Raw genomic sequence first — 54851 nt, 5'->3', positions numbered from 1 at the left:
TTCCAGGGGACGACCCCCTACGAGGACTACGTCCAGGCGGACGTCCTCACCCACCTCCAGCACACCCGCTCCGACGACCCCGGAGAGATGGTCTTCCTGGTCACCACCCAGGTCATGGAGCTGTGGTTCACCGTGATCGTGCACGAGTGGGAGACCGCCGCGCGGGCCCTGCGCGAGGACCGGGTGCCGGTCGCGATCGACGCGCTGAAGCGTTCCGTACGCGAGCTGGAGGCGCTCAACGCCTCCTGGCGGCCCCTCGGCCAGCTCACCCCGGCCCAGTTCAACTCCTACCGGGCCGCCCTCGGCGAGGGCAGCGGCTTCCAGTCCGCGATGTACCGCCGGATGGAGTTCCTGCTCGGCGAGAAGTCCGCCTCCATGCTCGTCCCGCACCGCGGCGCGCCGCGCGTGCACGCCGAGTTGGAGAAGGCACTGCACGAACCCAGCCTCTACGACGAGGTGTTGAGGCTCCTCGCCCGGCGCGGGCACCCGGTCCCGGAATCCGTCCTGACGCGTGACGTGTCGCTGCGCCACGAGCCGTCGGAGCAGGTGGAGGAGGTGTGGACCGCCCTCTACTCCGGTGACGCCGGTGATGAACTGGCCCGGCTGGGCGAGGCGTTGACCGATGTCGCCGAGCTGGTGTGGCGCTGGCGCAACGACCATCTCGTCGCCACCCGGCGCTCGATGGGCGCGAAGACCGGCACGGGCGGCTCCGCCGGAGTGGCCTGGCTGGAGAAACGCGCGCAGAAGAACGTGTTCCCCGAGCTGTGGACGGCGCGGTCGCATGTCTGAACTGGCGCTGAGGGCGGAGAAGTTGGACGCCGCCGACGAACTGGCGGGCGTCCGCGCGCAGTTCGTCCTGGACGACGTGGTGTACCTGGACGGCAACTCGCTCGGCGCGCTGCCGGTGGCGGTCCCCGGCCGGGTCGAGGACGTCGTACGGCGGCAGTGGGGCGAGCTGCGGATCCGGTCCTGGGACGAGAGCGGCTGGTGGACCGCGCCCGAGCGGATCGGCGACCGGATCGCCCCGCTGGTCGGGGCCGCGGCGGGGCAGATCGTGGTCGGCGACTCCACAAGTGTCAATGTCTTCAAGGCGGTTGTGGCGGCCGTGCGGATGGCGGGCCCGGGGCGGGACGAGATCGTCGTCGACGCCACGACCTTCCCCACCGACGGGTACATCGCCGAGTCGGCGGCCCGGATGACCGGTCGCACGGTGCGGCCGGTGACCCCGGCCGAGGTGCCGGGCGTGCTCGGCGACCGTACGGCGGTGGTGCTCCTCAACCATGTCGACTACCGCACCGGCCGGCTGCACGACCTGCCCGCGCTCACCGCCGCCGCGCACGCTGCGGGCGCCGTGGCCGTCTGGGACCTGTGCCACAGCGCGGGCGCCCTGCCGGTCGGACTCGACGAGCACGGGGTGGACCTCGCGGTCGGCTGCACCTACAAGTACCTGAACGGCGGCCCGGGTTCACCGGCGTACCTGTATGTGCGCGCCGGCCTCCAGAGCCGCTTCGACTCCCCGCTGCCCGGCTGGAACTCGCACGCCGAGCCCTTCGGCATGCGGTCCGCCTACGAACCGGCGCCGGGCGCGCCGCGCGGCCGGGTCGGCACCCCGGACATCCTCTCCATGCTCGCGCTCGAAGCGGCCCTCGACGTGTGGGACGGCGACGGCGTCTCGATCGGCGCCGTGCGCGCCAAGTCCCTCGCCCTGACGGACTTCTTCCTGGAGTGCGTGGCGGCGTACGTGCCCGCCGGGCGGGTGGAGTCGCTGACCCCCCTCGCCCACGCGGAGCGCGGGAGCCAGGTCGCGCTGCGCTGCCCGGACGCCGGGGATGTGATGAGGCGGCTGATCGAACGGGGTGTGGTCGGCGACTTCCGGCACCCGGACGTGCTGCGCTTCGGCTTCACTCCGCTGTACGTCGGGTTCGCGGACGTGGAGCGGGCGGCCCGGGTGCTGGGCGGGCTGCTGACGTAGACCGAGCCCTTTCCCCGCAGAACCGTTCAATCCTCACCGAGCGTGACGGCCGGCGGCTCCGCGCATGTCACGGGCCTGATAGCGTCCGGCCAACGGCCGCGAGCATCTTCAGGTCCGTCACATCCGTACATCCGTACCGCCCAAACCCTCCCCCAGGGCCGAAAGCCTGGGAGGTGCCCCCATCGTCGCTGAGAGGTTGGAGCATGCCGGACGACGCCGCTGCCGTACGGGCCGCAGCCGCCGCGGAGGAGGAGTCCGCCTTCTCGCACCCCGCCGTGGACCCCGACAGCAGCGCCGCGTACGGCGACCACCCCGACCAGGTGATCGACTTCTACGCCCCGCACGGCGAGCGGGTGCCGGGCGAGGCGGCGCCGCTGGTCGTCGTGCTGCACGGGGGCGCGTGGCGGGCGCCGTACGACCGGCGGCACATCACGCCGTTCGCGGACTTCCTGGCCCGCCGGGGGTTCGCGGTGGCCAACGTCGAGTACCGGCGGGGCCCGGCGCTGCCCGCGCAGGGCGGCACGGGCCCGGTCGCGGGCCGCTGGCCGGAGACCTTCGACGATGTCGCGGCGGCGCTCGACGCGCTGCCCGCGCTCGTCCGGGCGGCCCTTCCGCAGGCCGATCCGCGCCGCACGGTGCTCACCGGCCACTCGGCGGGCGGCCATCTCGCGCTGTGGGCGGCGGCCCGGCACGTCCTGCCCAAGGACGCCGCCTGGCGCACCGACGCCCCCGCCGCGCTGCGCGGTGTGGTCGCCCTCGCCCCGATCGCCGACTTCACGGTCGCCGAAAAACTCGGCGTGTGCGGCGGAGCGGCGGGTCAACTCCTGGGCGGGGAGGCCACGTTCGCGGAACGTCTGCCGTACGCCGATCCGACGCTGCTGCTGCCCACCGGCATCGCGACCGCGCTGGTCCAGGGCCGCGCCGACCTCGTGGTCCCGCAGGCGGTCGCCGAGTCGTACGCGGACGCGGCGGCGAAGTCCGGCGAGGTCGTGGGCCTCACGCTGCTGGAGGACGTCGGCCACTTCCCCCTCATCGACCCGGCGGCCGACGCGTGCGCGGTGGTGGCGGAGGAGATCGCCCAGCTGGCCTGGTAGGCGCGGGGGCGCGTAGTACCTGAGACGGACGGGCGAAGACCCTTCTCACAGGTGACGACGGCGACGTACGGCCCCGCCTACCGTTTCGAACGTGACCGAGACGACCCAGCAGATGCCGCCGGCGGGCGGGGCGAAGCAGCGCAGCCCGGAGTTCAGGCTCGCCGCGGACGCCCTGCGCGGGCTGCGGCAGGAACTGTTCCACCACGACGCCTTCGCCTACCGCCCGTTGCCCCGTTCCACCGCCGAAGGCCCGCTGTTCCGGCGCCTTACGGGGCGGGCGCGGGAGTACGCGGCCTGGACCCCGCACGTCCTGGTCGTCGCGGCCGGGCTGCTCGCGATGGCCATCGCCTCCAACGACGGCATCCGCGGCGCGGGCAGCAACACGGTCCTCGGCCTGCTCGCCCTGGCGCCGGTGCTGATGACCCTGGTGCGGCCGGTGGGCGCGTTCTGGCTGTCCATGGCCGCGACGCCGATCGCGACCGCCCTGGCGACGGAGTGGGACGACTCGTGGCCGTGGCCCGCGGGCAGCTTCGCCTGCCAGCTGTTCGTGCTGACGATCGTGGCGATACGCACCCGGCCGCGGACGGCCGCCTGGATGTGGGCGCTGACAGCGGGCTACGGCTTCGTCGCGGGCAACCTCGTCGGCGGCCACGCCTTCTCCTCGGACACACCGCAGATGCTGTTCCTCTCCGCGCTGGCCCTGCTCGGTGTCGCGGTCTGGCAGATCCGCCGCGAGGCCCGCCAGGAGGTCACCGCCCAGCGGACCGTCACCGCGCACGAACGCTCGCGCCGCACCCTCCTGGAGGAGCGCACGACGATCGCCCGCGAGCTGCACGACGTGGTCGCCCACCACATGTCGGTGGTCGCCATCCAGGCCGAGGCCGCGCCCTACCGGGTGGAGAACCCGCCGCCGGAGCTGGAGCGCGCGTTCGTCACCATCCGGGAGAACGCGGTGGCGGCCCTGACCGAACTGCGCCGCGTCCTGGGCGTGGTGCGCGCCGAGGACTACGAGGCGCCGGACGCCCCGCAGCCCACCCTCGCCGACATGGACGCGCTGCTCGCCAATGTGCGGGACGCGGGCCTGCGCGTCGACAAGACGGTGACGGGCGCGGTGCGTGAACTCCCGCAGGGCGTCGAGCTGTCGGCGTACCGGATCGTGCAGGAGGCGCTGAGCAACACCCTGCGGCACGCGCCCGGCGCGAGCGCCCGGGTCGAGATCGCCTACGTGCTGGGCGGGTTGGGCCTGCGGATCGTCAACGGCCCGGCGCCCGAACCGAGTCTGGTGAAGCCCTCGCCCGGCGCCGGGCACGGCATCACGGGCATGCGGGAGCGGGTCTCGATGCTGAACGGCGAGATGACGGCGGCGCGGACCGACGAAGGCGGCTACGAGGTGACGGTGTTCCTGCCGGTGCCGAGCGCGGCCGAGGGGGACGTATGACCATCCGGGTGCTGATCGCGGACGACCAGATGATGGTGCGCGAGGGCTTCTCGGTCCTGCTGGGCGCGATGCCGGACATCGAGGTCGTCGGCGAGGCGGTGAACGGACGGGACGCGGTCGAGCGGGTGCGCGAACTGGCCCCGGACGTCGTCCTGATGGACATCCGGATGCCCGAGATGAACGGCATCGAGGCGACGCGGGAGATCGTCGCCGCGGACGACGCGGCGAGGGTCCTGGTCCTCACCACCTTCGACCTCGACGAGTACGTCTACCAGGCGCTGCGCGCCGGCGCCTCCGGCTTCCTCCTCAAGGACGCCTCGGCACGCCAACTCGCCGACGGCGTACGGGTGGTGGCGGCTGGCGAGGCCCTGCTCGCCCCCTCCGTCACCCGCCGCCTGATCACCGAGTTCTCGAAGCTGTCCGAGTCGGCGCCCCGCCTGACCGCCACCGCTCAGGGGGCCTACGGCGACCTGACCGAGCGGGAGACGGAGGTACTGGTCCTCATCGCCCAGGGCCTGTCGAACGGCGAGATCGCCGAGCGGCTGGTGGTCGCCGAGTCCACGATCAAGACCCACGTCAGCCGCGTCCTGGTGAAACTGGGCCTGCGGGACCGCACACAGGCGGCGGTGTTCGCGTACGAGGCGAGACTGGTGCGACCGGGGTAGGAGGGGGTGGGACAGGTGCCGCCCCGCCGGGACACCCCTGGTCAGAAGGGGGATCGTCGGCATAACGTCCGTGCATGGCAGCCTTCGATCCCTGGGACCCGGCGTTCCTCGCCGACCCGTACCCCGCCTACGCCGAACTGCGTGCCCGGGGCCGTGTGCAGTACTTCGAGCCCACGGACCAGTGGCTGGTCCCGCATCACGCGGACGTGTCGGCGCTGCTGCGCGACCGGCGTCTGGGGCGGACGTACCAGCACCGGTTCACCCACGAGGACTTCGGGCGTACGGCGCCCCCGCCCGAGCACGAGCCGTTCCACACCCTCAACGACTTCGGGATGCTGGACCTGGAGCCGCCGGACCACACGCGCATCCGGCGACTGGTGTCGAAGGCGTTCACGCCCCGGACGGTCGAGCAGCTCAAGCCGTACGTGAGCCGGTTGGCGGATGAGTTGGTGGACGGGCTGGTGGCGCGCGGCGGCGGCGACCTGCTGACCGATGTGGCGGAGCCGCTGCCGGTCGCGGTGATCGCCGAGATGCTGGGCATCCCGGAGTCCGACCGCGCCCCGCTCCGTCCCTGGTCGGCGGACATCTGCGGGATGTACGAGCTGGGCCCGTCCGAGGACACGGCGGCGAAGGCGGTCCGCGCCTCGGTCGAATTCTCGTCGTATCTACGCGAGTTGATCGCCGCCCGGCGCAAGGAACCGGGCGACGACCTCATCTCCGGTCTCATCGCGGCCCACGACGAGGGGGACCGGCTCACCGAGCAGGAGATGATCTCCACCGCCGTCCTCCTGCTGAACGCGGGACACGAGGCGACGGTGAACGCCACGGTCAACGGCTGGTCGGCGCTGTTCCACCACCCCGACCAGCTCGCGGCCCTCCGCGCTGACCACTCCCTGGTCCCGTCCGCCGTCGAGGAGTTGATGCGCTACGACACCCCGCTCCAGCTCTTCGAGCGGTGGGTGCTGGACGAGGTCGAGATCGACGGCACGACGATCCCGCGCGGCGCGGAGATCGCGATGCTGTTCGGCTCCGCCAACCACGACCCGGAGGTCTTCGCCGCCCCCGACCGCCTCGACCTCACCCGCGCCGACAACCCGCACATCAGCTTCAGCGCGGGCATCCACTACTGCATCGGCGCCCCCCTGGCCCGCATCGAACTGGCCGCCTCGATGCGGGCGTTGCTGGAACGGGCCCCCACACTCGCCCTCACGACAGAACCGGAACGCAAACCGAACTTCGTGATCCGGGGACTGGAGGGCCTGAGCGTCACGGTCTGAGGGCCCGCGTGCCGGGGGAGGGGGAGCGGGACGCTCAGGTCGTCAGATCCCGTCGCCGCAGCCCCGTCAGTCCTGTGGCGACCAGGGCGGCGGTGATCGCCATGAGGACCGCCAGTGGTCCCCAGGTCATCTCTCCGCCCGGCAGCTTCGGGAGGTGGCCGAAGGGGGAGAGGTCCAGGACCGCCTGGGGGAGGTTCAGCGCGGGGCCGATCCAGCCGAGGAGGAGGGCCAGGCCGGCCGCCGCCCAGGACGCGGGGGACAGGCGGGGGGAGAGGCCGTGGAGGAGGACGGCGAGGGCGCCCAGGGTCCAGACCGCCGGGAGCTGGACCAGGCAGGCGGTCAGGATCGGGCCCGGTTCGGCGCCGTAGCCGAGGGTCAGGCCGAGGCCGCTCAGGAGCATGATCCAGGCCGCGCCCGCGAAGGCGATCGTGAGGTGGCCGGCCGCCCAGCGCAGGCGGCCCACCGCGTTCGCGAGGATCGGTTCGGCGTGCCCGCCGGTCTCCTCGCCGTGCAGCCGTAGGACCGACGAGACCGTGTACAGCGCGGCCAGCATGCCGAACATGCCGACCATCGTGGCCAGGAACGCGTCCTCGATGCCGGAGTGGCCGCCCATCCGCTCGATGATCTCGCGGGTCTTCGCGTTGTCGCCGACCAGGTCCGCCGCGCCCTTGGTGATGCCGCCGAAGGCGACCCCGGCGGCCAGGAAGCCGAGGCTCCAGCCCAGTACGGCACCCCGCTGGAGCCGCCAGGCCAGCGCGCCCGCCGTGCCGAGCCGCCCGCGGGCCGGACCGGGACGGGCGGGGAGGAAGCTCATGCCCACGTCCCGGCGGCCCGCCAACTCGTAGGCCAGCAAGCCCTGTACGCATGCCGCCGCCGCGAACAGGGCCAGCACCCACCAGCGTTCGGACGCGTACGGGCGCAGGTTCTCCAGCCAGCCGATCGGGGAGAGCCACGTCAGCGGGGAGGAGGCGTCACTGCTCGCCGAGTCGCCCACCGCGCGCAGCACGAACGCCGCTCCCAGCAGCCCACCCGTCAGGCCCTTCGCCAGCCGGCCGCTGTCCGTGAACTGCGCGACGATCGCCGCGAGCGTCGCGAACACCATGCCCACTGCGCCGATGCCGAGGCCGAGCGCCAGGGCGCCCGCCGCGCCCTGTCCGGCCATTCCCGCCGTGATCAGCAGCGCCAGCGCGAGGTTCGCGACGAACGCCGTCAGCAGGGCCGCCGTCAGGGGTGCGCGGCGGCCCACCATCGCGGAGGAGACCAGTTCCTGCCGGCCGCTCTCCTCCTCGTCACGGGTGTGCCGTACGACGACGATCAGGCTCATGATCCCGGCGAGGACCGCCGCGTAGCCGCCGATGCGCCAGGCGGTGAGGCCGCCGAGCGAGTCGCTGAACACCGGGCCGTAGGTGGCGCGCAGCGAACTGTTGGTGAGCATCTGGCGGGCGAGGTCGGCGCGTTCGGCGGGGGTGGAGTAGACGCTCTTGAGGGAGCCGGGGAGGGACAGCACCAGCAGGGCCGTCACCGCGACCCAGGCCGGGATCACCACCCGGTCGCGGCGGAGGTTGAACCGCAACAGGGCGCCGGTGCCAGTGAGTCGGCGCGAGGAGCCGGTGCGCGGGGCGAGCGTGGCCGTGGTCATTCCGCCCCCTGGTCCTGGTAGTGGCGCAGGAACAGTTCCTCCAGCGTCGGCGGCTTCGAGGTGAGCGACCGTACGCCCGAGTCGCTCAACGACCGCAGTACGGCGTTGAGTTGGTCCGTCTCCACCTGGAGGCGGACGCGCCGGCCCTGGATGTCGAGGTCGTGCACGCCGGGGAGGGACGCCAACCCGTTGGGCGGGCCACCGAGTTCGGCCGTCACGCTGGTGCGGGTCAGGTGGCGCAGGTCGGCGAGCGAACCGCTCTCCACCGTGCGGCCCTTGCGGATGATGCTCACCCGGTCGCACAACTCCTCGACCTCGCTGAGGATGTGGGAGGAGAGCAGGATCGTACGGCCCCGGTCGCGTTCCTCCTCCACGCAGCGCTGGAAGACCTCCTCCATGAGCGGGTCCAGGCCCGAGGTGGGCTCGTCCAGGATCAGCAGGTCGACGTCCGAGGCGAACGCGGCGACCAGCGCGACCTTCTGGCGGTTGCCCTTGGAGTAGGTGCGGCCCTTTTTGCTGGGGTCGAGTTCGAAGCGGTCGATCAGGTCGGTACGGCGGGACGTGTCGAGGCCGCCGCGCAGCCTGCCGTAGAGGTCGATGACCTCGCCGCCGGACAGATTGCGCCACAGCGTCACGTCGCCGGGGACGTAGGCGACCCGGCGGTGCAGTTCGACGGCGTCGGTCCACGGGTCTCCGCCCAGGAGCCGGGCGGTGCCCGAGTCGGCGCGCAGCAGGCCGAGCAGGACGCGGATCGTCGTGGACTTGCCGGAGCCGTTGGGGCCGAGGAAGCCGTGCACCTCGCCGGTCTCCACGCGCAGGTCGAGACCGGCGAGGGCCTGCGTCCTGCCGAACGACTTGTGGAGGCCGGACACCTCGATCGCGGGGTTTGCCTTCGTCATGCTTCAGAACGTACGCTTCTTTCAGAAATTTGTGAAGTTAAGGAAGCGTATGAAGCCCGGATAGGGTGGTGCCATGACGGATCAGGCGGAGCGGGACCAGGAGGCGGTCTCGAAGTTCGTGGAGAGTTTCGCCGCGCAGCTCGTCGAGGCCGGGATGCAGCGGATGCCGGCCCGGGTCTTCGCCGCGCTCCTGTCCTCCGACGCCGGCGCGATGACCTCGGTCGACCTGGGCGAACAGCTGCGGATCAGTCCCGCGGCCGTCTCCGGGGCGGTGCGCTACCTGGCCCAGACGCACATGGTCTCGCGCGAGCGGGAACCCGGCTCGCGCCGGGAGCGGTACGTGGTGCACGGCGACCAGTGGTACGAGGCCCTCACCAACCGTGAGGCGCTCATCAAGCGGTGGGAGGCCGCGTTGCGGGAGGGCGTCAGCAGCCTTGGCGCGGACACCCCCGCGGGACGCCGGATGGCCGAGACGCTCGCGTTCTTCGAGTTCGTCGAGGGTGAGGTCTCGGCCATGATGGAACGTTGGCGGACGCACCGGGACCAGACCTTCGGGCGGAGCTGACCGACGACATTACTATCGCTCCGGGGCGCGGGGGCGTCTCACGTGGCTCGAACCAAGGGGCAGACGTGGCACGTTGGAAAGCGATACCGGCCGGACTCGACCAGGCGGTCGTGGAATTCGTGGCGGAGATACGGCGGTTGAAGGACGCGTCCGGGCTGAGCCTGCGGGACCTCGCCACCGGCACGGGCTACAGCTCCTCCTCGTGGGAGCGTTATCTCGGCGGCCGGCTGCTGCCGCCGCGCGAGGCCGTGGAGTCGATGGCCGAACTGGTCGCGGCGGACGCCGACCGGCTGCTCGCGCGCTACGAGAGAGCGAGGGACGCGTGGCGTCCCGACCAACTCCCCGCGACCGGAAGGGATGTTGAGCCGGAGGCCGCGACCGCCCCTGCTCCGGAGGACGTTCAAGCGGCGCCCCGGGCCCCGGTCCCCGCGGTCCTGCGGCGGCTGCTGACGATCGGGCTGTCGGCCGCGGCCGGGGCGGCGATCGCCGTGCTGGCCATGCAACCGGACCACGGCTCGTCGGCCGCCGGGACCGCCCGCGCGGCGGCGGCGACCCAGGTCCCGAGCGCGACGCCGTACACCTGCCACTACGTCCGCCGGGCGGGGCTGTGGTACGCGGGCAACAGCGTGACCCGCACCGGTCATCTCCAGGTGGACATGTGGGGACCCGAGGTGGCGGAGCTCCAGTGTCTGCTCCAGCGGGCGGGCGACTCGCCGGGCGGCGTCGACGGCAACTTCGGCCCGCTCACCGAGTCCGCGGTGATCAGCGCGCAGAAGGCGTTCCACCTGAACATCGACGGTCAAGTGGGGCCGCAGACCTGGGCGGCGCTGAGGGGATGAGGGGATGACCCGGATTCCGCCCGAATGCGTCCGTCTCGCCGCGGAACTGCGGCTGCTGCGTGAGCGTTCGGGACTGAGCCTGTCCGCGCTGGCCGTCGAGTCGGCGTACAGCAAGTCGTCGTGGCAGCGGTATCTGACGGGCCGCGCGCTGCCGCCGTGGCTGGCCGTGCGCGCGCTGTGTGTCCTGGCGGGCGAGCCGGAGCCGCGGCTGCGGGCCGTGTGGGAACTGGCCGAGACCGCGTGGAGCCGGCGCGGTGCGATCGCCGACGCCCCGGGCGGCGACGCCCAGGGCGCCGATGCCCAGGACGCGGGTGCCTCGGACGCGGGTGCCTCGGACGCCGGCGCGCAGGAGCCTGCGGGAGTGGAGGCGCGGCCGGCTGCCACGGAGCCGGTGCCCGAGCCGGCCGGCTCGGGGGCGACCGTGCCGGGATCGGCCGTGCCGGGGGCGGCCGTGTCGGGGCCGGGGCGGTCACCGAGGTGGCGTACGGCGGCGGCCGTCGGCGCGACCGTCGTGCTGCTCGCCGTCCTGCTGGGGTTCACCGGGCACCCGTGGACCGGTTCCGGCGCGTCCGCCGCCACGGCCGCGCCGTCGACCGAGGCCTTCCACGTCGGTTGCACCGGGACCGCCTGCGACGGGCTCGATCCGGGGGTGGAGAAGTGCGGGGTCGAACCCCGGACGCTGCTGCACCGGCAGACCCGGTCGGGCTTCGGGCTGGAGATCCGCTACAGCCCGACGTGCCGTGCGGCCTGGGCCAGGGTCTGGAGCACCCGTCTCGGGGACGTGCTGACCTTCACGGCTCCCGGCCGGCCGAGGCAGAGCGTCACCGTGACTCTTTCGAGCGAGGCCGACGGGTTCGTCTACACGGCCCTGGCCGCCGTCACCGGTCCCGCCACCCGGCTCACGGCCTGTCTCCACGAGACGTCGGCGCGGACCCCGAGGTGCTACTCCGTACCGTCGCCCTGACCCTCGCCCCCGCCGTCGCGCCCCCGGCACTCGTCCCGGTCGCCGCCGCCCTCTCCCCGGCGACCCGCGCATCCGTCGTACGAGCGCGGATCGGTGCAGGTCGGAGGCGGTGCGGTGCCGCGATTCCGGCAGATCGCCGTGGGCCGTCGACACCCGGATCCGGCGCGCCGGAGGATCGGTGACCGCGGGGTGGCTTCCCGGTCCGGAGTGCCGGATCGGGAGGCGTCCCCCGTGACCGCGATGATCCACGAACCGAGGAGGGGACCAGATGCGACCGAACACCGTTCCGAGGGCATTGGCCGGGTTCGCCACCGCCGTCGCGCTCGCCGCCGGGACTCTGGCGGGCGCGAGCAGCAGCTTCGCGGCGACGCCGGCGTCGTCGTTCACGTCGGCCTCGACGCAGACGGTGGGTTCCAGGGCCGTCACGTCGAGCGCCGTGGTGAATCTCGGCCTGAGCACGCTCCAGGCCGAGTACGTCCAGTGCTGGCTGCGGAACTACTGGGGCTACACCGACGGGATCGACGGACAGCTCGGCCCGGACAGCTGGAAGGCGTTCCAGCGCAACCTGAAGGAGTACTGGGGCTACACCGGCGCGATCGACGGCGATGTCGGCGGCGGCACGGTCTCGGCGTTGCAGCGTCTGCTGGCCGCGTACTGGGGCTACGACAGCAGCATCGACGGGGTCGCGGGACCGGCGACGCAGGCCGCGTTCAAGAGGTTCGCCGACAACCGCAGCGGCGAGTGCTGACCGGCTGACGACCTGTGCCCGCCGCCTGCTCGGCAGCAGGCGGCGGGCACAGGCAGCAGGCGGCGGGCACGGGGCGTACGGCTCAGCGCTCCTTCGTCTCCTCCAGGACGGTGCGGCCCAGCAGCGCGTACCGCTCGGGGGACCGGCGCTTGAGGTACTGGGCGTAGCCGATGCCGGTCGCCGCGACCAGGGCCACCAGCCACGGGGTCGCCTTGAGGAGCGGGGAGTCGGATTCCGAGCCCGCCGCCACGCTCATGTTGGAGACCAGCAGGAGGACCACCGCCAGCATCGCGACACCGCCGAGCAGCGGGGCGGTGAACGTCCTGAACCAGTGGCGGCTCTCGGGATGGTTGCCGCGGAAGTACGCCAGCACCGCGAACGAGCACACCGCCTGTACGACCAGGATGGCCATCGTGCCGAGGATGGCGAGCAGGACGTACATCGCGTTGGCCGGGTCCTTGCTCGTGGCCCAGAACGCGAGGATCAGCAGCGCGCTCACCACGGTCTGCACCAGGCCCGCGATGTGCGGGGAGCCGTGCTTGGCGTGGGTGCGGCCGATGGTGTTCTTGAGCTTCGGCAGGACGCCCTCGCGGCCCAGCGCGTACATGTAGCGGCTGGCGCAGTTGTGGAAGGCCATGCCGCAGGCGAGCGAGCCGGTGATCATCAGCCACTGCATGAGGTCGACGGCCCAGTGGCCGACGTAGTGCTCGGTGGGGTTGAAGAAGAGGGCGAGCGGGTTCGCGGACGAGGCGACCTTCACGGCCTCCGTCTCGCCGTTGCCGATGATGGCCATCCAGGAGACGAAGACGTAGAAGACGCCGACGCCGAGGACCGAGATCATCGTCGCCTTGGGGATGATCTTCTTGGGGTCGCGGGACTCCTCGCCGTACATGGCCGTGGACTCGAAGCCGACCCAGGACCAGAAGGCGAAGAAGAGACCGAGACCGGCGGACGTCCCCTTGAAGGCGTTGACCGGGTTGACCGGGCCGAAGGTGAAGCCGTGCGGGCCGCCGCCGTGCAGGGCGACCGAGATCGCCATCGCCGCGAGGACGGTCACCTCGGTGCCCAGGAGCACGACGAGCAGCTTCTCCGCGACCGAGACGCCGAACCAGGTGCCCGTCGCGTTGACGGCGAGCATCACGATCGCGCAGGCCCACCACGGGACGTCAAGTCCCGTCTGGTCCTTGAGGGTTCCGGTGGCGAAGACCGAGAAGATGCCGATCAGCGCCGGCTCGAACACGACGTAGGCGAAGGTGGCGAGGAGGCCCGACGCGAGTCCCACGGTGCGGCCGAGGCCGTAGGAGATGAAGCCGTAGAAGGCGCCCGTCGAGGTGATGTGCTTGGCCATCGAGGTGAAGCCGACGGAAAAGATTGCCAGGACGACCATTGCGACGAGATAGCTCGCGGGGGCGCCTATGCCGTTGCCCGACGAGACCATGAAGGGCACGTTGCCGGTCATCGCGGTGATCGGGGCGGCGGTCGCGACGGCCATGAAGACCACGCCCAGCAGGCCGATGGCGTTGGGCTTGAGCCGGTGAACGGCGCCGTCCTCGCTTGTGTCCGCCGCGGGGGCGACTCCTTCGTCCACTGCCATCGGGATGGCTCCTCTCCTGCTGCTCGGGTGGTTCTACGGTGCGGAACTCTGTCTGCCGAATGAGTCGGGGAGAGGCTGCGGCGCGTTAAATGTTTGTCAACCAGACCTTTAGAAATCTGGGGAAACCTGGGGGCAACACGCGCCTCGTACGGTCGCCGCCATGAGCACGTACACCTCGGCCCTCGGCGGCCGGACCTACCGCTTCGGCTCCCTCGCGCGCCTGCTCGCCGCCGCGAGCCCCGAGCGCTCCGGCGACCGGCTGGCGGGGCTGGCGGCCGAGAGCGCCCAGGAGCGGGTGGCGGCGCGGTGGGCGCTGGCGGACGTACCGCTGACCGCCTTCCTCGCCGAACCGGTCGTCCCCTACGAGAGCGACGACGTGACCCGGCTGATCCTCGACACGCACGACACGGGCGCGTTCGCGGCGGTGGCCGGGCTGTCGGTGGGCGGGTTCCGGGAGTGGCTGCTGGCCGCGGACACGGCTGAACTGGCCGCCGTGGCAACCGGGTTGACGCCCGAGATGGTCGCGGCCGTGTCCAAGCTGATGGGCAACGCGGACCTCGTCGCCGTCGCGCGCAAGGTGCGGGTCGTCACCGCCTTCCGCTCGACGATCGGGCTGCCGGGGCGGCTCGCCACCCGGCTCCAGCCCAACCACCCCACCGACGATCCGGCGGGCGTGGCCGCGGCCCTTCTCGACGGGCTGCTGCTCGGCTCCGGCGACGCGGTGATCGGCATCAACCCGGCGACCGACAGCCCGAAGGCGGTACGGGACCTGCTGGAGCTGCTGGACGGAGTCATCCAGCGGTACGCGATCCCCACCCAGTCCTGCGTCCTGTCCCACGTCACGACCAGCATGGACCTGATGGCACGCGGGGCGCCCGTCGACCTCGTCTTCCAGTCCATCGCCGGCACCCAGGCGGCCAACGCGTCCTTCGGCGTCACGCTGGACCTCCTCGACGAGGCGTACGCGGCGGCCCGGGCGCTGGACCGGGGCACGGTCGGCTCGAACGTCATGTACTTCGAGACCGGCCAGGGCAGCGCCCTCTCCGCCGACGCGCACCACGGGGTGGACCAGCAGACGGTGGAGGCGCGCGCCTACGCGGTCGCCCGCCGCTACGACCCGCTGCTGGTGAACACGGTCGTCGGCTTCATCGGCCCGGAGTACCTCTACGACGGCCGGCAGATCCTCCGCGCCGCCCTGGAGGACCACTTCTGCGGCAAGGTGCTCGGCCTGCCCATGGGCCTGGACATCTGCTACACCAACCACGCCGACGCGGACGACGACGACATCGCCACCATGCTCACCATGCTCGGCGTGGCCGGCGCGTCCTTCGTGATCTGCACCCCGGGCGGCGACGACATCATGCTGAACTACCAATCCGCCTCCTACCACGACGCGTTGTACCTCCGCGAGGTCCTGGGGCTGCGCCCGGCACCGGAGTTCGAGGCCTGGCTCGACGCGATCGGCCTGCTGGGCGAGGACGGCGCGATCAGCGACGTCTCGGCCACGAGCCACCCGTTGACGGCGATCGGAAGGGAACTGGTGGCATGACGACCACTCAAGTGGAGCTACTGGGCGGCGAGTTGTGGCCGACGCTGCGCCGTCACACCCAGGCCAGGATCGGCCTGGGCCGGGCGGGCTCGGGCCTGCCGACGCACCACCGGCTGGAGTTGCAGGCCGCGCACGCGGCGGCGCGGGACGCGGTGCACTCGCCGTTCGCGCCGGACGTGGTGGCGGCGGCGCTGGGCGGCGAGCCGACGGTCCGGGTGCGCAGCGCGGCCCCCGACCGGCTCACCTACCTCCAACGCCCGGACCTGGGACGCCGGTTGGACCCCGCCGACCGGGCGCACCTGCCGGTGGGGGAGTGGGACGTGGTGTTCGTCGTGGCCGACGGCCTCTCCAGCCGGGCGGTGCACGAGCACGCGGCGGCGATGGTGCGGGCGACGACGGCACTGCTGCCGGCGTCCTGGCAGGTGGCACCGGTGATCCTCGCCGAACAGGCCCGGGTGGCCCTCGGCGACGACATCGCGTCGGCGATGCGCGCGACGATGGTCGTGGTCCTGGTCGGCGAACGCCCCGGCATGTCGGCGGCGGACTCCCTGGGCGCGTACCTGACCTACTGCCCGAAGCCAGGAGTGACGACGGACGCCGACCGGAACTGCCTGAGCAACATCCGCCCACCGCTGGGCCTGACGTACGAGGTGGCGGCGGGGAAATTGGCGGGGTTGATGGAGCGGGCGGTGGTGTCGGGGGCGACGGGAGTGGCCCTGAAGGACGAGTCGGACGCGCTCACCCCGCCGAAGGACGAGTCGGAGGCGCTGGTCTCACCGAAGCACGAGTCGGACGCGCTCACCTCACCGAAGGCAACGTGAGCCCCCAGGCCCCCTCCCGCACCACCCACGTCCGGGTCCGTACCGGACCCGCCACCACCGCGTCCGCCCGGTAGCGGAAATCCGCCCCGGACACGGTCACCGAGCGGCCCCGCGCGCACAGCGGGGTGGCCTCCGCGCCCACCGACACCGGTCGTACCTCGACCTGGGCCAGCCCGGCGGGTCCCGGTGTGACGGAGACCGCCTCCACCGGCTGGTCGAGGTCGACCAGGGTGACCCCGTCGACCTCGACCCGCAGCCGGGCCGGGCCGAACCGGGGCACACCGACGAGCGGTTCGCGCGGCGGGCGGGCCGGCACCAGCGTCCGTACCAGCGACTGGCAGGTCCGCAGCCACGACGCGTGCCCCGTACCGGCGGGCGAGGGCACCGCGGGCGAGGGCGGCGAGGGGATCCGCAGCGCGCCCAGCACCACCCCGTCGCTGTCGTCGACCAGCAGATCCATCCGCCGTACGATCCCGTCGAGCACCGCCCGTGCCGCCGCCACCGCGCCCGTCGGCACCCCCAGCGCCCCCGCCAGGGACAGCGCGCCGCCCACCGGCACCATCGACAGGGCGCATCCGGCCAGCTCCCGCTGCCGGTGCAACAGGGACACCGCCCGCATCAGCGCCCGGTCGTCGCCCACCAGCACCGGTCGCCGCGCGCCCCGCCGGGCCAGTGCCCGGGCGAACTCCTCGGGCCCCTCCGGCATGCACACCTTGGTCGCCGCACCCGCGCTGAGCACGTCTTTCGCGATGCGGACGGACTCTCCGTCGATGCGCCGGGCGACCGGATCGATCACGACCAGGAGCTGATCGGAGTGCGCGTCGGAAGTCGCGGAAGTCGCCACCTCGGTCCTGCCTCGCTTCCTCGGGTAGCATCTTTGTGCAAGAGCCCCTTGCGCTATTGCGCCAGGGGCTTCGTCTATTCCGGGGCATCCGGTCCGACGGGTAGCGACCGACGAGGGTCGCAGGCGTACGAGGCACATGCCGTGCCGGGTACGCCCCTGACCTTGGACATGCCCCGCCCGGAAGGGGTGTACGCGCGTGCCCGCACTTGTGCTGCTCGGTGCTCAGTGGGGTGACGAAGGCAAGGGAAAGGCGACGGACCTGCTAGGTGGGTCGGTCGACTACGTGGTGCGCTACCAGGGCGGCAACAACGCCGGCCACACGGTAGTCGTGGGCGATCAGAAGTACGCCCTTCACCTGCTCCCTTCCGGGATCCTCACACCGGAGTGCACTCCGGTCATCGGCAACGGTGTCGTCGTCGACCCGTCGGTCCTGTTCTCCGAGCTGAACGGGCTGAACGAGCGCGGCGTCGACACGTCCAAGCTCCTGATCAGCGGTAACGCTCACATCATCACGCCCTACAACGTGACGGTGGACAAGGTGACCGAGCGCTTCCTCGGCAAGCGGAAGATCGGGACGACGGGCCGCGGTATCGGACCCACCTACGCGGACAAGATCAACCGCGTCGGCATCCGGGTCCAGGACCTCTACGACGAGTCGATCCTGACGCAGAAGGTCGAGGCCTCCCTCGACATCAAGAACCAGATGCTCACCAAGCTCTACAACCGGCGCGCCATCGCCGTCGAGCAGGTCGTCGAGGAGCTGCTGTCCTACGCGGACCGCCTCAAGCCGTACGTCGCCGACACGGTCCTCGTCCTCAACCAGGCGCTGGACCAGGACAAGGTCGTCCTCTTCGAGGGCGGGCAGGGCACGCTCCTCGACATCGACCACGGGACGTATCCCTTCGTCACGTCCTCCAACCCCACGGCGGGCGGCGCGTGCACGGGCGCGGGCGTGGGCCCCACCAAGATCAGCCGGGTCATCGGCATCCTCAAGGCCTACACGACCCGGGTCGGCTCGGGCCCGTTCCCGACCGAGCTGTTCGACGCGGACGGCGACGCGCTGCGCCGGATCGGCGGCGAGCGGGGCGTCACCACCGGCCGTGACCGGCGCTGCGGTTGGTTCGACGCGGTCATCGCGCGTTACGCGACCCGCGTGAACGGCCTGACCGACTTCTTCCTCACCAAGCTCGACGTCCTCACCGGCTGGGAGCAGATCCCGGTCTGCGTGGCCTACGAGATCGACGGCAAGCGCGTCGAGGAACTCCCGTACTCGCAGACCGACTTCCACCACGCGAAGCCGATCTACGAGAACCTGCCCGGCTGGAGCGAGGACATCACGAAGGCCAAGACCTTCGCGGACCTCCCGAAGAACGCGCAGGCGTACGTGAAGGCGCTGGAGGAGATGTCGGGCGCCCCGATCTCCGCGATCGGTGTCGGCCCCGGCCGTACGGAGACGATCGAGATCAACTCGTTCATCTAGGACGGCGGTTGAGTCGCGGCGGTCGAGTCGCGGTGGTCGAGCGGGGCACTTGGGCCGGTCTTGGGAATCCTTGACCGGCCCTTGGGCTGTCCGTGGTTACGCCGGTAACGGGTGGGGGCCAGCATCTACGCGGGTAGCCCGCCGCGCCCCGCACGCCACGCCCGTCCTCTGTGCTCATCCAGGAGTCCTGAATGCCCCTCAATCCCATGAACCGCCGTGAGTTCGTGCAGAAGTCCGCCGTGACCGGCGCCGCCGTGGCCGTCGCGGGGACGGCGGCGGCGACCCCGGCCGAGGCCGCCGACCGGCACCGGCCGAAGCCCAAGCCGAAGACCTGGTCGTTCTCCATCCTCGGCACCACCGACCTGCACAGCCACGTCTTCAACTGGGACTACTACACCAACGCGGCCCCGGTGGACTCCAAGGGCAACACCTACGGCATCGCGCGCATCGCCACCCTGGTGAAGAACATCCGCGCGGAGAAGGGCGAGCACCGCGTCCTGCTGGTCGACGCCGGCGACATCATCCAGGGCACCTCCCTCGCCTCGTACTACGCGAGCGTCGACCCCATCACCGGCAAGAACGGCAAGCGCGGCCCCAAGCACCCCATGGCCATCGCCATGAACGAGATGCGCTACGACGCGGCGGCCCTCGGCAACCACGAGTTCAACTACGGCATCGAGGTCGTCCGCACCTTCGAGAAGCAGTGTCACTTCCCGCTGCTGGGCGCCAACGCGCTGGACGCCAAGACCCTGAAGCCCGCCTTCGAGCCGTACACCGTCAAGCACATCAAGGTGCCGGGCGCCCCGGACATCAAGGTCGGCATCCTCGGCCTCACCAACCCGGGCATCGCCCTGTGGGACAAGGACAACGTCTCCGGGAAGATGGCCTTCACGGGCCTGGTCGAGCAGGCGAAGAAGTACGTGCCCCGGCTGCGCGCGCTGGGCTGTGACGTCGTGTTCCTCACCGACCACTCGGGCCTCGACGGTACGACCTCCTGGGGCGACGAACTCCCCTACGTGGAGAACGCGTCGAACCTGGTCGCCGAGCAGGTGCCCGGCATCGACGCGATCCTCGTCGGCCACACCCACGTCGACGTGCCCACGTACACGGTGAAGAACGCCGAGACCGGCGACGACGTCCTCCTCTCCGAGCCGTACTGCTACGGCTACCGCCTCTCCGTCTTCGACTTCGAGCTCGAACTGGAGCGCGGCTGCTGGAAGATCACCTCCAAGACGGCCACGACCCTCAACAGCAACACGGTCGCCGAGGACCCGCGGATCACCGAACTCCTCACCGCCGACCACAACTTGGTGGTCAAGTACGTCAACACCGCGATCGGCACCTGCACCGAGGCGATGTCGACGGCGGAGGCCTGCTGGAAGGACGTGCCCGCGATCGACTTCATCCAGCAGGTCCAGATGGACGCGGTGAAGGCGGGCCTGTCGGCGGCCGACGCGGCGCTCCCGCTGATCTCGGTGGCCGCGTGCTTCAGCCGTACGGCCACGATCCCGGCCGGCGACGTGACGATCCGTGACGTGGCGGGCCTCTACGTCTACGAGAACACCCTGTACGGCAAGAAGCTCACCGGCGCCCAGGTCAAGGACTACCTGGAGTACGCGGCGAAGTACTACCACCAGGTCCCGGTGGGCACGGCCGTCGACACCGCCACCCTCACCAACGCCAACAGCTTCTGGGACTACATGTACGACATGGCGACGGGCGTCGACTACGAGATCGACATCGCGGCGGCCGAGGGCTCCCGCATCAAGAACCTGACGTACAACGGCACGGCGGTCGCCGACGACCAGGTCTTCGTCGTCGCCGTCAACAACTACCGCGCCAACGGCGGCTCCGGCTACCCGCACATCGCCGCGGCGGAGATCGCCTACAGCTCCACCAACCAGGTCCGCGACCTGATGGTCGCCTACGCGACGGCGAAGGGCACCATCGACCCGTCGACGTTCGCGGCCACCAACTGGAAGCTGACGCAGGGCGGGACGGCGGTCTTCTAGACCCCGGACATCTCTCGCACCACTGCCCGGGGACAACCGACCCCCGGGCAGTGGTGTATCCAGCGAGCATGAGGAATCGGATGATCGAGCCCCGTGAGGCACGTGTCGCGCTGATGCTGGAGTCCGCGCTGAGTGCGACGGCCGTGGTGTGGTGGATGTATCTGCTGTGGCCCTCGCGGAACTCCGCCTACACGCGGCCGGACTTCGTGGTGGTTCTCGCGGTGGCGGGGTCTCTCGCCGTGACCTGGGCGCTCCGGGGCGGCGGGCGGCGTCTGAACACGGCGAACCTGGTGTTGACCGCCGTACGCGGGGTCGCGGTGCTGACGCTGTCCCTGTGGATCCTTCAGGACTTCTAGCGCGCCTTCGCGCCCGCGGTCCGGTGCAGTGCCGACATCAATGTTCAAGGATGTGAATATCAGCCCAACCCGTTGACCCGGACTGATCGGCTCCGTATGGTCTCCACGCATGTGATGGCAAGTCACGTACGTGAACAGGGGTACGACAACGATGTCTGCGATGTCTGTGGTGTCCGAGGTCGAGCAGAGGGCGGTCGGCAAGTTCCTGCGCCGCATGATGCCTCTCCTCGTCCTCATGCTGCTGGTCAACAACCTGGACCGGACGAACGTCGGGTTCATCCAGGACGAGCTGAAGGCCGACATCGGCGTCAGCGCCACCGCCTACGGCCTGGGAGCCGGCCTCTTCTTCATCGGGTACGCGCTGTTCGAGGTACCCAGCAACATGCTGCTCGAACGCTTCGGCGCCCGCGTCTGGCTCACCCGGATCATGATCACCTGGGGCCTGGTGATCGTCGCGATGAGCTTCATCCACAGCGTGCCGGTCTTCTACGCCCTGCGCTTCCTGCTCGGCGTCGCCGAGGCGGGCTTCTTCCCCGGCGCGATGCTCTACATGACCCAGTGGCTGCCCGACGCCAGCCGCGGCCGGGCCACGGCGATCTTCCTCGGCGGTTCGGCGGCGGCCGGGATCGTCACCGGCCCGATCACCGGAGCCCTGCTGGAACTGCACGGCCTCGGCGGATTCGCGGGCTGGCGCTGGATGTTCGTGCTGGAGGGCACCTTCTCCATCGCCGTCGGCATCGCCGCGGGCTTCTTCCTGGTCTCCCGCATCGAGGACGCGCGCTGGCTGTCGACGGAGGAGCAGCAGGCGCTGCGTTCGGCGGTCACGGAGGACGAGCAGGTGCGCAGCAGGGCGCCCAAGGTCTCCCGGCTGCGCCTGATGATCCACCCCCAAGTCGCCCTGCTCACCGGCGCGTTCTTCGCGATGACGCTCACCGGGTACGCGATCACGTTCTGGCTGCCGAGCCTGATCGAGGAGATCGGCGGGCTGTCGTCCTTCCAGGTCGGGCTGCTCTCCGCGATACCGGCCGTCTGCTCGATGATCGCGATGTACTCGATGAGCCACTTCACCGACCGGGCCGAGGACCGCCGCCCCTACCTGGCGATCACGCTGGTCCTCTCCGCGATCGGCACGTATCTCGCGACCCTCGGCAGCCCCTGGTTCGGGCTGGTCGCCATCACGCTCGCGGGCGTCGGCTCCAAGTGCGCGGCGACCCTGTTCTGGCCGATGGCCCAGGCGGGCCTGGACCTGCGGATCGCGGCGCCGGGCCTCGCGCTGGTGAACTCCATCGGCAACCTCGGCGGCTTCGTCTCGCCGTTCCTCTTCGGGTACCTCAAGGACACCACCGGCTCGACGAACGGCGGCCTCTACACCCTCACCGCGGCGTCCCTCCTCGCGGTGATCGCCGCCCGCTACATCCGCGGCGCCCGCGCCGACACCCAGCCCACGGACACGGCCCCGACCCCGACTCCGGCCCCGAGCCCGGACGGGGACGCCCAACGCCCGGTGGTGTCCTAGGAGTTGCCAGTCAGTCCGGGAGGACCGCCTCCGGGCCTCCCGGAGGTCGGCACCCGGCGACGCTACCCGTCCGCCGCGGAGGAGTCCTGGCTCCGCCGGGTCTTCCGCTTCGCGTCCGCGCGTACGAGTTCGCCGGCGGCCAGGGTCACGACGGCGACCGCCCGCACCCAGCGGGGGCCGCCGTTGGACGCCCACCACACGCAGGCGCACCCGGCGAGGACGATGACGACGAGGAGGGACAGGGCGACGAGCAGGACCATGGGGGGCTCCTCTTGGAACTTCAGAATCGTCGGGGCTCAGAGCCTGTGCGCGGATCTTCGCACAGCGGTGCGCCAGTTGGGAGACTTCCGTCCGGGTAGGTGGCCCAAATCCACCTGAGTCAGGCCCTGTTATGGAAGACCGTCGCCTTGAGGCTCAAGTAAGGCTCAGATGATCGGGAACTTCGTTGACGCCCCTGTGAAGGTGTCGCATGATCGACGCGGGTTCAGTTGAATTGACCGTCAGTTGAACCCCTTGGCGGGGGGCGTGCGCATATCCATAGGGGATGTTTGCAATTTCCCCCGTCTCCGTTTCCGTACTCGGAATCGGAACTCATAAGAGGGGGAATGCAGGTAATGCGTTCAGTCATGCGCAAAAGTTCCATCGCGGCTGCGGGCGCGGGTCTCGCCGTGATCACGTTGGTGGGGGTGCCCGGCACGGCCGTCGCCGGTGGCGTGCAGCCTCCGGGGCCCACCACCACCGCCGAGAACTACGTGGCCTACCTGGAGGGCAGGGCAAAGGCGGGGGACGCCGAGGCGAGCGGCATATCCAAGCAGTTCCAGGCGCTCTCCATCGAGAACCAGTTCAGATTCCTCACGCTGATCGGCAACTCGAAGACGACCCAGGCCTACGCCCAGACGGTGAGCGAGGTGGGCGACGAGGCCTCCGACACGCCTCCCGCCCCGGGATCGTCCACGCAGCTGCTCGGAGCCGGGCACGAGGTCGAGACCGTGACCGAGACCGGGGAGGTCGCGCCGCAGGCGCAGGGTGCCGCCAAGTCGGCCAAGTCTGCTGCGGCAGCCGCGGCGTCCTACAAGGACATGTGGGCCTCGTACACGGTGTACGACAAGATCTTCGGAATCAAGGTCACCAAGGTCAGTGTCCGGACGAACTATCAGGTCAAGGGCAAGGACACGACCAAGGTCTATCCGGGCAGCGCCTCCCACTACAACTACGTCCCGGCCGCGTCGTTCTCCAACTCGCCGGTGAAGGAGTGGATCTCCTCCGCCGACAACGCGCAGACGGAGACCACTTGGACGGCCACCTGGACGGGCGGTCTCGGCTCCTGGTCCGCGCGTGAGCGGGTGTGGGCCGACTACGGCGGCTTCGTCGGCGGATACCTGAAGTAGCCCCGTGCTCCGCCGGGGCTGGTTCCGCAACTCCCCGCCGTGATCTGGGGGTTCTCTCTACGGCCCGCCTCGTGTATCGTTTTTCGATAACATCGTTCATCGATATGCGAGGCGGATGTCGTGGTGCAGGACCAGAAGCTGCTCGAACCCATCGCCACCGTGGCCTCCGTGGCCCTGCGTCTCGTCATGGCCTTGACCGTCGCCGCGTTCGTCCTCTCCACCGTCCATGGCTGGGGCGGCCACGATGTCTGCGTCACGGACTGGAACTCCAACAGCTCCTACGCGCCACGGGGCTTCACCGCCGAGTCGGGTGCCCGTGTCGGTTCCATCCCGCGGTACTGCGCCGAAAACGCCACGGCGGCGCAGAACACCCTGGCCATGCTCGGCCCGCTCACCTCCCTCGCCGTGAACCTCGGAGGCCTCTTCCTCCTCAACCTGCTGTTGCGCGGCGCCGCGCGCGAGGGGGTGCACACGCCGCAGACCGCCGGCCGGCTGCGGCTGCTGGGGTGGTGGCTCCTCGTGGGCAGCGTGCTGGCGGCGACCGTGGCCGCCCTCGCGCGCACGGCGCTGTTGGCGTCGCTCGCCCGGGACGCCGACCTCACGGCGCTCTCCTGGCTCCAGGCGTGGCACGCGCCATGGTTGGCCATCCTGGTCGCCCTCGGCCTGCTCGCCTTCTCCCGGATCACCCGCGCCGGTTCGAAAATGCGCGAAGACCTTGAGGGGCTCGTCTGATGGCCCCGGAAGAAGGAGACGGCCACGCTGTTGTCGTGCACCTCGACACGTTGCTGCGCCGTCGTGAAATGACGCTGGCCGAACTGGCCCTGCGTGTGGGCGTCACCAATGTGAACTTGTCCGTCCTCAAGAACGGCCGCGCGAAAGCGATCCGCTTCAGCACGCTCACCCGCATCTGTGAAGTCCTGGAATGTCAGCCCGGCGACATCCTCACGGTGCGGACATCTCTGTCTGACGAAGGAGAACGTTGATGTACGGAACAATGGATACCGGCTCGAAGGTCGCCATCTTCCTGGTGGTGTTTCTGATCGTTGCCGGAATATCTGTCGGAATCGTCCGGTTCAGGAAGTCCGGTAAGGCCACGAAGAACTCGGCCAACGGCGAATGACGTAACGGCACTCCGGCGAAGCCCGTCGGTCGGCCTCTGCCAGTCCCGTATTTCCGCCGCCCAGTGGTTGCACATCCTCGATCACGGCGGATCCCTCCAACGCCTTCGCGCCGGGGTCTAGGAAGGTGCTCGGTCCAGAGCGGCGATCACCGCCTCAGACACCATCACTCCCGCCTCCTGGATCCGCTGACGCATGTCCCCTTCGTACAGCCAGGCGCAGGCCTCGATGGCTGGGTGGAGTTCGGCGAGGATCAACGCTGCACGTTTCGGTACGTGGTCTGCTGCCCTCCATGCCGTCCCGCAGCAGTCGATCTCCTCCTCCAGCGTGAGGAGCGCTTGCTCATCGAAGCCCTCGTTCATACGCAGTGGCATCACGAAGCGATCCGCCGCCTCTTCCAGACGGCTGATCAGATCTGTCGCCATGTGCGTCTCCGTATGGAACTTCAGACGGCAGCCGCGACGAACACGGCCCAGGCTTCGCCGGAGACGGTGAGGGTGGGGCCGTCGGGGTTCTTGGAGTCACGGATGTGGAGGGCGGTGGGGCAGGTGGCGACTTCGAGGCATTCGCCGCCGCTGTCGTTGCTGTAACTCGACTTGATCCACCGCAGGTTGCTGGTCATGCGCGCTCTTCTCCTGCCAACTTCCGGATGAGGCTCAGGGAGTCGTCCGGGCTCAGAGCCTGCGTACGGATCTTCGCATAGCGGTGCGAGAGTTGGGCCACCTTGGCGGGATCACTGATCAGGATGCTCTCGTCCTCGATCTCCAGGTAGACGACGTGGCGATGCTCCTTCGTCTCAACGATGACCATGTCGCCGCGAGTTCCCGCGTGTCCGCCGCGCAATGCCCTTTCCATCGGCACCACTTGGACACTGACATTGTCCCGTTCTGCATCCTCCGCGAGCGAGCGCAGCTGTCCGCGGTGGACGTCCCAATTCGCCAACGGCCGCCTCAACACCGACTCGTCGAGGATCAGCTCGATCATGGCCGTCGGATCGCGGTCGAAGAGTTTCCGGCGGGTCACGCGAGCCTCGACCAGCTCCTCCACCTTGGTGTCGGGGAGTTTGGGGAAACCGCCGCCGATCAAGGCCCGGGCGTAGTCCTCGGTCTGGAAGAGGCCGCCAACCACGTACGTCTGATACGACGACAACGTCACCGCCTCCGCCTCCATCAGCGCGAAGTTCTTGAACTGCGGCGGGTACTTGTCGAGCAGGACGTACGTGCGGGCCTCCTCGAAGATCTGCATCCCGCCCCCGATCGCCTCCTCCAGCTTGACGAGCATCTCGTCGCTCGCGGGCTGCGCGCATGTCTCCATCGCGCTGATCGCGGACCCGGTGTAACCGGTGATCTTGCCCAACTCCACCTGCGTGAGGCCCTGTTGCTCACGCAGCGCCTTCGCGAGGAGAGCGACAAGGCGCGCTACACCGCTCGCCTCCGACTTGTTCTCCGCCCGCGCCATCACGGTCACCCCCGAACTCAACCGAACTCAACCGGTCACCAACACCTCACGCCCGCATCCGACCGTCGCGGACGGTCGACGCAGAGTCATGGAAAAAGGTAGCCGTGCCTGCGGAAACTGTCGGCATGGATACGCGAAGTGACCTGAAATGGATCCCCGTGACCGGCATCCAACTCCGCAAGGCGGGGGTCCAGTTCGACGCGGTGCGGGTGGACGGTGACGAGGGCAGAGAACTCGCGGACCGGCTGGCCCGGATGACGGGAGGGGTGCCGGGGCCGGTCGTGGAGGAGGCGACCGGGAACCGGCCGGTCTACTTCCTCGTCCCGCCCGGCAGCACCTCGCACCGCCCCTGGCCACCCGGAGTGACTCGCCTCACCGCCGGCCCGAACCGCGTCTCGTACATCCCGGTCCCGGCCATCAACGGTCAGACGTGGCCGTTGAGTTGGCGCTACCGCCCGACGTCACCGGACCACTTCGTCCATACGCTCCTGCTGCGTACGGCCCTTCAGTCCCGGACGGAGGGAGTGGGATGACCGCGTTGCTGCTCGACAGGTCCGAGGCGGTATACCGCCGGTATACTGTGCTCATGGCTGACACCACGATCAAGGTCGACCCCGCAGTCCGCGACCGTCTCCAGGAACTCGCCCGGGAGCGTGGAATCAGCATGCGGGACTTCGTCGCGGAGCTGGCCGGGGCCACTCCCACCAAGGGCGAACTGCGCAAGCGGTACGAGGAGACCAGGGCGTATGTGGAGGAGCACTTCCTCGGCAGGCCCTACACCGAAGAGGACGAGAAGGCCGGCGAGGAGCTGTGGGCCGACCTCGAAGCCGGGCGGATCGGGGAGGTCCAGTGACGGGGGAGGAGCGGTACCCGCTGCCGCGTGCCGTCATCTTCGACGACACCGCCGCGCTGGCGCTCGGTGCGGGCAACATCATGGCCTCCCGGCTCGTCGTCGAGGCCGAGAAGGATCCCGCTCTGCGCGTCTACGTCCCGGCGCTCAGCCTGGCCGCCGCCGAACGGGAACGGGCGGGCGTCGCCGAACATGTCGGCGCGTTGCCGTCCGTGGCCGTCGAGGGGCTCGACCTCGCGGCGGCCACGGCCGTGGGCAAGTGCCTGCGGGTCGCCGGTGGCGTGGATCCCGATGCCGGCGGCGACAAGGGTGAAGTCGACTGGAGCGGTGCCCATGTGCTGCATCTCGCCCTGCCCACCGTCGAGTGGCCGCGCGGCCGGCCCGTCCTGACCAGGACGCCGATCCGGTATCGCGGTACCGGCATCCGCACGATCCGCATCGTCGAGCAGAACTGATCGCGAGGGCGAAGGTGATGGAGGGGCCTCCTCGCCGGGACGGCCCCTTTGTCCGGGCATATCCTGAAGTGGTCCACCCCGCGCACGCCGACCAGGAGAAGGTGACTGCGATGCGCATGATGCTGAAGGCATGCATGGACACCGAGAAGGGGAACGAGGCCATCCGCAACGGGACCCTGGGGAAGCTCATGGAAGAGTCCCTGGAGCAGATCAAGCCCGAGGCGGCCTACTTCACCGCGGAAGGCGGCAAGCGCACCGCGTTCCTGTTCTTCGACCTCAAGGACGCCTCCGACATTCCGTCGATCAGTGAGCCGTTCTTCCTCAACCTGGGTGCCGAACTCACCTGGGCCCCGGTGATGAACGCCGAGGACGTCGCGAGCGGTCTCGCCAAGATCCGTTAGTCCACCGGTCCGCTAGCTGAACACGATCATCGAGCCCTGGGCCAGGCTGCGCGTCGCCGCCGCGTGCAGCCCCAGCCAGACGTGCCGCTCGCGCGCGAACGGGCTGGGGTCGTAGGGCGCGGCGACGGCCGGTTCCTCCAACTCCGTGGGCGCGGTCGGGGGCTGCGGCGGCGTGGGTGGGTTCGCGGGGTCGATGCCGATCGTGGGGGCGACGAACTCCAGCTCGCGGAGAAGGGTCTGGGACGAGCCCAACGGGCCGCCTCCGGCGAGGAGTTCGTCGTTGGCGAGGGGGTGCGGGAAGTCGACCGGGACGTAGGCGCCCGCGTGGTCGTAGTGCCAGACGAGGTGGGACTGCTGGGCCGTGTTCTCGAACATCTCCAGGAGCTGTTCGTAGTCGCCGCCCAGGTCGTCCACCGGGGTCACCGGGAGCCCGCAGACCTGGAGGAGGTAGGCCCGGCGCAGGAAGTGCAGCGCGTCGTAGTCGAATCCGGCCACCGGGGCGACCTCGCCGGACAGTCCCGGCATGTACTGGTACACCGGCACCGGAGGGAGCCCGGCCTCGGCCAGCAGCGAGTTGTAGAGCGCGAGTTCGTCGGCGAACGGGTTGTCCGGGGTGTGGCACAACACGTCGACGAGCGGGACCAGCCACAGGTCACAGGCCAAAGAGGGCTCCTAGTGGTCAAGTAAGAGTAGAGGGAAGAGTAGTCGGTGCGGCCCGGGTCAGCTCCCCTCGTGCAGGTCCCATACCCACACGCCGTCCACCCACTTACCGGGTTTGCCGACCAGTTCCGTCACGGCCGTGCGCAGCTTGTCGTCGTGGGGCTGCGGGGCGACCACGAGGGCGCCCGCGTGCCAGTACGCGAAGTCCGCCTTCGCCTGCGCCTGCCAGTTCTTGCCGATGGTGGGGAGGACACCCGTGTAGCGGACGTCCCGCAGCATGTTGGAGGTGTAGCGGGGCGCGGCGCCGTAGATGCCGATGCGGTCGGTGCCGAAGGGGCCGTTGAAGTAGCCGCCCGGCATGTTGAAGCCGAGGTGGGCGGCCGTCTGCCAGTGCAGGGGCTCCGCCGCGCCGGGGTCGGGGAGCGGGATGGGGACCAGGGACTCGCCGGCGCGGACGTACGACTTGTAGGTGCCGTCGGTGAAGAAGGCCGGTACCGCGGCCCGGTCGACCGCCTTCAGCGGTGCGGGGACGAGGGGCAGCAGCGCCAGGGAGACGGCGAGCAGGCCCACGTACTGCGTGCCCAACTCCCGTGTCGCGGCGAGCCGTTCGACCGCGAGCGCGACCAGCATGCCGAGCGCGGGGGCGCAGATCATCGCCACCCGGCCCTCGATCACCGACTCGAAGAGCGGTTGGTGGGCGAGCAGCGCCCAGGGGCCGGGGTAGATCGCGTCCGTGAGCGGGATGCGGATCTTGGGGCCCATGGAGAGGACCGCGGCGGCGACGGCCGTGAAGGCGAGCGCCTTGACCAGGGCGTGTTCCCACAGCCGTACGACGATGGCGAAGGCGAGGGCGACCAGCGGCCAGCCGTAGAAGGCGTTCTGTTCGGTGGGGTTGAGGGAGAGCGAGTTGGCGCGGACCTCGTTGCCCGCCATCAGGGAGCGTTCGGCGAAGGAGAGGAGCGCGAGGGGGCTGTTGCCCGCGTTGTCGCCGTGCAGGACGCTCTTGTAGCTCTGCGGGCCGGCGAACTGGTACCAGAGGGGGATCAGGATGATCGGCGCGCAGATCCCCGCCGCGATGCCCAGGCCCTTCAGGAGCGGGCGCCACGCCGCCTTGACGGCCTGCCTGTCGAGGACGCCGTAGGACGCGGCGAACAGGACCATGCCGAGGGAGGCGAGGAGCAGGGGTTCCTCGCCGAGGAAGATCTGGTAGGCCGCCATCAGGCCGAGCACGACGCCGTCGCGGACCACCCGCGTGCCCGCGCACAGGCGCAGGGCGCGGTCGATGATCAGCGGGATCATGAAGAGGATGACGAAGTTCGGGTGCGCGTTGGCGTGGCTGACCATCGGCGGGGCGAAGGCCGCCAGCGAGGCGCCGACGAAGGCCGCGGCCCGCTGGCGTACGACGCGCTTCACGATCAGCCAGTACCAGGCGGCGGCCGTGGCCGCGAGGCCCAGCGCCATGCAGACGCTCAGGGAGACCGCCGGACCGGCCAGCAGGGTCAGCGGCGCGAAGGGGACGGACAGGCCGAGCATGACCGTGTTGGCCATGAGGTTCACGCCGTCGGGGAAGCCCTGGAGGTCGGAGAAGAACGGGTTGTGGAGGTGGGCCACGTTGTCGGCGGTGACCGCGAAGAACCACTCCCACTGGTTCTGGTCCTGGAGCGAGTCCTCCAGATAGCGGTGGCTCGGGTCGAAGAAGCGGCCCGAGTAGAGGGCGACCGACATGAGGAGGAAGAGGACGGTGACCAGGACGTCGACCGGGCGCAGGGAACGGGCGCGCAGGCGGGCGAGTTCGGCGAGGACCCGGACGTAGTCCAGGGGCCGCACCTTGGACCCGGACTGGTGGGACCAGCGCACCGGGACCTCGGCGACGTCCCAGTCGGCGCGCCGGAAGTGCTGGAGGACCTCGACGTCGATGCCCCAGCCGTTGATCCGGGAGGCGGCGAAGGCCTCGCGGGCGCGGTCGCCGTCGAAGAGCTTGAAGCCGCACTGGGTGTCGCGTATGCCGGGCACGGCGGCCTTGCGTATCAGGAAGTTGCCCGCGCGGCCCAGGAGTTCACGGACCGGGTGCTGGTGGCTCTCGATGGTCGCGCCGGGTGTGGCCCGGGAGCCGATCGCCGCCGCGCTGCCCTCGCCGAGTTCCTTGTCGAGCTTCTCCAACTCCTCGATGGGCGTGGCGAGATCGGCGTCGGTGACCAGGACCCGGCGCCCGCGCGAGGCGGCCACGCCCAGGCGCAGGGCGTGGCCCTTGCCGCGGTTGCGGGGGCTGGTGACCAACTGCACCCGCGGATCGGTGCGGGAGGTGACGACCTCGCGGGTGCCGTCGTCGGAGCCGTCGTCGGCGACGACGATCTCCCACGCGCCGAAGCGGCTCTCGTTGTCGCTGAGATACGTGGTGATCGCGTCGAGCGTCGGCCCGAGCCGCCGTTCCTCGTTGTAGGCGGGCACGACGACACTGAGGTCCACGACGACGACACTGGGGTCCACGGCCGGAGCGGCCCTTTCCGGTCCGGTCACCGGGCGGCCAGCCGCTCGATGAGGGCGAGGGAGTGCGTGTTGTACGCCTGGACGATCGCGCGCGCGCCCGGGGTGTCGCGGCACGCCAGGGCGTCGACGAGTTCGGTGTGCCGGGCCCACAACTGCCCGCGCAGATCGGTCAGTCGGCGCAGATGCTGCACCGTGCACACCCAGGACTGCACGCGCACACGGTGCAGGAAGTCGCCGAGGTAGGGGTTGCCGAACATGGTGCTCAGCTCGCGCCAGTACCGCAGGTCGTAGCCGATCAGCACGGTGAGGTCACCGGCCTCGGCGGCGCGCTGCGCCTCCTCGCCGCGGCGGCGGACCCCGGCGAGCGCGGCGACGGTGCGCGGGTCGTCGGTGCGGTCGAAGACGGGGTGGCCGCCGGCCAGCGCCAGGAACATGCCCTCGGTGACCAGCGCGCGGGCCTCGATCATGCCGCGGTGGTCGGCCACCGAGTACTCGTGGACGCGGAAGCCCCGGTGCTGGTCGGCCTCCAGCAGGCCCTGCGCGGAGAGATCGACGAGGGCTTCCCGGACGGGGGTGGCGGAGACGCCGTACTGCTCGGCGATCTCCTTCACCGTGAACTCCTGGCCGGGCTGGAGCCGTCCGGCCAGGACCTCGTCGCGAAGCGCGTCGGCGATCTGCTGCCGCAGGGTGCTGCGGGTCACGGCGCCGTTGCCGCTGCTTCCGGGCATCGTCGGAGCGTCTCCCTCGTCGCGTTCGATGGCGTACTCGTATATCTCTACGAGCACGTCACCTTACGCGTTCGGGTTCCCGCCCTGCCCGTATCCGGGCACCAGGGAGACGGACCCGCCCATTCCGGGTGCTACGAGGTGAATTCGTCGGCCACGGACAGGGCCGTGTCCAGCGCGGCGAGGCCCTCCTTCAGTTCGGCCTCGCTCACGTTGAGCGGCGGGACGACATGGGTGCGGTTCATGTTGACGAACGGCCACAGCCCCTGCTGCTTCGCGGCGGCCCCGAACGCGGCCATCGCCGCGTTCGCCTCACCGGCCGCGTTGTACGGCACCAGCGGCTCGCGCGTCTCCCGGTCCTTGACCAGGTCCAGCGCCCAGAACATGCCGACCCCGCGCACCTCGCCGACGCTCGGGTGCCGCTCGGCCAGCGCCCGCAGGGCCGGCTCGACGACGGTCCTGCCGAGGTGCTTCGCGTTCTCCACGACCCCCTCCTCGGCCATGACGTTCATGGTCGCCACGGCGGCGGCACAGGCCAGCGGGTGCCCGGAGTACGTCAGCCCGCCCGGGTAGGCCCGCTTGCCGAAGGTCTCCGCGACGGCGCCGGAGATGGCGACCCCGCCGAGCGGCACGTATCCGCTGTTCACGCCCTTGGCGAAGGTCATCAGATCCGGTACGACGTCGAACAGGTCGGCCGCGAACCACTCACCGGTCCGCCCGAAACCGGCCATCACCTCGTCCAGGACGAAGACGATCCCGTACTTGTCGCAGATCTCACGGACCCCGGCGAGATAGCCCGGGGGCGGCACCATGATCCCGGCGGTCCCCGGAACGGTCTCCAGCACGATCGCTGCGACGGTCGCCGGCCCCTCGAAGACGATCGTCGTCTCCAGGTGCTCCAGCGCCCGCGCGCACTCCTGCTCCTCGGTCTCCGCGTAGAAACGGGACCGGTACAGGAAGGGCGCCCAGAAGTGCACGACCCCGGCGGAGGCGCTGTCGCTGGCCCAGCGGCGCGGGTCCCCGGTGAGGTTGATCGCCTGCTGCGTACCGCCGTGGTACGAGCGGTAGGCGGAGAGCACCTTCGGCCGCCCGGTGTGCAGCCGGGCCATGCGCGTCGCGTGCTCGATCGCGTCCGCGCCGCCGTTGGTGAAGAAGATCTTGTCCAGGTCCCCGGGTGTCCGCTCGGCGATCAGCCGGGCCGCCTCCGAGCGGGCCTCGATCGCGAACGCGGGCGCGAACGTCGTCATCGTCGCGGCCTGCTCCTGGATCGCGGCGACGACCTTCGGGTGCTGGTAGCCGATGTTCGTGTAGACGAGCCCACTGGTGAAGTCCAGGTAGCGCCGGCCGTCGTAGTCCCAGAAGTACGACCCCTCCGCGCCGGCCACGGCGAGCGGGTCGATGAGCTCCTGCGCGGACCAGGAGTGGAACACATGCGCACGGTCCGCGGCCTTCACGGCGGCACCGGCCTGGGGATTGGGCTGAGGGGTCATGGCGCCGAGCCTAAATGTCCGCGATACGGAAAGGTATCGGCGTCCTGTCTGCGGGACGGGGCGAGACGCGACAGTGTGTCGACATCGTCCGGACCCGGCGCTTGTCGGGTCGGTCTTTCTGCTCGATGCTGAACTCCAGGTGGCCGTTGTGCACCCGGCCTGTCGCCGTATCGCTGGTTGCGCGCTGGCAGCGCCCGCCTGACGCAGTTCTGGAACGCACGGACACGACGGGGGGTGGCAGTTGCCGCTCACAGATCCTGCTCTTCAGCGCCGGAAGCTCCGCGACCGGCTGCGCAGGCTACGGGAGGCTGCGGGTTTCACACAGCGGCAGGTGGCGGACGAGATGGAGTGGTCCCTCTCGAAGATCATTCGCATCGAGACGGGGACGGTCGGCATCTCGATCACCGATCTGAGGGCGCTGATCGGCTACTACGGAGTCAGTGACCCGGCGGAGTCGAACACGCTGATCGGCATGGCGCGTGCCGCCAAGGAACGGCCGTGGTGGGACCGCTACCGGGGGAAGGCGGACCCGGCTTTCCTGCTGTCCCTGGGGTACGAAAACTCCGCCTCGATCATGCGCAGCTTCGAACCCTCGCTCGTCCCGGGGCTGTTGCAGACCGAGGAGTACACCCGGGAAGTGCTGAGGGTGGCGGGGGTGCTCGAAGCGGAGGCGCTTGTGGAGTTACGTCTGGAGCGGCAGGAGCGTCTGCTGCGGCCGGACGGCCCGGAGATGCACTTCATCATCGACGAGAGCGCGATCACGCGGGCGGTTGCGAGCGCCTCCGTGATGCGCCGCCAGATCAGACGCCTCAAGACAATCGTCGATCACCCCAAGATCACCCTCAGAGTCCTGCCCTTCGCATCCGGCCTGTACAAGCATTACAAGACGCCCTACGTGCTCTACGAGTTCGAGGATCCCGAAGAGGACTTCGTCCTCTACCTGGAGCAGAACACCCAGGCGGTCATCCGTGAGGGACAGGGCTGGGCCGACTCGGACGCTCCCGCCCGCTATCTGGAGTCGTTCTTCGGTATTGAGCAGCTCGCCAAGAGAGACGCGGCCGAGGGACTGCTGGATCTCGCCCTCTCACGGCATTCAGAGCCGGCGGCAAAGAGTTCCGATCACGCCAAGGACTCCCGGGCCGAAGCGGTTGTACCCGCTCCGGCCGCATCGACGGAGAACACCCATCCGGATCAGACCGACGGGAACGCCTCGCCGGACACTCTCGAAACTCCCTGAGCGGAAGCCGAGGCGACGGTGCTCACGAAGTCCGTCCAGCTGCCCTGGGAAAACCTCAGGAGAAAAGCGCTGCTGTTCTTGGAGTCACGCACCAGAACATCCTTTCCGAGGGCGACCTCGACGCAATTCCCAGTATCGCTGGCACTGCTTTTGCGGAACAGTGCTGGCGGTACGGCAGGCTGGTTCATCGAGATCTCCGGCGCATTGATCTGGGCATGACGGGCGGCCCCTGAATCGTGAGCCGAGAGCGGCATCATAGGTATCACACCAGGTTTTGGATGTCATCTGGCGTGGCCAGGGCCTCCTCGGCATAGCTCGTTCCGCCTGCCGCCGGGTGGCATCCGGCTCAACGGCCATCCGCCAACTGGCTCTTTGCATATGCTCGGCTGCATGGGTAGCTCTGCGTGCTTGCAGCCGCGCACGGTGAACCCCGTATCCTGGCGTAGCGCGTCACAGCTTTTGGAAAATGGGCGATCTGACACTTGGCAGATCGCTTCCGGGCTCGGATACTGAGAGCAAGAGGTATCCGTTGTCCCGTGTTGGCGGACAGCGAGCGGTTCGCAGCGGCTACTGCGGGCCGGTGAGTGAATCGTCCTGATGATCCTGTTTTGCTGGAGTTGTCGGGGCGATTCGCTCCTCCTTTTTCGTTGAATGCGCCCCCTGCCGCCCTGGCGAAACAGAAGACCGTCATGTGAAAATTGCATTGCCAGGGCGTTGCGCTTCTTTCGATCGAATGGGCGCTTCCCTTTGTCCCCTGCTGAATCAATTCGCGGGGAAGGGGGTGAAACACATGTATGGAGTGCTGGGCAAAGTCGTCACCGAAGCCATGCAGAGCTGGTCCAAGACCGCGCGCCTGTGCCTGCTGGTAGTCGTGATAGCCGTCGCGGCGGCAGTGGCGTTCCGGCTTCAGGGGTGAGTCTCTGCCCGTTTTCACGAGCCGACGGATACCTCTTTCGTCCGTGGCCGAGCCAGTTGACAGCACGCTGCTTCCCGGCAGTGTGCTGTCGGCTGTTGCAGACCTCCTGCTGCTGCCGAGTCCGGCTCCGCCGTTACGGAACCGTAGACACCGCCCCGGCCGTCTCGTCGATTCGCCGCACTATTCTCGGTCTGTCGCGGAGCGCCGGGGACAGGACCGAGGCCGGGGGCGTGACCGGGGATTTCAGGGGAGGCGGCGCGGTCGTGGAGAAACTGGGGGCGGCCGATCCGCAGCGGATCGGGGCGTATCGGCTGCTGGGGCGGCTCGGGGCCGGTGGCATGGGGCATGTGTATCTGGCCCGGTCGGACCGGGGGCGGACGGTCGCCGTCAAGCTGGTGCGGGAGGACCTGGCCGCGCAGGAGGAGTTCCGCGCCCGCTTCCGGCAGGAGGTGCAGGCCGCACGGCAGGTCGGCGGGTACTGGACCGCGCCCGTCCTGGACGCCGACACCGAGGCCGCGGTGCCATGGGTGGCCACCGGGTACGTCGCCGGGCCCAGCCTGCAACAGGTCGTCGGCCGCGATCACGGAGCGCTGCCCGAGCGGTCGGTACGCATCCTCGCGGCCGGGCTCGCGCACGCGCTCCAGGACATCCACGCCGCCGGCATCGTCCACCGCGACCTCAAACCGTCCAACGTGCTGGTCACCATCGACGGCCCCCGCGTCATCGACTTCGGCATAGCGCGGGCCCTGGAGACCCAGGCCGGGGACGGCCTCACCCGCACCGGCTCACTCGTCGGCTCGCCCGGATTCATGGCACCGGAACAGGTCCGGGGCGACCGCATCACCCCGGCGTGCGACATCTTCTGCCTCGGCTCCGTCCTCGCCTACGCCGCCACCGGCACGCTCCCCTTCGGCAGCGCCAACAGCGGTGTCCACGCGCTGATGTTCCGCATCGCCCAGGACGAACCCGACCTCACGGGCATCCCCGAGGGCATCGCCGAACTGGTCCGCGACTGCCTCCGCAAGGACCCCGGCGCCCGGCCCACCCTCGACCAGATCCTCGACCGCACGGGCGCGGAGGACACGGTCTCCTCGGGCCGCTCCCACGACCCCTGGCTCCCGAACGCCCTGGTCGCCCAACTCGGCCGCCACGCGGTCCGGTTGCTCGACACCGAGGACCCGCAGACGGCCGAGCTGGAGCGGGTCGAACCGGTCCGGCTGGAGAAGAACACCCCCGTGGCGCGGGCCCTCCAGACCCGGGCCGCCGAGCCCCCGGCCGCCGCGCCTCAGGCCGCCGAGCCCCTGGCTCTGGAGCCGGCTCAGGGGGCCGCGCCCGGCCCCGCCCCCGTCTCCGAAGCCTCCCCCGAACACGCCCCCGCCTCCGACGACTTCTCCCCGCCGCCCCCCGCGGCGGCGACCGGTGCCGCCCCGGCCGACCCGCAGCAGCACCCCCAGCCCGCGCCCGGTTACGGCTACCCCCAGCTTCCCGGGCGGCAACTCGTCGGGTGGGGCGGGCAGGTGCCGTACAACCCCTATCCGCACAACAACGGCGCCGCCCCCACCCAGCCCTACGGCGCGGGGTCCTACCTGGAGCCCCGGGAGCCGCGCCGCAGCAGGCGGTCGACCGCGCTGCTCGTCCTGGTCGCGCTGGTCGTGGCGCTGGGGGCGGGCGGTTCGGTGTACGCGCTGATGAAGGGCGGCGGCAACGGCAGCCGTACGGCGACCGGTTCGGGCGGCCGGGCCACCAGCGCCGCGCCCACCACCCCGGGGTCGGCCGACGGGCAGCCGTCACCGACCGGTTCGGCGTCGGCCGCCGCGAAACCCTCCGGCGACGACGCCGTACCGAGCGGCTACCTCGGCACCTGGGACGCGGCCATCGACAACTCCACCGGCCACAACACCCGCCAACTCACCATCACCCAGGGGACGGTGGGCGACCCGGTGCTGAAGCTGGTCGCGGACGGACCCGGCTACCACTGTGTGTTCAGCGCCGACCTCACCCGGAAGCCGGGCGGCGACGGCCCGTTGCGGATCGGTGCCTCCACCGTCACCTCGGGGCAGCCGCTGTCCTCGTGCAGTCCGGGCGCGGCCAGCGAGGTCACCCTGCTGTCGGACGGCACCCTCCAGCGGGTGAACACCGACAGCGGCGAGAAGCTGACGTACACGAAGTCGGGCTGAAGTCCCCTCGTCCCAGGGACAGTTGAACGTCACCCCGGCTTCGGCCGGTGGCCCCCTCGGGTTCGTCGGCCGCCCGTACCGTGACCCCACGATCCGACTGGGGAGCGGGGGCCCGCAGTGGAGTGGTTGAGCGCGGAGAACGTCGTGGCCGTGGGCACCGCGGTGCTCGGTATCGTCGCGTCCGGCGTGATGGTCTGGTACGAACGCCGGGTGCCGCGCCGCAAGCGGATCGGCTATCGCGTCCAGATGGACAACCCCATCGGCGACGACGTCCGTTCGGGCCGCGCCAACCGCCGCCTCGGCCTCTTCGACGAGGCTCCCGGCATGGCCGACGCCACCCTCGTCCTGCTGCGCATCGAGAACGACGGCTCGCAGAGCATCGCCGACAACGACTACACCGGACGCGAACTCCACGGCCTCACCGCGGTGTTCACCGACCGCACGATCCGCGGGGTCTCGGTCACCCAGCCGGTCGGCACCGACCATCTGATGGACCACTTCACCCCGGCGGCGGGCCTCGGCTACGACTCCAACACGCTGCGCATCCCGCGCGTCCCGCTCAACCCGCGCGACCACTTCAAGCTGCTGGTGCTGCTGTCCGGCGGTGACGTCGGCTGCGACATCCGGCTCATCGGCGGCCTCCGCGACGGCGAGGTGCACCCCAACCGCAGTGCCACCCCCGACGACAAGGCGCCCCTGTTCAGCCGCGCCTCCCGGCTGATCACCATCATGCTCACGGTGTGCGTGGTGACCCTGGCGACGATCGTGGTGGCCCGCGACGACACCCCGCCGCCGATCGGCTGCGCGCGCGGCACCCTGACCGTCACCGGTTCGACCGCCTTCGCGCCGGTGATGGAGGAGGTCGCGAAGAAGTACGAGAAGGACTGCGAGGGCGCGAAGGTCGTGGTGGACCCGCACGGATCGACCGCGGGCGTACGGGAGTTGGAGACCGCCGGGCTCGCGTCGAAGAAGGGCTCACCGGCGGTCGTGGCCCTGTCGGACGGGCCCAAACCGAGCGACATGCCCCAACTGCTGGAGAACCGGGTCGCGTTGTCGGTCTTCGCGATCGTCGTCAACGACGACGTCCGGCTGAAGAACCTGAGCACCGCGGACGTACGGCGCCTGTACCGGGGCGAGATCAGGAACTGGCGCGAACTCGGCGGACCGGACGTCGCGGTGCACCTGGTCAGCCGGGACGCCAACTCCGGGACGAGACAGGTCTTCCAGCGCCGGGTGCTCAAGCGCGGCGAGATCGCCAACTCCTCCGTCGACTGCGTCCACAAGGACGATCCGACGGCCCCCGTCATCCGCTGCGAACTCGACTCCACGGACCAGGTGCTGTCCGAGGTCGCCGAGGTCCCCGGCGCGATCGGCTACAGCGAACTCACCCTCGCCTCGCACGCCAAGGGCCTGCGGGTGCTCGCCCTCGACGGCCACGCCGCGTCCGTGGACGCCATCGAACACGGCCGGAGCGCCTACCCGTACCGCGAGATCGAGTACGCCTACACCTACGGCCAGCCCCCGTCCGACTCCCTCACGTCGAACTTCCTCACCTATCTGACCCGGGGCAACGGCCAGGACGTGATCCGCATCCACGGCCACATCCCGTGCTGGACGGTGGAGGGCATGAAACTGTGCGCGTAAGGCCTGTCGCAGCCCGCGTCAGCGGGGCTCGGGGGGCCGCTGGCGGGGCATGTTCGGCCGGTTGCCGCCAGGACCGCCGGGGCCGCCGGGACCGCCCGGACCCGGCGGCAGCGGGAATCGCCCGTGCACGACCGTGCCCTCCTGGCGTCCTGTGCCGGCCACCGTCGACTGCATGACCAGCGGCGCCGAACCGGTGCGGAACTCCACCATCCAGTCGGCGGTCTCCATCCGCACCAGCTCCGTCACGTCCTCGGTGAAGCGCCGCAGCACCCCCAGACACCGGTCCGCGGCCTCGCTCGCCGTTCCCTCGGCCGGCCCCAGCATCTCCCGGACGCCCTCCGACGCCCAGTCGAACTGGAGCACCTGAAGGCGCCGCTGCACCGCCTGCGCCGTAGCGACGTCCCGCATCCACCCGGACGTCATCCCGAAGAGCCGGTCCCCGGCCACGCACGCCGCCCCCAGCAGCAGCGCCAGATAGCCCCAGGAGGCCAGCCCGGTCAGCACCCCGGTGAGATCGAGCAGCGGCAGCGCCGCCCCGACGACCGTGCCCAGCGTGGCGCCCGTGCGCAGCACCCGTGCCCCGCGCCGCTTCCACACCCGGTCGGCGAGGTACCAGGCCGCCGTCTCCAGCGCCCCGCGCTCGACCCACCGGTACAGCTCGTCCAGCCGGGCCGTCGGCTCGCCCCAGTCCCCGGGCGGAAACGTCCGCCCGGCCAGATCGCCACCCTCGGGCTGAATCTCGGGCTGACCCACCCGGTACTCCCTTACGTTGTGTGACACCTGAGGCTGATGTGCCGGATCCTTCCTACCGCCCAATGGGTGGCGAAGGCTCCGGTTTCACCGCTTTTCCGCCCGGAAGTGGGTCTTGATCAGGTATAGGACGCGGTAAGGACTCACTCGAAAGAGTGCTGAAGCGATGACTGCCCGGACCACGTAGGCTCGTGCCGAGCGGGGAAAACCTCGCCCGCACAGCCGTACCCCTGACTGACAGCCGTACGAAACCAGGAGCTGATCGTGATTCCCGGTGGTGGCCAGCCCAATATGCAGCAGCTGCTCCAGCAGGCCCAGAAGATGCAGCAGGACCTGGCGAACGCGCAGGAGGAGCTGGCGCGGACCGAGGTCGACGGACAGGCCGGCGGCGGTCTGGTCAAGGCCACTGTCACCGGCGCCGGCGAGCTGCGCGCGCTGAGGATCGACCCGAAGGCGGTCGACCCCGAAGACACCGAAACGCTGGCGGACCTGATCGTCGCGGCCGTCCAGGCGGCCAACGAGAACGCGCAGACCCTCCAGCAGCAGAAGCTCGGCCCGCTCGCGCAGGGGCTGGGCGGCGGCAGCGGTATCCCGGGCCTGCCTTTCTAAGACCGGCCACGGCCAACTACGGTACGTACGTACCTCCCGCACGATCCCGAGGAAGGGCAGGCAGTCCGTTGTACGAGGGCGTGGTCCAGGACCTCATCGACGAGTTGGGGCGGCTCCCCGGCGTCGGTCCCAAGAGCGCGCAGCGGATCGCCTTCCACATCCTCCAGGCGGAGCCGACGGACGTCCGCCGGCTCGCGCAGTGCCTGATGGAGGTCAAGGCGAAGGTCCGCTTCTGCGCGACCTGCGGCAACGTGGCGCAGGAGGAGCTGTGCGGCATCTGCCGCGACCCGCGCCGCGACCCCTCGGTGATCTGTGTGGTCGAGGAGCCGAAGGACGTGGTGGCGGTCGAGCGGACGCGCGAGTTCCGGGGCAGGTACCACGTCCTGGGCGGCGCGATCAGCCCGATCGAAGGGGTCGGACCGGACGACCTGCGTATACGAGAACTTCTCGCGCGGTTGGCCGACGGTACGGTCACGGAGCTGATCCTTGCCACGGACCCGAATCTGGAAGGCGAGGCCACGGCCACGTACCTCGCCCGCATGATCAAGCCCATGGGCCTAAAGGTCACCCGCCTGGCCAGCGGCCTCCCGGTGGGCGGAGACCTGGAATACGCGGACGAGGTGACCCTCGGCCGCGCCTTCGAGGGGAGACGACTCCTAGATGTCTGACGCCACACTGCATGCCACCGCGCAGGACCCGGACGACTTCGCGGTCCAGATCGCGGACCAGGTCGAGAGCTTCCTGGTGGCCGTGTCGGAGGTAGCGAAGGGCGAGGACCCCGACTCGGCGGTCCCCTTCCTCCTTCTGGAGGTCTCCCAACTCCTGCTGGCGGGCGGCCGGTTGGGCGCGCACGAGGACATCGTCCCGGACGAGCGCTACGAACCGGACCTGGGCCCGGAGCCGGACGTGGACGAACTCCGCGAGCGCTTCGCGGTGATGCTGGAGCCGATCGACGTCTACTCGGAGGTCTTCGACCCCTACGAGCCGCGCAAGGCCCCGGTCCCGGCCCGTATCTCCGACGACCTCGCCGACCTCATCACCGACCTCCGCCACGGCATGGCCCACTACCGCGCGGGCCGCACCACGGAGGCCCTGTGGTGGTGGCAGTTCTCCTACTTCTCCAACTGGGGCTCCACCGCCTCCGCGACCCTGCGCGCCCTCCAGTCGGTGGTGGCGCACGTCCGCCTCAACCAGCCCCTCGCGGAACTGGACGGCCTCGACACGGACCAGAGCATGGGCGACGAGACCCTGGAGTTCGAGGCGGGCCGGGTCATGGCGGAGGAACTCGGGGAACCGCTGGGCATCCGTCCGGTCAAGTAGCCCCGGAGGCGGGGGTGTCGGGGGTCACGGCCCCCACATCCCCCACACTCCCTTTCCGACCGCCGTCACCCCGCCCGCCAGCGCCAGCGTCAACACCAGTGCCCGCGCCCGGGGTTCGGGTGTCCGGCCCGCGAGCGCCCGCCCGGTCGCCCCGCCCACGAGCATCGCGGCGACGACCGTGATCCACCGGGCCATGCTCAGCGACGGCACCCCGTTCGCCGCGACCGAGAACGCGTTGACGACGACGCCGTAGAACTGCGCGTTGGGGACGAACTCCCGTACCGTCCAGCCCGCGTTGACCGCGTAGAGGGAGACCGGCGGGCCGCCGACGCCCGCCGCCGCGTTCATGAAGCCGCCCGCCGCGCCCGCCGCCACGGCACCGCGAGTGCCCCGGAGGGCCGGTACCCGGGCCCCCTTCATCACCAGCAGGACGGCCGCCGTCACCAGGCCGCCCATCACCAGGAGCAGGACGGGCGTGGGCAGTTGACGGGTCATCCAGGCGCCCGCCGGTACCGTGCAGACGGCCGCCGCGCACAGCGGGACCATCGCGCGGGCCCGGACCCGGTGCCGGCCGCCCGCCAGGCCCACGACGCTGATCGCGCCGGCCGCGCAGTTGGCGAGGACGACACCCTGCGCCGGGCCGAGGAGCAGCACCAGGGCGGGTACCGCCACCAGGGCGAAGCCCATGCCGGTCAGCCACTGCACCGACGAGCCGAGCAGGACGATCGCGGCCAGCGGTATGTCCCCCGTCATGGGGCGACATCATTCCGGCCGGGGGTGTAGTCCGCTACACCATGGCTTCGGGAGTGGGCTCCCTCGTCGCCGACCTGCGGAAACGGGATCGTTGAACTCGTCAGCCGGTGAACGAGCCACCGGCCCGGATCCCGAAGGTGCCCGCCATGAAGAACTTCCTCTCCTCCAAGCCCGTCCTGTGGTTCCTCTTCCTCTTCAACCTGGCCGTCGCCGCGGTCGCACCCTTCGTGGTCGACGGAACACAGGGCGTGATGACCGCCGTGGGGATGGGCGTCGTGTCGCTGGGGGCCGGGGTCAGCCTCGTCCGGGACCGTGGCCGGTCGACCACGGCGCGTTAATTGGAGCAGCCCTTCCTCACCCCTGTACGTCCGCTGCACGGGCCCTAACCGGCCGGAAGCGAGGCTGGAGTCATCCCAAAAGGCACCAGTACAACTGGAGTTGAGATGACCCGCCGGACCATCAGCAAGCGCGCAGCCGTCGTCACCGTCACCACCGTCCTGGCCCTCGGCACCGTCGGTACCGTCGCCGCGACCGCCGGTCCGCAGAAGGACGCCAAGCCCTCCAAGAAGCAGATCGCCGCCCTCTTCGACGGCTGGAACGCCGCGTTGCAGACCGGCGACCCGGAGAAGGTCGCGAACCGGTACGCCTCCGACGCCGTACTGCTGCCGACCGTGTCCAACAAGATCCGCACCGATCGCGCGGAGATCGTCGACTACTTCGAGCACTTCCTGGCGAACAAGCCGGTCGGCAAGAAGGTCGAGACGATCGTCAACGTGCTCGACAGCAACTCCGCGATAGACACCGGCGTCTACGAGTTCACGCTCACCGACCCGAAGACCGGCGTGAAGCGTGAGGTGGAGGCCCGCTACACCTACGAGTACGAGAAGCGCGGCGGCAAGTGGCTGATCGTCAACCACCACTCCTCGGCGATGCCCGAAGGCTGATCGCGACGACCAGCCCCCCGCCGGGCGCGTCCCGCAGGGTCACCGTGCCGCCGTCGTCCGTCAGCAACTGGCGTACGACGGCCAGGCCCAGGCCCGAACCGGAGCGCCCGGTGAGGCCCTGACCGCGCCAGAAGCGGTCGAAGGCGCGGGACTTGTCCGCGTCGGACATGCCGGGGCCCTGGTCGGCCACCGTCAACTCCACCTCGTCGCCCCGGAGTTCGGACCGTACGGTGATCGTCGCGCCGTCCGGTGACACCTCCAGGGCGTTCGACAGCACGTTGTCCAGGACCTGTTCGAGATGACCGGGACTGGCCAGCACCAGCGGCCGGCCGTCGACAACACTCCCCCTGAGCGCGATCTCGACCCCGCGCTCGTCGGCGGCCGGTCTCCACACCGAGAGCCGTTCGGTGACGATCTCCCGCAGCGGCAGCGGTTCCGCCGCCGTCACCTTCGCCTCGGCCCGCGCCAGCACCAGCAGGCCGTTGACCAGCCGGCTCATCCGGACCACCTCGGCGGTCGCCTGCTCCACGTCCTCGCGCACGAACTCGTCGTCCACCCCGTCCGCGATGTTGTCCAGGGAGAGCCGCAACGCCGTGAGCGGCGTGCGGAGTTGGTGCGAGGCGTCGGCCACGAAGATGCGCTGCGAGGCGATCAGGGTGTCGAGGCGCTCGGCGCCCTGGTTCAGGGTGCGGGCCAGCGTCTGTGTCTCGTGCGGGCCCGTCACGGGGGAGCGGGCCGTCAGGTCGCCGTCGCTGAACCTGCTCGCCATGTCGTTGAGCTGGCGCAGCGGACGGGTCAGCCGGCGGGCGACCAGCGCGCCCAGGCCCGCCGCCACCGCCAGCACCGCGAGGGCGAGGATCGCGCGGAAACCCCAGATCTGCACCAGGCGCCGGGTCAGGTCGGAGGTCGGGTACGTGATGCGTACCGCGCCCACCGTCCGGCCGTCGCGCTGTGCCGGTGCCGTCACCTCCAGCCGCCCGTCGCCCCAGTGCGTGGCGGTCTTGGCCCGCGCGGCCGGCAGCACCTCGGCCGTGCCGGGGGTCTCCTGCGCGTACGCCACCACCATGCGGTCCAGCGCGGCGCGCGAGGCGGCGTCGCCGCTCAGCAGCAGCGCCATCGTCCGTGCCTCGCGCCGCACCGACTGCTCGGTGTCGCCCCGCAGTTGGGCGGTGAGCGTGAAGGCGACGGGCACGGTGAACGCCGTCAGCGCCACGGCCACCAGCAGGACGTAGCTGACGATCAGCTGCCGGATCATGAGGCCGGGGGCCCGTCGACGATCTCCAGCCGGAAGCCCACGCCCCGTACCGCCTCGATCGTGATCACGCCCGCCAACTTCCGGCGCAGCGCGGCCACATGGACGTCGAGCGTCTTCGTCGGGCCGAACCAGTTCGCGTCCCAGACCGCTTCCATGATCTGCTCGCGCGACATCAGCGCGCCCGGCTCCTCGGCGAGGAACGACAGCAGGTCGTACTCCTTGGGGGCGAGGGGCACCTCCTCGCCGTCGAGGCGCACCCGGGCGGCCTTGCGGTCGATGGTGAGGCGGCTGCCGTAGGCGTCGGGACCGGCGGCCTCCGCCGCCGCCCGCGGCTGCGCACGGCGCATCACCGCCCTTATCCGGGCGATCACCTCACGCACCCCGAACGGTTTCGACACGTAGTCGTCGGCGCCCAGTTCCAGGCCGACCACCCGGTCCGTCTCGTCGCTGCGCGCGCTGATGACGATGATCGGTACGTCACCGCGGGCGCGCAGCGCCTTGCACACGTCGAGGCCGTCGGTGTCGGGCAGGCCGAGGTCGAGGAGGACGACGTCGTAGGGCTCGCCGTGGCTCAGCGCCGCCCCGCCCGTGGTGACCCAGTCGACCTCGAAGCCGTAGCGCAGCAGTCCGCGCCGCAGCGACTCGGCCACGGGTTCATCGTCTTCCACCAGAAGTACGCGCACACGGCGCACCTTAGTGCGGGAAACCCACCTCCAGGCTGTCACCTGTGACGCTCGGCACTTTTCCGGCGGCTCTCCAGTGGGCATGCGCTGACCTGGGCGTCCGAAGCCCGCGGATCTCACGATGCGATACCGCGGAAGCGAATTTCGGGTGCTCGTTAAACTGAGCCGACACACCAGGACTGAGCGAGGAGCGCACGTGGGCCTTGTCGTGCAGAAGTACGGAGGCTCCTCCGTAGCCGATGCCGAGGGCATCAAGCGCGTCGCCAAGCGAATCGTGGAAGCGAAGAAGAACGGCCACCAGGTGGTCGTCGTCGTTTCCGCGATGGGCGACACGACGGACGAGCTGATCGATCTCGCCGAGCAGGTATCTCCGATGCCCGCCGGGCGTGAGTTCGACATGCTGCTGACCGCCGGAGAGCGGATCTCCATGGCACTGCTGGCCATGGCGATCAAAAACCTGGGGCACGAGGCCCAGTCGTTCACCGGCAGCCAGGCAGGCGTCATCACCGACTCGGTCCACAACAAAGCCCGGATCATCGATGTCACGCCGGGGCGCATCCGGACCGCGCTGGACGAGGGCAACATCGCCATCGTCGCCGGGTTCCAGGGCGTGAGCCAGGACAAGAAGGACATCACCACGCTGGGGCGCGGCGGCAGTGACACCACCGCCGTGGCGCTGGCCGCCGCTCTCGACGCCGAGGTGTGCGAGATCTACACGGACGTCGACGGTGTGTTCACCGCCGACCCGCGGGTGGTGCCGAAGGCGAAGAAGATCGACTGGATCGCCTTCGAGGACATGCTGGAGCTCGCCGCCTCCGGCTCCAAGGTGCTGCTCCACCGCTGTGTGGAGTACGCCCGCCGATACAACATCCCGATCCATGTGCGGTCCAGCTTCAGCGGACTTCAGGGCACCTGGGTCAGCAGTGAGCCGATTGGGGACCGCAAGGTGGAGCAGGCCATCATCTCCGGTGTCGCGCACGACACCTCCGAGGCCAAGATCACGGTCGTCGGCGTGCCCGACAAGCCGGGCGAGGCCGCGGTGATCTTCCGGACGATCTCCGACGCCCAGGTCAACATCGACATGATCGTGCAGAACGTGTCGGCGGCCTCGACGGGTCTGACGGACATCTCCTTCACCCTCCCCAAGGCGGAGGGCCGCAAGGCCATCGACGCCCTGGAGAAGAACAAGGACGGCATCGGCTTCGAGTCGCTGCGCTACGACGACCAGATCGGGAAGATCTCGCTGGTGGGCGCCGGGATGAAGACGAACCCGGGCGTCACCGCCGACTTCTTCACCGCGCTGTCCGACGCGGGCGTCAACATCGAGCTGATCTCGACCTCCGAGATCCGCATCTCGGTCGTGACCCGCGCCGACGACGTCAACGAGGCCGTCCGCGCCGTGCACACGGCGTTCGGCCTGGACTCCGACAGCGACGAAGCCGTCGTCTACGGAGGCACCGGCCGCTGATGGCCACCACCGGAGCGACCGTGCGTCCGACGCTCGCCGTCGTCGGAGCGACCGGGGCCGTCGGCACGGTCATGCTCCAGATCCTGTCCCAGCACGCGGACATCTGGGGCGAGATCCGCCTGATCGCCTCTCCGCGCTCGGCCGGCCGCAAGCTGGCCGTGCGCGGGGAGCAGGTCGAGGTGGTGGCCCTGACGGAGGAGGCCTTCGACGGCGTCGACGTCGCGATGTTCGACGTCCCCGACGAGGTCGCGGCCCGGTGGGCGCCGATCGCCGCCGCCAAGGGCGTGGTGGTCGTCGACAACTCGGGCGCCTTCCGGATGGACCCCGAGGTGCCCCTGGTGGTGCCCGAGGTCAACCCGCACAAGGTGCGGTGGCGACCGCGCGGGATCATCGCCAACCCGAACTGCACGACCCTGTCGATGATCGTCGCCGTGGGCGCGCTGCACGCCGAGTTCGGGCTGCGCGAGCTGGTGGTGTCCTCGTACCAGGCGGTCAGCGGGGCCGGGCGGGCCGGGGTCGACACCCTGCGCCAGCAGCTCGCCCTGGTCGCCGGCACCGAACTGGGCACCAAGCCCGGTGACGTGCGCCGGGCCGTCGGGGACAACACCGGGCCGTTCCCGGAGCCGGTCGCGCTCAACGTCGTACCGTGGGCCGGGTCCCTGCGGGCGGACGGCTGGTCCTCGGAGGAGATGAAGGTGCGGGACGAGACCCGCAAGATCCTCGGGCAGCCCGCGCTCCCGGTCGCCGTGACCTGCGTGCGCGTCCCGGTGGTCACCACGCACTCCCTCACCGTCCACGCCCGCTTCCAGGGCGAGGTCACCGTCGACAAGGCCCGCGAGATCCTCGCCACGGCCCCGGGTGTCGTCCTCTTCGACAATCCGGCCGCCGGGGAGTTCCCCACCCCCGCCGACGTGGTGGGCACCGACCCGACCTGGGTGGGGCGGCTGCGGCGCGCGCTGGACGACCCGACCGCGCTCGAACTGTTCGTCTGCGGCGACAATTTGCGCAAGGGAGCGGCCCTCAATACCGCGCAGATCGCCGAGTTGGTGGCGCGGGACCTCGGCTGAGAAACGGACCCGCTCACTCCGCCCGGCCGTAAATCCGCTGGCCAGTGGCGCACGGGTTTGTAGGATCACCGTGCGCGATGTGGCCGGATTAATGGTTGGGACCACTTGAATCCAGCCACCTCCGCAGCCGAAGATTTCACTCCCCGCTGTCCGCAACCGCGCGGTCGGCGGGGAGCGTCTTTGCGGACGCCCTTCAGCGGGCGCGGGGATGCGGTGAGGGGCGTGGGGACGCCCCGGCCTTATGTGACACAGGGGAAGAGCGGGTAGGCATGAGGGTGTTCGACGCACTGCCGGTTGTGCTGCCTGACACCAGACGGGTGGGTGGACTGTTTGATTCGTCTGACATAAATGTGACGGTCGACGCGTACAACCCCGACGGGGGGAAGCGTGTCCAACTTGCGTGGCTCAGGTACTCGACTTCTCTGCGGCACGCGGCACGGCCCTCCGGCCTCCGCGTGGATCCCGCGCGCCCGGCGGCATGCCGGTGATCGCGCCGATGCCCGCAGCGCGGCCCGCCCGCATCCCGAACCAGCGCGACGGTGCCGACGACACCGTCGCGGCCGGAACGACCGTCGACCACCTCACCGAGACCTACCGGGCGCACTACCGCTCGCTGCTCGGCCTGGCCGCACTCCTCCTCGACGACACCGCCTCCTGCGAGGACGTCGTCCAGGAGGCCTTCATCCGGGTCCACTCGGCGCGCAAACGCGTCCGTGACCCTGAGAAGACCCTGGCGTATCTGCGCCAGACCGTCGTCAACCTCTCCCGCTCGGCCCTGCGCCGCCGCATCCTCGGCCTCAAGCTCCTCTCGAAGCCGATGCCGGACATGGCCAGCGCGGAGGAGGGCGCCTACGACCAGCTGGAGCGCGACTCCCTCATCAAGGCGATGAAGGGTCTCCAGCGCCGCCAGCGCGAGGTCCTGGTCCTGCGCTACTTCGCGGACATGACCGAGGCGCAGGTCGCCGAGTCGCTCGGCATCTCGCTGGGTTCGGTGAAGGCGTACGGCTCCCGCGGCATCGCCGCCCTCCGGATCGCGATGGAGGCATCGGCATGAGCGAGAACGCCGACGGAAACGGCGCGCGCGAACGGCGCGAGCCGGAAGTCCGGCGCGGCCCGACCTGGGCCCGCAGGGAAGAACCGAACGAATCACATGCTGGGAACGGAATCGTGAACCACGGCCCCGACGAACAGAGCCCCACCGGGCCGAGCCTCGACGGGCACATCCCTGCCGGGGAGAACCCTGAGAGCCCCGAGGACACCGAGGGATTCGCCCCGGACGAGCTGGCGCTGCGCCGGCTGCTGCACCAGGCGGTCCAGGAGGTCGAGCCGCGCGACGGCACGCTGGAGCACCTGCGCAAGGCGGTGCCCGCCCGCCGGGCCCGCAAGCGCCAGGCCGTCGTCGGCATGGCCGCCGCCGCGCTCTTCTTCGGCACCGCCATCCCGGCCCTCGTGCACGTCTCGAACTCCACCGGCTCCGGCGTCGACCCGTCCATGGCGGGCAACAGCTCACAGGCCCAGGGCGGCACCAGTCAGGGCAAGAACCCGGACGGCGGCGCCAGCACCTCCGGCGGCTCCGCCGGACAGACGTCGGGACAGAACCCGGGCGGCCAGAAGAACGAGGGCGGCGGCAAGAGCCCGGGCTCCGGCACGGTGAGCGCCGACCCCTCCGCCAGCACCGGTACGGCCGCCCCCGTCTGCGCCGCCGAACAGCTCGGCTCGGCCACCTCGACCGTGGCCGCCGCCGACTCGACGGGCGCGGTCTACGGCACCTTCACCGTCACCAACACCTCCGGCACCAGCTGTACCGTCGGCGGCGCCGGGACGGTCGGGTACTCCGCGCTGGGGGCCGCGGACAGCACCAAGATCTCCGTGCAGCGGCACGCGGCGGGGGACGCGGCGACCGGCCTGCCCGACCCGTCGACGGAACCCGCCGAACTGGTGCTGCTGCCGGGCGCCGCCTACCAGGTCAAGTTCGCCTGGGTGCCCTCCGAGACCTGCCCCACCAGCACCGGCAGCACCGGGGGCAGCACCAGCGGCGGTTCCACGGCCAGCCCCTCGCCCTCGGCGGACGCGAGCACCACCAGCGGCTCCACGACCGGCGACACCGGCACGTCCGCCCAGCTGCTCCCCGAGGACGGCACGCTGGACGGCAGCGTCCAGGTCTCCCACACCGCGGAGGCGGGCTCACCGACGACCACGGCCGTCGTACCGAACGCGTGCGCGGGGACGATCTACCGCACGGGCGTGCTGTCGGCGTCGTAGGACGACCGCGAGCGATCGGCGTCCTCGCCCCCGACTTCGCCCCCGTCCCCGTCCTCGGGGACCAGTCCCAGCTCCGCGTCCCGCGCGAACTCCACCTCGCGGCGCAGCAGCCGGAACCACATGAAGACGACGAAGCCGGCGAAGACGAACCACTCGCCGGTGTAGCCGAGGTTCTGGAACGCCTTCAGGTCCAGGCCGGTGTTCGCGGGCGCGGTCGCCGGTACGGCCGTCATCCCGGAGTCGGCCTTGTCGAGCGTGATCCACGCGTCGTACACGGGATAGGGCACCAGGTTCACCAGCGAGGCCGCGCTGATCGCCGCGGTCTGGCCGGACGGCAGCCCGCCCTGCGCGCTGACGCCGTTGTCGCCGGGGGTCTCGGAGGCCTGGAGCGAGCCGGTGACGGTGACCTCGCCGGTCGGCGCGGCCGGTGCCTTCGCCGCGTCGGGGCCGCCGGGCAGCCAGCCGCGCACCACGGGCAGCGCCCGGCCGTCGTCGGTGCGCAGCAGGGTGAGGACGTAGAAGCCGTTCTTCCCGTCCAACTGGCGGTCGGGGACGAGGAGTTGCTTGCCGTAGCGGCCGGTCGCGGTGGTCTGCCGGCCCGAGGTGGCCTGGTCGACGGGCAGCAGTTCGGCGAGCGGGCGGGCGGCCTCCGTGCGGTCCGTCTGCACCTGCCGGGTGGCCTGGTGGCTGCTGTCCACGCGTGCCTGGAACCGGCTCAGCTGCCACGACCCCATGAAGACGCAGAAGGGGATGGCGAGCAGTACGAAGACGTTGATGCCCCACCAGCGCGATGTCAGCAGAAACCGGTACACGCCTTCCACGGTACGGGGCCGCCGTGACGGCTTCGGCCCGGGGGTCGGCGCACAGGCGCGCTCGCCGTCGGCAATGCTCCGGCCGGGTCTTGGTCGAAGTTATCCACAGGCTGAGGATCCGGTCAGTGCAATGTCTGTGAAGGCGGGCAGTATGGGGCCATGACTGAGAGCAACGGGTCCGCGTACACACCGGACTGGGAGAAGCGCTTCAGGGCGCCCCGCGTGTCCCTGCCCGACTGGGCGGAGGACGCACCCGACCGTTCCCTGTTCGTGTCGAACGCGACAGGGACGTATGAGCTGTACGCCTGGGACCGGGCGACGGGCGAGCAACGCCAGGTCACCGACCGGCCGAACGGCACGACGGACGGTGTGCTCTCCCCGGACGGGGAGTGGATCTGGTGGTTCGACGACAAGGACGGCGACGAGTTCGGCGTCTGGCGCCGCCAGCCCTTCAAGGGCGGCCCCGACGACGCGGCCGTCCCCGGCCTCGACCCCTCCTACCCGGCCGGACTGGCCCTCGCGCGCGACGGCCGCACGGCGGTCGTCGGCCGCTCCACGGACGAGGACGGTACGACGATCCACCTCGCCCGCACCGGCGAGGAGACCACGCTGCTCTACCGCCACCGCGAGTCCGCGGGCGTCGGCGACCTCTCGCACGACGGCTCGCTGATCGCGATCGAGCACACCGAGCACGGCGACGCGATGCACTCGGCGCTGCGCGTCCTGCGCCCGGACGGCACCGCGGTCGCCGACCTGGACGACACCGCGGGCGGCACCGAGGAACTGGGCCTTGAGGTCCTCGGCTTCGCCCCCGTGGAGGGCGACACCCGGCTGCTCATCGGCCATCAGCGGCGCGGCCGTTGGGAGCCCCTGGTGTGGGACGTGGTCAAGGGCGGCGAGACGGACCTGAGCCTGGACCTGCCCGGCGACGTGAGCGCCGAGTGGTACCCGGACGGCTCGGCCCTCCTCGTCGCGCACAGCTTCGAGGCCCGCAGCGAGGTCTTCCGCTACGACCTCGCCACCGGCGACCTGGAGAAGGTGCCGACCCCGCCCGGCACGGTCTCCGGCGCCACCGCCCGCCCGGACGGCAGCGTCGAGTACCTGTGGTCGTCGGCCGCCGAGCCGTCCGCCGTGCGCTCGACGACGGGCGAGGTCGTCCTGGACCCGCCCGGCCTGAAGTCGCCCGGCTCGGTCCCGGTGCAGGACGTGTGGGTGGAGGGACCGGGCGGCCGTATCCACGCCCTCGTCCAGAAGCCCGCGGGCGCGAGCGGCCCCCTTCCCACGGTCTTCGACATCCACGGCGGCCCGACCTGGCACGACAGCGACTCCTTCGCGGCCGGCCCGGCGGCCTGGGTCGACCACGGGTACGCGGTCGTCCGGGTCAACTACCGCGGCTCCACCGGGTACGGCCGCGCGTGGACCGACGCGCTGAAGCACCGGGTCGGCCTGATCGAGCTGGAGGACATCGCGGCGGTCCGGGAGTGGGCGATCACCTCCGGCCTCGCCGACCCCGCCCGGCTGATCCTCACCGGCGGCTCCTGGGGCGGCTACCTCACCCTCCTCGGCATCGGCACCCAGCCCGACGCGTGGACCCTGGGCATCGCGGCCGTCCCGGTCGCCGACTACGTCACGGCGTACCACGACGAGATGGAAGCCCTGAAGGCCATGGACCGCACCCTGCTCGGCGGCACCCCCGAAGAGGTCCCCGACCGCTTCGAGGCGTCCTCCCCGCTGACCTACGTCGACAAGGTCACGGCCCCCGTCTACATCTCGGCCGGAGTCAACGACCCGCGCTGCCCGATCCAGCAGATCGACAACTACGTCGAACGCCTGGAGAAGCGCGGCGCCGTCCACGAGGTGTACCGGTACGACGCGGGCCACGGGTCCCTGGTGGTGGACGAGCGGATCAAGCAGGTGAGACTGGAACTCGACTTCGCCGAGCGGCACTTGGGGACGTAGCGGTGCTCGCGGGGGAGGGGGCCGAGGCCCGGCGGCTCCCTCCCCTACGTTCCCGCCCGCTCCCGGGGCCTGCGTCCCAGCAGCTCCGCCATACCCCGCCGGGTGGCCGCGAGCACCACTCGGTCCGAACTCCGCAGGACATACGTGTCGGGCAGGTCCCACACCAGGCCCGACCGCCGTACGTCCTCCGACGCGTCCCGGTTCGCCGTGTCCAGGGCCAGCACCCGCCAGGACCCGGCGCGGAACGCCTCGGCGACCGTCCGGCCCTCCAGCTGGGGATGCCCGCCCACGGTCATCGCCGCGAACAGCAGCACCCGGCGCTCGACGGGGATCGCGCCCAGGATCTGCCGGCCCAGCATCGCCCCGGCGAACGCGGGCGCGGCCAGATGGGAGACGCTCCGGCTGCGCGTGAGGGCACCGGGGTGCGCGGCACGCAGGGTGCGGTACACGGCCGTCGCGAAGTCGTCGTCGTAGAGCCGGAGCACGACCCGCAGGTCGGGGCGGACGGAGCGGGCGTAGAGCACCGCTTCGAGGTTGGTGGTGTCGGCGCTGGTGACCGCGAGGAGGGCGTGCGCGCGGTGGACCTTCGCGGACTCCAGGACGCCTTCCTGGGTGACGTCCCCGAGGATCACCGGGACCCGCAGCCGGCGCGCGACCGCGAGTCCGCGGGCCTCGGGGTCGGCCTCGACGCACACCACGGGGATGTTCAGTTCGCGCAGCCGGGTCAGCACCCGGGTGCCGATCTTGCCGAGCCCGAGCAGCACCACGTGCCCGCCGAGCCCGCGCGGCGGCTTGCGCAGCGCGGACGCCGTACGGAAGGTGCCCAGCGCCTCAAGGACCGCGGCCAGCAGCACCGGCAGCATCAGCAACCCGACCAGACCGGACAGGAGTTGGAGGATCTGGCGGCCCAGCGGCGCCCCGATCGCGGGGTCGTCGATCGCGAAGAGGTCCAGCAGCGTCAGATAGAAGGCCCGCACGGGATGGATACCGGTCACCAGCCACAGCGAGACGGCGAGCGCGATCACGCACGCCACCATGCCCGCCAGCGACCAGCGCAGCCGGCGCGAGAAGAGGGAGGCGAAGGGCGGCACCACACCGCCCCCGCGTCCGCCCGGCAACTGCGGCCCGGCGTACGCCACTTGCTCAAGGACGACGGTCCCGCGCCCGGTGGCCGAGGCGACGGCCGCCGCGTCGGGCAGCAGGCGCGGGCCCTGTTCGCCCATGCCCTCGGAGCCGTCCGCGCCGGCCGGGTCGCTGCTGGTCGCCGAGAGCAGGGCGAGGGTGGCCAGCCCCGGGTCGGCGACCTGGCCGGGTCCGGGCGGCGGGCGTTCCACCGCGCGCAGCAGCAGCCCGTCGGTCTGCACGACCTTGCTGGTGCCGGCGAGAGCGGTCGCGGCCAGCGCGGGCGCGGCGGTGTCGGCGTCGGACAGGACGGTGGTGGACGCGTCGAGTCCCGAGCCGCTCGCGGTGCCGTCGCCGGTCGCCAACGAGGCCGCCTGGTCGAGGAGTTCCTCGATGTGCTGGCCCAGCCGCCGGTTGTAGAGGCGCAGCACCAGCCGGATGCGCGGGTTGAGGCGACGGGCGGTGAGGGCGGCGCGGATGTTGGTCTCGTCGTCGTCGTAGACGAGGGCGAGTGCCGCCGCCCGCTCCACGCCCGCCTCCGCGAACACCGCCTCGGTCAGCTCGGCGAC

At 70.6% G+C, this 54851-nt stretch carries 57 protein-coding genes (2 of these 57 cut by a window edge); 38 read left to right on the top strand and 19 right to left on the bottom strand.

Annotated elements, in window-relative coordinates; genetic code table 11:
• The 6 genes from ACIQPR_RS10595 to ACIQPR_RS10570 all read left to right on the top strand — a co-directional run.
• Positions 1-789, top strand: partial view of a tryptophan 2,3-dioxygenase family protein gene (locus ACIQPR_RS10595; protein ID WP_403645063.1) — the 3' portion only. The gene continues 51 nt to the left of window position 1, outside the view; 789 of the gene's 840 nt are visible here — the last part of the coding sequence; its start codon lies beyond the left edge, outside the window; it ends in the stop codon at positions 787-789.
• Positions 782-1972 (top strand): kynureninase, encoded by a 1191-nt coding sequence (gene kynU, locus ACIQPR_RS10590; protein ID WP_403645061.1) that lies wholly within the window; start codon positions 782-784, stop codon positions 1970-1972. Before ACIQPR_RS10595 ends, kynU begins: the two co-directional genes overlap by 8 nt.
• Before the next feature lie 203 nt (positions 1973-2175).
• Positions 2176-3066: an alpha/beta hydrolase gene (locus ACIQPR_RS10585; RefSeq protein WP_403645058.1), complete on the top strand. Its 891-nt coding sequence runs from the start codon at positions 2176-2178 to the stop codon at positions 3064-3066.
• A gap of 91 nt (positions 3067-3157) precedes the next feature.
• Entirely contained in the window at positions 3158-4504 is a 1347-nt protein-coding gene (locus ACIQPR_RS10580; RefSeq protein ID WP_403645055.1) for a sensor histidine kinase, read from the top strand.
• Positions 4501-5169 (top strand): response regulator, encoded by a 669-nt coding sequence (locus ACIQPR_RS10575; protein WP_403645052.1) that lies wholly within the window; start codon positions 4501-4503, stop codon positions 5167-5169. Before ACIQPR_RS10580 ends, ACIQPR_RS10575 begins: the two co-directional genes overlap by 4 nt.
• A 74-nt stretch (positions 5170-5243) precedes the next feature.
• Complete coding sequence (locus ACIQPR_RS10570) at positions 5244-6446, top strand: cytochrome P450 (RefSeq protein WP_403645049.1); 1203 nt, start codon at positions 5244-5246, stop codon at positions 6444-6446.
• Between the two features lie 34 nt (positions 6447-6480).
• Here the strand turns inward: ACIQPR_RS10570 and ACIQPR_RS10565 are convergent, their stop codons facing one another.
• Positions 6481-8085, bottom strand: a complete 1605-nt coding sequence (locus ACIQPR_RS10565; RefSeq protein ID WP_403645046.1) for an ABC transporter permease — start codon at positions 8083-8085, stop codon at positions 6481-6483.
• Positions 8082-8984 carry an ATP-binding cassette domain-containing protein gene (locus tag ACIQPR_RS10560; RefSeq protein WP_403645043.1) on the bottom strand — a complete coding sequence of 301 codons (903 nt, stop codon included), beginning with the start codon at positions 8982-8984 and terminating at the stop codon, positions 8082-8084. Before ACIQPR_RS10560 ends, ACIQPR_RS10565 begins: the two co-directional genes overlap by 4 nt.
• 73 nt (positions 8985-9057) lie before the next feature.
• Here ACIQPR_RS10560 and ACIQPR_RS10555 point away from each other — a divergent pair, with 73 nt between their 5' ends.
• The 4 genes from ACIQPR_RS10555 (at position 9058) to ACIQPR_RS10540 (ending at position 12100) form a co-directional block, all read left to right on the top strand.
• Complete coding sequence (locus ACIQPR_RS10555; RefSeq protein ID WP_403645040.1) at positions 9058-9549, top strand: GbsR/MarR family transcriptional regulator; 492 nt, start codon at positions 9058-9060, stop codon at positions 9547-9549.
• 65 nt (positions 9550-9614) lie between these two features.
• Positions 9615-10388 (top strand): peptidoglycan-binding protein, encoded by a 774-nt coding sequence (locus ACIQPR_RS10550; protein WP_403645037.1) that lies wholly within the window; start codon positions 9615-9617, stop codon positions 10386-10388.
• A 4-nt stretch (positions 10389-10392) separates the two neighbouring features.
• Complete coding sequence (locus ACIQPR_RS10545) at positions 10393-11352, top strand: DUF2690 domain-containing protein (RefSeq protein ID WP_403645035.1); 960 nt, start codon at positions 10393-10395, stop codon at positions 11350-11352.
• 268 nt (positions 11353-11620) lie between these two features.
• Positions 11621-12100, top strand: a complete 480-nt coding sequence (locus tag ACIQPR_RS10540; RefSeq protein ID WP_403645032.1) for a peptidoglycan-binding protein — start codon at positions 11621-11623, stop codon at positions 12098-12100.
• A gap of 82 nt (positions 12101-12182) precedes the next feature.
• Here ACIQPR_RS10540 and ACIQPR_RS10535 read toward each other — a convergent pair whose 3' ends face one another.
• Positions 12183-13694 carry an APC family permease gene (locus ACIQPR_RS10535; RefSeq protein WP_403645029.1) on the bottom strand — a complete coding sequence of 504 codons (1512 nt, stop codon included), beginning with the start codon at positions 13692-13694 and terminating at the stop codon, positions 12183-12185.
• 160 nt (positions 13695-13854) lie between these two features.
• Here ACIQPR_RS10535 and ACIQPR_RS10530 point away from each other — a divergent pair, with 160 nt between their 5' ends.
• Together ACIQPR_RS10530 and eutC are read left to right on the top strand one after the other, a co-directional pair.
• Positions 13855-15243, top strand: a complete 1389-nt coding sequence (locus ACIQPR_RS10530) for an ethanolamine ammonia-lyase subunit EutB (RefSeq protein ID WP_403645027.1) — start codon at positions 13855-13857, stop codon at positions 15241-15243.
• Complete coding sequence (gene eutC / locus ACIQPR_RS10525) at positions 15240-16064, top strand: ethanolamine ammonia-lyase subunit EutC (protein WP_403645024.1); 825 nt, start codon at positions 15240-15242, stop codon at positions 16062-16064. Before ACIQPR_RS10530 ends, eutC begins: the two co-directional genes overlap by 4 nt.
• Here the strand turns inward: eutC and ACIQPR_RS10520 are convergent.
• Positions 16042-16908: a diacylglycerol kinase gene (locus ACIQPR_RS10520; protein ID WP_403645021.1), complete on the bottom strand. Its 867-nt coding sequence runs from the start codon at positions 16906-16908 to the stop codon at positions 16042-16044. The two genes, eutC and ACIQPR_RS10520, sit on opposite strands and share 23 nt — an antisense overlap.
• A gap of 196 nt (positions 16909-17104) precedes the next feature.
• Here ACIQPR_RS10520 and ACIQPR_RS10515 point away from each other — a divergent pair, with 196 nt between their 5' ends.
• The 4 genes from ACIQPR_RS10515 (at position 17105) to ACIQPR_RS10500 (ending at position 22272) form a co-directional block, all read left to right on the top strand.
• On the top strand, positions 17105-18388 hold the full coding sequence (locus ACIQPR_RS10515) for an adenylosuccinate synthase (RefSeq protein ID WP_403645018.1): 1284 nt from the start codon (positions 17105-17107) through the stop codon (positions 18386-18388).
• A 191-nt stretch (positions 18389-18579) separates the two neighbouring features.
• Entirely contained in the window at positions 18580-20400 is a 1821-nt protein-coding gene (locus ACIQPR_RS10510) for a bifunctional metallophosphatase/5'-nucleotidase (RefSeq protein WP_403645015.1), read from the top strand.
• 80 nt (positions 20401-20480) lie between these two features.
• Positions 20481-20756: a hypothetical protein gene (locus ACIQPR_RS10505; RefSeq protein ID WP_403645012.1), complete on the top strand. Its 276-nt coding sequence runs from the start codon at positions 20481-20483 to the stop codon at positions 20754-20756.
• Positions 20757-20916: 160 nt separating this feature from the next.
• Positions 20917-22272 carry an MFS transporter gene (locus tag ACIQPR_RS10500; RefSeq protein WP_403645009.1) on the top strand — a complete coding sequence of 452 codons (1356 nt, stop codon included), beginning with the start codon at positions 20917-20919 and terminating at the stop codon, positions 22270-22272.
• Positions 22273-22334: 62 nt separating this feature from the next.
• Here ACIQPR_RS10500 and ACIQPR_RS10495 read toward each other — a convergent pair whose 3' ends face one another.
• Positions 22335-22532, bottom strand: coding sequence for a hypothetical protein (locus tag ACIQPR_RS10495; protein ID WP_403645006.1), 198 nt, complete (start codon positions 22530-22532; stop codon positions 22335-22337).
• Between the two features lie 366 nt (positions 22533-22898).
• Here ACIQPR_RS10495 and ACIQPR_RS10490 point away from each other — a divergent pair, with 366 nt between their 5' ends.
• The 4 genes from ACIQPR_RS10490 to ACIQPR_RS10475 all read left to right on the top strand — a co-directional run bounded on the left by ACIQPR_RS10490 (position 22899) and on the right by ACIQPR_RS10475 (position 24780).
• Positions 22899-23660 (top strand): hypothetical protein, encoded by a 762-nt coding sequence (locus tag ACIQPR_RS10490; protein ID WP_403645003.1) that lies wholly within the window; start codon positions 22899-22901, stop codon positions 23658-23660.
• Positions 23661-23780: 120 nt separating this feature from the next.
• On the top strand, positions 23781-24392 hold the full coding sequence (locus ACIQPR_RS10485; protein ID WP_403645001.1) for a hypothetical protein: 612 nt from the start codon (positions 23781-23783) through the stop codon (positions 24390-24392).
• Complete coding sequence (locus tag ACIQPR_RS10480) at positions 24392-24643, top strand: helix-turn-helix domain-containing protein (protein WP_403644998.1); 252 nt, start codon at positions 24392-24394, stop codon at positions 24641-24643. The genes ACIQPR_RS10485 and ACIQPR_RS10480 overlap by 1 nt, the downstream gene beginning before the upstream one ends.
• Complete coding sequence (locus tag ACIQPR_RS10475; RefSeq protein WP_403644995.1) at positions 24643-24780, top strand: hypothetical protein; 138 nt, start codon at positions 24643-24645, stop codon at positions 24778-24780. The genes ACIQPR_RS10480 and ACIQPR_RS10475 overlap by 1 nt, the downstream gene beginning before the upstream one ends.
• Positions 24781-24897: 117 nt before the next feature.
• On the opposite strand, the gene ACIQPR_RS10470 is transcribed toward ACIQPR_RS10475, so the two are convergent.
• Genes ACIQPR_RS10470 through ACIQPR_RS10460 form a run of 3 tightly spaced genes read right to left on the bottom strand, consistent with a single transcriptional unit; the run spans position 24898 to position 26245 of the window.
• Entirely contained in the window at positions 24898-25203 is a 306-nt protein-coding gene (locus ACIQPR_RS10470; protein ID WP_403644992.1) for a hypothetical protein, read from the bottom strand.
• Between the two features lie 20 nt (positions 25204-25223).
• Positions 25224-25400 (bottom strand): DUF397 domain-containing protein, encoded by a 177-nt coding sequence (locus ACIQPR_RS10465; RefSeq protein WP_403644989.1) that lies wholly within the window; start codon positions 25398-25400, stop codon positions 25224-25226.
• Positions 25397-26245: a helix-turn-helix transcriptional regulator gene (locus tag ACIQPR_RS10460; protein WP_403644986.1), complete on the bottom strand. Its 849-nt coding sequence runs from the start codon at positions 26243-26245 to the stop codon at positions 25397-25399. The genes ACIQPR_RS10465 and ACIQPR_RS10460 overlap by 4 nt, the downstream gene beginning before the upstream one ends.
• Positions 26246-26361: 116 nt before the next feature.
• Between ACIQPR_RS10460 and ACIQPR_RS10455 the strand changes: the two genes are divergently transcribed.
• The 4 genes from ACIQPR_RS10455 to ACIQPR_RS10440 all read left to right on the top strand — a co-directional run bounded on the left by ACIQPR_RS10455 (position 26362) and on the right by ACIQPR_RS10440 (position 27942).
• Positions 26362-26769 carry a hypothetical protein gene (locus ACIQPR_RS10455; RefSeq protein ID WP_403644983.1) on the top strand — a complete coding sequence of 136 codons (408 nt, stop codon included), beginning with the start codon at positions 26362-26364 and terminating at the stop codon, positions 26767-26769.
• 53 nt (positions 26770-26822) lie between these two features.
• Positions 26823-27089 carry a hypothetical protein gene (locus tag ACIQPR_RS10450; RefSeq protein WP_403644980.1) on the top strand — a complete coding sequence of 89 codons (267 nt, stop codon included), beginning with the start codon at positions 26823-26825 and terminating at the stop codon, positions 27087-27089.
• Positions 27086-27541 carry a hypothetical protein gene (locus tag ACIQPR_RS10445; RefSeq protein ID WP_403644978.1) on the top strand — a complete coding sequence of 152 codons (456 nt, stop codon included), beginning with the start codon at positions 27086-27088 and terminating at the stop codon, positions 27539-27541. Before ACIQPR_RS10450 ends, ACIQPR_RS10445 begins: the two co-directional genes overlap by 4 nt.
• Before the next feature lie 110 nt (positions 27542-27651).
• The gene (locus ACIQPR_RS10440; protein WP_403644975.1) at positions 27652-27942 is read left to right on the top strand and encodes a hypothetical protein; all 291 of its coding nucleotides are present in this window, start codon (positions 27652-27654) and stop codon (positions 27940-27942) included.
• A gap of 12 nt (positions 27943-27954) precedes the next feature.
• Here ACIQPR_RS10440 and ACIQPR_RS10435 read toward each other — a convergent pair whose 3' ends face one another.
• The 4 genes from ACIQPR_RS10435 to ACIQPR_RS10420 form a co-directional block, all read right to left on the bottom strand.
• On the bottom strand, positions 27955-28605 hold the full coding sequence (locus ACIQPR_RS10435; RefSeq protein ID WP_403644972.1) for a hypothetical protein: 651 nt from the start codon (positions 28603-28605) through the stop codon (positions 27955-27957).
• Between the two features lie 57 nt (positions 28606-28662).
• On the bottom strand, positions 28663-31089 hold the full coding sequence (locus tag ACIQPR_RS10430) for a dolichyl-phosphate beta-glucosyltransferase (RefSeq protein WP_403644969.1): 2427 nt from the start codon (positions 31087-31089) through the stop codon (positions 28663-28665).
• Positions 31090-31115: 26 nt separating this feature from the next.
• Positions 31116-31817 carry a GntR family transcriptional regulator gene (locus ACIQPR_RS10425; RefSeq protein WP_403646439.1) on the bottom strand — a complete coding sequence of 234 codons (702 nt, stop codon included), beginning with the start codon at positions 31815-31817 and terminating at the stop codon, positions 31116-31118.
• A gap of 131 nt (positions 31818-31948) precedes the next feature.
• Positions 31949-33304, bottom strand: a complete 1356-nt coding sequence (locus ACIQPR_RS10420) for an aspartate aminotransferase family protein (RefSeq protein ID WP_403644967.1) — start codon at positions 33302-33304, stop codon at positions 31949-31951.
• Positions 33305-33545: 241 nt separating this feature from the next.
• Here ACIQPR_RS10420 and ACIQPR_RS10415 point away from each other — a divergent pair, with 241 nt between their 5' ends.
• Positions 33546-34541, top strand: a complete 996-nt coding sequence (locus tag ACIQPR_RS10415) for a helix-turn-helix domain-containing protein (RefSeq protein WP_403644964.1) — start codon at positions 33546-33548, stop codon at positions 34539-34541.
• Here ACIQPR_RS10415 and ACIQPR_RS10410 read toward each other — a convergent pair.
• Entirely contained in the window at positions 34496-34729 is a 234-nt protein-coding gene (locus ACIQPR_RS10410) for a DUF397 domain-containing protein (protein WP_403646437.1), read from the bottom strand. The two genes, ACIQPR_RS10415 and ACIQPR_RS10410, sit on opposite strands and share 46 nt — an antisense overlap.
• Positions 34730-35331: 602 nt before the next feature.
• Here ACIQPR_RS10410 and ACIQPR_RS10405 point away from each other — a divergent pair.
• The 3 genes from ACIQPR_RS10405 to ACIQPR_RS10395 all read left to right on the top strand — a co-directional run bounded on the left by ACIQPR_RS10405 (position 35332) and on the right by ACIQPR_RS10395 (position 39278).
• Positions 35332-35457, top strand: a complete 126-nt coding sequence (locus ACIQPR_RS10405; protein WP_403644961.1) for a hypothetical protein — start codon at positions 35332-35334, stop codon at positions 35455-35457.
• Positions 35458-35720: 263 nt separating this feature from the next.
• Positions 35721-37634: a serine/threonine-protein kinase gene (locus tag ACIQPR_RS10400; RefSeq protein ID WP_403646434.1), complete on the top strand. Its 1914-nt coding sequence runs from the start codon at positions 35721-35723 to the stop codon at positions 37632-37634.
• A gap of 117 nt (positions 37635-37751) precedes the next feature.
• On the top strand, positions 37752-39278 hold the full coding sequence (locus ACIQPR_RS10395) for a substrate-binding domain-containing protein (RefSeq protein ID WP_403644958.1): 1527 nt from the start codon (positions 37752-37754) through the stop codon (positions 39276-39278).
• A gap of 18 nt (positions 39279-39296) precedes the next feature.
• Here the strand turns inward: ACIQPR_RS10395 and ACIQPR_RS10390 are convergent, their stop codons facing one another.
• Positions 39297-40031 (bottom strand): SLATT domain-containing protein, encoded by a 735-nt coding sequence (locus ACIQPR_RS10390; RefSeq protein WP_403644955.1) that lies wholly within the window; start codon positions 40029-40031, stop codon positions 39297-39299.
• Between the two features lie 261 nt (positions 40032-40292).
• On the opposite strand from ACIQPR_RS10390, the gene ACIQPR_RS10385 reads away from it, so the two are divergent.
• From ACIQPR_RS10385 to ACIQPR_RS10375, 3 genes are all read left to right on the top strand, one after another.
• On the top strand, positions 40293-40637 hold the full coding sequence (locus ACIQPR_RS10385; RefSeq protein WP_403644952.1) for a YbaB/EbfC family nucleoid-associated protein: 345 nt from the start codon (positions 40293-40295) through the stop codon (positions 40635-40637).
• A gap of 68 nt (positions 40638-40705) precedes the next feature.
• On the top strand, positions 40706-41305 hold the full coding sequence (gene recR, locus ACIQPR_RS10380) for a recombination mediator RecR (protein WP_267019168.1): 600 nt from the start codon (positions 40706-40708) through the stop codon (positions 41303-41305).
• On the top strand, positions 41298-41957 hold the full coding sequence (locus ACIQPR_RS10375) for a DUF5063 domain-containing protein (RefSeq protein ID WP_403644948.1): 660 nt from the start codon (positions 41298-41300) through the stop codon (positions 41955-41957). The genes recR and ACIQPR_RS10375 overlap by 8 nt, the downstream gene beginning before the upstream one ends.
• A gap of 24 nt (positions 41958-41981) precedes the next feature.
• Here the strand turns inward: ACIQPR_RS10375 and ACIQPR_RS10370 are convergent, their stop codons facing one another.
• Positions 41982-42710 carry a TSUP family transporter gene (locus tag ACIQPR_RS10370; RefSeq protein ID WP_403644945.1) on the bottom strand — a complete coding sequence of 243 codons (729 nt, stop codon included), beginning with the start codon at positions 42708-42710 and terminating at the stop codon, positions 41982-41984.
• A 146-nt stretch (positions 42711-42856) separates the two neighbouring features.
• Here ACIQPR_RS10370 and ACIQPR_RS10365 point away from each other — a divergent pair, with 146 nt between their 5' ends.
• Positions 42857-43048 carry a hypothetical protein gene (locus tag ACIQPR_RS10365; protein WP_403644942.1) on the top strand — a complete coding sequence of 64 codons (192 nt, stop codon included), beginning with the start codon at positions 42857-42859 and terminating at the stop codon, positions 43046-43048.
• Positions 43049-43153: 105 nt separating this feature from the next.
• Positions 43154-43654, top strand: coding sequence for an SgcJ/EcaC family oxidoreductase (locus ACIQPR_RS10360; protein WP_403644939.1), 501 nt, complete (start codon positions 43154-43156; stop codon positions 43652-43654).
• Here the strand turns inward: ACIQPR_RS10360 and ACIQPR_RS10355 are convergent.
• Together ACIQPR_RS10355 and ACIQPR_RS10350 are read right to left on the bottom strand one after the other, a co-directional pair.
• Positions 43620-44909, bottom strand: a complete 1290-nt coding sequence (locus tag ACIQPR_RS10355; protein ID WP_403644936.1) for an ATP-binding protein — start codon at positions 44907-44909, stop codon at positions 43620-43622. The genes ACIQPR_RS10360 and ACIQPR_RS10355 overlap by 35 nt on opposite strands.
• Positions 44906-45592: a response regulator transcription factor gene (locus ACIQPR_RS10350; RefSeq protein WP_403644933.1), complete on the bottom strand. Its 687-nt coding sequence runs from the start codon at positions 45590-45592 to the stop codon at positions 44906-44908. The genes ACIQPR_RS10355 and ACIQPR_RS10350 overlap by 4 nt, the downstream gene beginning before the upstream one ends.
• Positions 45593-45788: 196 nt before the next feature.
• Between ACIQPR_RS10350 and ACIQPR_RS10345 the strand changes: the two genes are divergently transcribed.
• From ACIQPR_RS10345 to ACIQPR_RS10330, 4 genes are all read left to right on the top strand, one after another.
• Entirely contained in the window at positions 45789-47060 is a 1272-nt protein-coding gene (locus ACIQPR_RS10345; protein WP_093627664.1) for an aspartate kinase, read from the top strand.
• Positions 47060-48127: an aspartate-semialdehyde dehydrogenase gene (locus ACIQPR_RS10340; RefSeq protein WP_403644929.1), complete on the top strand. Its 1068-nt coding sequence runs from the start codon at positions 47060-47062 to the stop codon at positions 48125-48127. The genes ACIQPR_RS10345 and ACIQPR_RS10340 overlap by 1 nt, the downstream gene beginning before the upstream one ends.
• Before the next feature lie 478 nt (positions 48128-48605).
• Positions 48606-49181: a SigE family RNA polymerase sigma factor gene (locus tag ACIQPR_RS10335; protein WP_403646432.1), complete on the top strand. Its 576-nt coding sequence runs from the start codon at positions 48606-48608 to the stop codon at positions 49179-49181.
• Complete coding sequence (locus ACIQPR_RS10330) at positions 49178-50389, top strand: hypothetical protein (RefSeq protein ID WP_403644926.1); 1212 nt, start codon at positions 49178-49180, stop codon at positions 50387-50389. Before ACIQPR_RS10335 ends, ACIQPR_RS10330 begins: the two co-directional genes overlap by 4 nt.
• On the opposite strand, the gene ACIQPR_RS10325 is transcribed toward ACIQPR_RS10330, so the two are convergent.
• Positions 50359-51201, bottom strand: a complete 843-nt coding sequence (locus ACIQPR_RS10325) for an SURF1 family protein (RefSeq protein ID WP_403644923.1) — start codon at positions 51199-51201, stop codon at positions 50359-50361. The genes ACIQPR_RS10330 and ACIQPR_RS10325 overlap by 31 nt on opposite strands.
• Positions 51202-51360: 159 nt before the next feature.
• Here ACIQPR_RS10325 and ACIQPR_RS10320 point away from each other — a divergent pair, with 159 nt between their 5' ends.
• Positions 51361-53160 carry a prolyl oligopeptidase family serine peptidase gene (locus ACIQPR_RS10320; RefSeq protein ID WP_403644920.1) on the top strand — a complete coding sequence of 600 codons (1800 nt, stop codon included), beginning with the start codon at positions 51361-51363 and terminating at the stop codon, positions 53158-53160.
• Positions 53161-53204: 44 nt separating this feature from the next.
• On the opposite strand, the gene ACIQPR_RS10315 is transcribed toward ACIQPR_RS10320, so the two are convergent.
• A protein-coding gene (locus ACIQPR_RS10315) for an NAD-binding protein (protein WP_403646430.1) crosses the window boundary here: on the bottom strand, positions 53205-54851 show its 3' portion. It continues 243 nt past the right edge of the window; the window shows 1647 of its 1890 coding nt (coding positions 244-1890); the start codon falls outside the window, past its right edge; the stop codon is at positions 53205-53207.

This window comes from Streptomyces sp. NPDC091280 (assembly GCF_044768565.1).
In the GTDB taxonomy this organism is placed as follows: Bacteria; Actinomycetota; Actinomycetes; order Streptomycetales; family Streptomycetaceae; genus Streptomyces.
This window is presented reverse-complemented; position numbering and strand designations above follow the sequence as displayed.

What these genes read in the sequence shown, in the direction of transcription:
- ACIQPR_RS10410 (WP_403646437.1), bottom strand. Translation starts at nt 34,729, where the DNA reads ATGAACCAGCCTGCCGTACCGCCAGCACTGTTCCGCAAAAGCAGTGCC.
- ACIQPR_RS10545 (WP_403645035.1), top strand. Translation starts at nt 10,393, where the DNA reads ATGACCCGGATTCCGCCCGAATGCGTCCGTCTCGCCGCGGAACTGCGG.
- ACIQPR_RS10450 (WP_403644980.1), top strand. Translation starts at nt 26,823, where the DNA reads ATGGCTGACACCACGATCAAGGTCGACCCCGCAGTCCGCGACCGTCTC.
- ACIQPR_RS10340 (WP_403644929.1), top strand. Translation starts at nt 47,060, where the DNA reads ATGGCCACCACCGGAGCGACCGTGCGTCCGACGCTCGCCGTCGTCGGA.
- ACIQPR_RS10470 (WP_403644992.1), bottom strand. Translation starts at nt 25,203, where the DNA reads ATGGCGACAGATCTGATCAGCCGTCTGGAAGAGGCGGCGGATCGCTTC.
- ACIQPR_RS10475 (WP_403644995.1), top strand. Translation starts at nt 24,643, where the DNA reads ATGTACGGAACAATGGATACCGGCTCGAAGGTCGCCATCTTCCTGGTG.
- ACIQPR_RS10335 (WP_403646432.1), top strand. Translation starts at nt 48,606, where the DNA reads ATGCCGGTGATCGCGCCGATGCCCGCAGCGCGGCCCGCCCGCATCCCG.
- ACIQPR_RS10530 (WP_403645027.1), top strand. Translation starts at nt 13,855, where the DNA reads ATGAGCACGTACACCTCGGCCCTCGGCGGCCGGACCTACCGCTTCGGC.
- ACIQPR_RS10455 (WP_403644983.1), top strand. Translation starts at nt 26,362, where the DNA reads ATGGATACGCGAAGTGACCTGAAATGGATCCCCGTGACCGGCATCCAA.
- ACIQPR_RS10535 (WP_403645029.1), bottom strand. Translation starts at nt 13,694, where the DNA reads ATGGCAGTGGACGAAGGAGTCGCCCCCGCGGCGGACACAAGCGAGGAC.
- ACIQPR_RS10365 (WP_403644942.1), top strand. Translation starts at nt 42,857, where the DNA reads ATGAAGAACTTCCTCTCCTCCAAGCCCGTCCTGTGGTTCCTCTTCCTC.
- ACIQPR_RS10465 (WP_403644989.1), bottom strand. Translation starts at nt 25,400, where the DNA reads ATGACCAGCAACCTGCGGTGGATCAAGTCGAGTTACAGCAACGACAGC.
- kynU (WP_403645061.1), top strand. Translation starts at nt 782, where the DNA reads ATGTCTGAACTGGCGCTGAGGGCGGAGAAGTTGGACGCCGCCGACGAA.
- ACIQPR_RS10480 (WP_403644998.1), top strand. Translation starts at nt 24,392, where the DNA reads ATGGCCCCGGAAGAAGGAGACGGCCACGCTGTTGTCGTGCACCTCGAC.
- ACIQPR_RS10420 (WP_403644967.1), bottom strand. Translation starts at nt 33,304, where the DNA reads ATGACCCCTCAGCCCAATCCCCAGGCCGGTGCCGCCGTGAAGGCCGCG.
- ACIQPR_RS10320 (WP_403644920.1), top strand. Translation starts at nt 51,361, where the DNA reads ATGACTGAGAGCAACGGGTCCGCGTACACACCGGACTGGGAGAAGCGC.
- ACIQPR_RS10425 (WP_403646439.1), bottom strand. Translation starts at nt 31,817, where the DNA reads ATGCCCGGAAGCAGCGGCAACGGCGCCGTGACCCGCAGCACCCTGCGG.
- ACIQPR_RS10555 (WP_403645040.1), top strand. Translation starts at nt 9,058, where the DNA reads ATGACGGATCAGGCGGAGCGGGACCAGGAGGCGGTCTCGAAGTTCGTG.
- ACIQPR_RS10575 (WP_403645052.1), top strand. Translation starts at nt 4,501, where the DNA reads ATGACCATCCGGGTGCTGATCGCGGACGACCAGATGATGGTGCGCGAG.
- ACIQPR_RS10500 (WP_403645009.1), top strand. Translation starts at nt 20,917, where the DNA reads ATGTCTGTGGTGTCCGAGGTCGAGCAGAGGGCGGTCGGCAAGTTCCTG.
- ACIQPR_RS10375 (WP_403644948.1), top strand. Translation starts at nt 41,298, where the DNA reads ATGTCTGACGCCACACTGCATGCCACCGCGCAGGACCCGGACGACTTC.
- ACIQPR_RS10560 (WP_403645043.1), bottom strand. Translation starts at nt 8,984, where the DNA reads ATGACGAAGGCAAACCCCGCGATCGAGGTGTCCGGCCTCCACAAGTCG.
- ACIQPR_RS10360 (WP_403644939.1), top strand. Translation starts at nt 43,154, where the DNA reads ATGACCCGCCGGACCATCAGCAAGCGCGCAGCCGTCGTCACCGTCACC.
- ACIQPR_RS10510 (WP_403645015.1), top strand. Translation starts at nt 18,580, where the DNA reads ATGCCCCTCAATCCCATGAACCGCCGTGAGTTCGTGCAGAAGTCCGCC.
- ACIQPR_RS10585 (WP_403645058.1), top strand. Translation starts at nt 2,176, where the DNA reads ATGCCGGACGACGCCGCTGCCGTACGGGCCGCAGCCGCCGCGGAGGAG.
- ACIQPR_RS10370 (WP_403644945.1), bottom strand. Translation starts at nt 42,710, where the DNA reads ATGACGGGGGACATACCGCTGGCCGCGATCGTCCTGCTCGGCTCGTCG.
- ACIQPR_RS10540 (WP_403645032.1), top strand. Translation starts at nt 11,621, where the DNA reads ATGCGACCGAACACCGTTCCGAGGGCATTGGCCGGGTTCGCCACCGCC.
- ACIQPR_RS10505 (WP_403645012.1), top strand. Translation starts at nt 20,481, where the DNA reads ATGATCGAGCCCCGTGAGGCACGTGTCGCGCTGATGCTGGAGTCCGCG.
- ACIQPR_RS10405 (WP_403644961.1), top strand. Translation starts at nt 35,332, where the DNA reads ATGTATGGAGTGCTGGGCAAAGTCGTCACCGAAGCCATGCAGAGCTGG.
- ACIQPR_RS10565 (WP_403645046.1), bottom strand. Translation starts at nt 8,085, where the DNA reads ATGACCACGGCCACGCTCGCCCCGCGCACCGGCTCCTCGCGCCGACTC.
- ACIQPR_RS10355 (WP_403644936.1), bottom strand. Translation starts at nt 44,909, where the DNA reads ATGATCCGGCAGCTGATCGTCAGCTACGTCCTGCTGGTGGCCGTGGCG.
- eutC (WP_403645024.1), top strand. Translation starts at nt 15,240, where the DNA reads ATGACGACCACTCAAGTGGAGCTACTGGGCGGCGAGTTGTGGCCGACG.
- ACIQPR_RS10490 (WP_403645003.1), top strand. Translation starts at nt 22,899, where the DNA reads ATGCGCAAAAGTTCCATCGCGGCTGCGGGCGCGGGTCTCGCCGTGATC.
- ACIQPR_RS10440 (WP_403644975.1), top strand. Translation starts at nt 27,652, where the DNA reads ATGCGCATGATGCTGAAGGCATGCATGGACACCGAGAAGGGGAACGAG.
- ACIQPR_RS10570 (WP_403645049.1), top strand. Translation starts at nt 5,244, where the DNA reads ATGGCAGCCTTCGATCCCTGGGACCCGGCGTTCCTCGCCGACCCGTAC.
- ACIQPR_RS10330 (WP_403644926.1), top strand. Translation starts at nt 49,178, where the DNA reads ATGAGCGAGAACGCCGACGGAAACGGCGCGCGCGAACGGCGCGAGCCG.
- ACIQPR_RS10495 (WP_403645006.1), bottom strand. Translation starts at nt 22,532, where the DNA reads ATGGTCCTGCTCGTCGCCCTGTCCCTCCTCGTCGTCATCGTCCTCGCC.